55 protein-coding genes and 1 pseudogene (2 of these 56 only partly in view) are annotated in these 56,984 nt (G+C 67.1%); 39 read left to right on the top strand and 17 right to left on the bottom strand.

The window, feature by feature from the left end; genetic code table 11:
* Positions 1-115, top strand: the final stretch of a protein-coding gene (murG, locus tag ACT9TC_RS02715) for an undecaprenyldiphospho-muramoylpentapeptide beta-N-acetylglucosaminyltransferase (protein ID WP_458041915.1). 959 nt of this gene lie to the left of the window's left edge; only the last 115 of its 1,074 coding nucleotides appear in the window; the start codon falls outside the window, past its left edge; the stop codon is at positions 113-115.
* Between the two features lie 245 nt (positions 116-360).
* On the opposite strand, the gene ACT9TC_RS02710 is transcribed toward murG, so the two are convergent.
* Both ACT9TC_RS02710 and ACT9TC_RS02705 read right to left on the bottom strand, forming a co-directional pair.
* Entirely contained in the window at positions 361-1,695 is a 1,335-nt protein-coding gene (locus ACT9TC_RS02710; RefSeq protein ID WP_458041914.1) for a hypothetical protein, read from the bottom strand.
* Positions 1,692-2,069, bottom strand: a complete 378-nt coding sequence (locus ACT9TC_RS02705; protein ID WP_458041913.1) for a PadR family transcriptional regulator — start codon at positions 2,067-2,069, stop codon at positions 1,692-1,694. Before ACT9TC_RS02705 ends, ACT9TC_RS02710 begins: the two co-directional genes overlap by 4 nt.
* A 243-nt stretch (positions 2,070-2,312) precedes the next feature.
* Here ACT9TC_RS02705 and murC point away from each other — a divergent pair, with 243 nt between their 5' ends.
* From murC to ACT9TC_RS02630, 15 genes and pseudogenes are all read left to right on the top strand, one after another.
* Positions 2,313-3,725, top strand: a complete 1,413-nt coding sequence (gene murC, locus ACT9TC_RS02700; protein ID WP_458041912.1) for a UDP-N-acetylmuramate--L-alanine ligase — start codon at positions 2,313-2,315, stop codon at positions 3,723-3,725.
* A 3-nt stretch (positions 3,726-3,728) separates the two neighbouring features.
* On the top strand, positions 3,729-4,775 hold the full coding sequence (locus ACT9TC_RS02695; RefSeq protein WP_458041911.1) for an FtsQ-type POTRA domain-containing protein: 1,047 nt from the start codon (positions 3,729-3,731) through the stop codon (positions 4,773-4,775).
* Between the two features lie 277 nt (positions 4,776-5,052).
* Positions 5,053-6,207 (top strand): cell division protein FtsZ, encoded by a 1,155-nt coding sequence (gene ftsZ / locus ACT9TC_RS02690; protein ID WP_458041910.1) that lies wholly within the window; start codon positions 5,053-5,055, stop codon positions 6,205-6,207.
* 42 nt (positions 6,208-6,249) lie between these two features.
* Positions 6,250-6,960 carry a YggS family pyridoxal phosphate-dependent enzyme gene (locus ACT9TC_RS02685; protein WP_458041909.1) on the top strand — a complete coding sequence of 237 codons (711 nt, stop codon included), beginning with the start codon at positions 6,250-6,252 and terminating at the stop codon, positions 6,958-6,960.
* Positions 6,961-6,993: 33 nt separating this feature from the next.
* Positions 6,994-7,449 carry a cell division protein SepF gene (locus tag ACT9TC_RS02680; protein WP_458041908.1) on the top strand — a complete coding sequence of 152 codons (456 nt, stop codon included), beginning with the start codon at positions 6,994-6,996 and terminating at the stop codon, positions 7,447-7,449.
* Positions 7,450-7,458: 9 nt separating this feature from the next.
* Positions 7,459-7,764, top strand: a complete 306-nt coding sequence (locus ACT9TC_RS02675) for a YggT family protein (protein WP_458041907.1) — start codon at positions 7,459-7,461, stop codon at positions 7,762-7,764.
* 142 nt (positions 7,765-7,906) lie between these two features.
* Complete coding sequence (locus ACT9TC_RS02670; protein ID WP_458041906.1) at positions 7,907-8,506, top strand: DivIVA domain-containing protein; 600 nt, start codon at positions 7,907-7,909, stop codon at positions 8,504-8,506.
* Positions 8,507-8,509: 3 nt separating this feature from the next.
* On the top strand, positions 8,510-9,307 hold the full coding sequence (gene lspA / locus ACT9TC_RS02665) for a signal peptidase II (protein ID WP_458041905.1): 798 nt from the start codon (positions 8,510-8,512) through the stop codon (positions 9,305-9,307).
* 2 nt (positions 9,308-9,309) lie between these two features.
* Complete coding sequence (locus tag ACT9TC_RS02660; protein WP_458041904.1) at positions 9,310-10,230, top strand: RluA family pseudouridine synthase; 921 nt, start codon at positions 9,310-9,312, stop codon at positions 10,228-10,230.
* 46 nt (positions 10,231-10,276) lie between these two features.
* A pseudogene (locus ACT9TC_RS02655) lies at positions 10,277-10,432 on the top strand (GNAT family N-acetyltransferase); the annotation flags it as partial.
* A 219-nt stretch (positions 10,433-10,651) separates the two neighbouring features.
* Positions 10,652-14,122 (top strand): DNA polymerase III subunit alpha, encoded by a 3,471-nt coding sequence (gene dnaE / locus ACT9TC_RS02650; protein WP_458042848.1) that lies wholly within the window; start codon positions 10,652-10,654, stop codon positions 14,120-14,122.
* 61 nt (positions 14,123-14,183) lie between these two features.
* Entirely contained in the window at positions 14,184-15,224 is a 1,041-nt protein-coding gene (locus tag ACT9TC_RS02645) for a hypothetical protein (RefSeq protein WP_458041903.1), read from the top strand.
* A gap of 21 nt (positions 15,225-15,245) precedes the next feature.
* Positions 15,246-16,562, top strand: coding sequence for a histidinol dehydrogenase (hisD, locus tag ACT9TC_RS02640; RefSeq protein ID WP_458041902.1), 1,317 nt, complete (start codon positions 15,246-15,248; stop codon positions 16,560-16,562).
* A gap of 60 nt (positions 16,563-16,622) precedes the next feature.
* Positions 16,623-17,108 (top strand): transcriptional regulator NrdR, encoded by a 486-nt coding sequence (nrdR, locus tag ACT9TC_RS02635; protein ID WP_458041901.1) that lies wholly within the window; start codon positions 16,623-16,625, stop codon positions 17,106-17,108.
* 16 nt (positions 17,109-17,124) lie between these two features.
* Positions 17,125-18,147: a quinone-dependent dihydroorotate dehydrogenase gene (locus tag ACT9TC_RS02630; protein ID WP_458041900.1), complete on the top strand. Its 1,023-nt coding sequence runs from the start codon at positions 17,125-17,127 to the stop codon at positions 18,145-18,147.
* 180 nt (positions 18,148-18,327) lie between these two features.
* Here ACT9TC_RS02630 and ACT9TC_RS02625 read toward each other — a convergent pair whose 3' ends face one another.
* The gene (locus ACT9TC_RS02625; protein WP_458041899.1) at positions 18,328-18,897 is read right to left on the bottom strand and encodes a DUF3043 domain-containing protein; all 570 of its coding nucleotides are present in this window, start codon (positions 18,895-18,897) and stop codon (positions 18,328-18,330) included.
* A gap of 50 nt (positions 18,898-18,947) precedes the next feature.
* On the opposite strand from ACT9TC_RS02625, the gene ACT9TC_RS02620 reads away from it, so the two are divergent.
* From ACT9TC_RS02620 to ACT9TC_RS02595, 6 genes are all read left to right on the top strand, one after another.
* Positions 18,948-20,345 carry a M20/M25/M40 family metallo-hydrolase gene (locus tag ACT9TC_RS02620; RefSeq protein ID WP_458041898.1) on the top strand — a complete coding sequence of 466 codons (1,398 nt, stop codon included), beginning with the start codon at positions 18,948-18,950 and terminating at the stop codon, positions 20,343-20,345.
* Between the two features lie 22 nt (positions 20,346-20,367).
* Complete coding sequence (erpA, locus tag ACT9TC_RS02615) at positions 20,368-20,742, top strand: iron-sulfur cluster insertion protein ErpA (RefSeq protein ID WP_458041897.1); 375 nt, start codon at positions 20,368-20,370, stop codon at positions 20,740-20,742.
* A gap of 107 nt (positions 20,743-20,849) precedes the next feature.
* Positions 20,850-21,755, top strand: a complete 906-nt coding sequence (ctaC, locus tag ACT9TC_RS02610) for an aa3-type cytochrome oxidase subunit II (protein ID WP_458041896.1) — start codon at positions 20,850-20,852, stop codon at positions 21,753-21,755.
* Between the two features lie 5 nt (positions 21,756-21,760).
* On the top strand, positions 21,761-23,518 hold the full coding sequence (gene ctaD, locus ACT9TC_RS02605) for an aa3-type cytochrome oxidase subunit I (RefSeq protein ID WP_458041895.1): 1,758 nt from the start codon (positions 21,761-21,763) through the stop codon (positions 23,516-23,518).
* A 1-nt stretch (position 23,519) separates the two neighbouring features.
* Positions 23,520-23,954: a cytochrome c oxidase subunit 4 gene (locus ACT9TC_RS02600; RefSeq protein ID WP_458041894.1), complete on the top strand. Its 435-nt coding sequence runs from the start codon at positions 23,520-23,522 to the stop codon at positions 23,952-23,954.
* Positions 23,915-24,748, top strand: coding sequence for a PP2C family protein-serine/threonine phosphatase (locus tag ACT9TC_RS02595; protein ID WP_458041893.1), 834 nt, complete (start codon positions 23,915-23,917; stop codon positions 24,746-24,748). The genes ACT9TC_RS02600 and ACT9TC_RS02595 overlap by 40 nt, the downstream gene beginning before the upstream one ends.
* Before the next feature lie 33 nt (positions 24,749-24,781).
* On the opposite strand, the gene ACT9TC_RS02590 is transcribed toward ACT9TC_RS02595, so the two are convergent.
* The 5 genes from ACT9TC_RS02590 to ctaE all read right to left on the bottom strand — a co-directional run bounded on the left by ACT9TC_RS02590 (position 24,782) and on the right by ctaE (position 29,675).
* The gene (locus tag ACT9TC_RS02590) at positions 24,782-25,180 is read right to left on the bottom strand and encodes a rhodanese-like domain-containing protein (RefSeq protein WP_458041892.1); all 399 of its coding nucleotides are present in this window, start codon (positions 25,178-25,180) and stop codon (positions 24,782-24,784) included.
* 162 nt (positions 25,181-25,342) lie between these two features.
* The gene (gene qcrB / locus ACT9TC_RS02585) at positions 25,343-27,136 is read right to left on the bottom strand and encodes a cytochrome bc1 complex cytochrome b subunit (RefSeq protein ID WP_458041891.1); all 1,794 of its coding nucleotides are present in this window, start codon (positions 27,134-27,136) and stop codon (positions 25,343-25,345) included.
* The gene (gene qcrA, locus ACT9TC_RS02580) at positions 27,133-28,188 is read right to left on the bottom strand and encodes a cytochrome bc1 complex Rieske iron-sulfur subunit (RefSeq protein ID WP_458041890.1); all 1,056 of its coding nucleotides are present in this window, start codon (positions 28,186-28,188) and stop codon (positions 27,133-27,135) included. Before qcrA ends, qcrB begins: the two co-directional genes overlap by 4 nt.
* A 39-nt stretch (positions 28,189-28,227) precedes the next feature.
* Positions 28,228-29,025 carry a cytochrome bc1 complex diheme cytochrome c subunit gene (gene qcrC, locus ACT9TC_RS02575; RefSeq protein ID WP_458041889.1) on the bottom strand — a complete coding sequence of 266 codons (798 nt, stop codon included), beginning with the start codon at positions 29,023-29,025 and terminating at the stop codon, positions 28,228-28,230.
* A 17-nt stretch (positions 29,026-29,042) separates the two neighbouring features.
* On the bottom strand, positions 29,043-29,675 hold the full coding sequence (gene ctaE / locus ACT9TC_RS02570; protein ID WP_458041888.1) for an aa3-type cytochrome oxidase subunit III: 633 nt from the start codon (positions 29,673-29,675) through the stop codon (positions 29,043-29,045).
* Positions 29,676-29,818: 143 nt separating this feature from the next.
* On the opposite strand from ctaE, the gene trpD reads away from it, so the two are divergent.
* The 3 genes from trpD to ACT9TC_RS02555 all read left to right on the top strand — a co-directional run bounded on the left by trpD (position 29,819) and on the right by ACT9TC_RS02555 (position 33,272).
* Positions 29,819-30,877 (top strand): anthranilate phosphoribosyltransferase, encoded by a 1,059-nt coding sequence (trpD, locus tag ACT9TC_RS02565; RefSeq protein ID WP_458041887.1) that lies wholly within the window; start codon positions 29,819-29,821, stop codon positions 30,875-30,877.
* A 54-nt stretch (positions 30,878-30,931) separates the two neighbouring features.
* Positions 30,932-31,927 (top strand): PHP domain-containing protein, encoded by a 996-nt coding sequence (locus ACT9TC_RS02560; protein WP_458041886.1) that lies wholly within the window; start codon positions 30,932-30,934, stop codon positions 31,925-31,927.
* Positions 31,928-31,991: 64 nt separating this feature from the next.
* Positions 31,992-33,272, top strand: coding sequence for an MFS transporter (locus ACT9TC_RS02555; protein WP_458041885.1), 1,281 nt, complete (start codon positions 31,992-31,994; stop codon positions 33,270-33,272).
* Here the strand turns inward: ACT9TC_RS02555 and ACT9TC_RS02550 are convergent.
* A complete protein-coding gene (locus tag ACT9TC_RS02550; RefSeq protein WP_458041884.1) occupies positions 33,249-34,202 on the bottom strand; it encodes a 5'-3' exonuclease in 954 nt (317 codons plus the stop codon). The genes ACT9TC_RS02555 and ACT9TC_RS02550 overlap by 24 nt on opposite strands.
* A gap of 74 nt (positions 34,203-34,276) precedes the next feature.
* Between ACT9TC_RS02550 and ACT9TC_RS02545 the strand changes: the two genes are divergently transcribed.
* Positions 34,277-35,413, top strand: coding sequence for a PQQ-dependent sugar dehydrogenase (locus ACT9TC_RS02545; protein WP_458041883.1), 1,137 nt, complete (start codon positions 34,277-34,279; stop codon positions 35,411-35,413).
* Between the two features lie 4 nt (positions 35,414-35,417).
* Here ACT9TC_RS02545 and ACT9TC_RS02540 read toward each other — a convergent pair whose 3' ends face one another.
* The 5 genes from ACT9TC_RS02540 to ACT9TC_RS02520 all read right to left on the bottom strand — a co-directional run bounded on the left by ACT9TC_RS02540 (position 35,418) and on the right by ACT9TC_RS02520 (position 40,408).
* The gene (locus tag ACT9TC_RS02540) at positions 35,418-35,579 is read right to left on the bottom strand and encodes a hypothetical protein (protein WP_458041882.1); all 162 of its coding nucleotides are present in this window, start codon (positions 35,577-35,579) and stop codon (positions 35,418-35,420) included.
* Positions 35,580-35,614: 35 nt separating this feature from the next.
* The gene (locus tag ACT9TC_RS02535) at positions 35,615-35,953 is read right to left on the bottom strand and encodes a DUF2834 domain-containing protein (protein WP_458041881.1); all 339 of its coding nucleotides are present in this window, start codon (positions 35,951-35,953) and stop codon (positions 35,615-35,617) included.
* Between the two features lie 124 nt (positions 35,954-36,077).
* Positions 36,078-36,680: a hypothetical protein gene (locus tag ACT9TC_RS02530; protein WP_458041880.1), complete on the bottom strand. Its 603-nt coding sequence runs from the start codon at positions 36,678-36,680 to the stop codon at positions 36,078-36,080.
* A gap of 12 nt (positions 36,681-36,692) precedes the next feature.
* The gene (locus ACT9TC_RS02525) at positions 36,693-38,759 is read right to left on the bottom strand and encodes a primary-amine oxidase (protein ID WP_458041879.1); all 2,067 of its coding nucleotides are present in this window, start codon (positions 38,757-38,759) and stop codon (positions 36,693-36,695) included.
* A 173-nt stretch (positions 38,760-38,932) separates the two neighbouring features.
* Complete coding sequence (locus ACT9TC_RS02520; protein ID WP_458041878.1) at positions 38,933-40,408, bottom strand: APC family permease; 1,476 nt, start codon at positions 40,406-40,408, stop codon at positions 38,933-38,935.
* 220 nt (positions 40,409-40,628) lie between these two features.
* On the opposite strand from ACT9TC_RS02520, the gene ACT9TC_RS02515 reads away from it, so the two are divergent.
* Entirely contained in the window at positions 40,629-42,122 is a 1,494-nt protein-coding gene (locus ACT9TC_RS02515; RefSeq protein WP_458041877.1) for an APC family permease, read from the top strand.
* A gap of 13 nt (positions 42,123-42,135) precedes the next feature.
* Positions 42,136-42,849 carry a helix-turn-helix domain-containing protein gene (locus tag ACT9TC_RS02510; RefSeq protein ID WP_458041876.1) on the top strand — a complete coding sequence of 238 codons (714 nt, stop codon included), beginning with the start codon at positions 42,136-42,138 and terminating at the stop codon, positions 42,847-42,849.
* Between the two features lie 100 nt (positions 42,850-42,949).
* Here the strand turns inward: ACT9TC_RS02510 and ACT9TC_RS02505 are convergent, their stop codons facing one another.
* Positions 42,950-43,735, bottom strand: coding sequence for an SDR family NAD(P)-dependent oxidoreductase (locus ACT9TC_RS02505; RefSeq protein WP_458041875.1), 786 nt, complete (start codon positions 43,733-43,735; stop codon positions 42,950-42,952).
* A 106-nt stretch (positions 43,736-43,841) separates the two neighbouring features.
* Here ACT9TC_RS02505 and ACT9TC_RS02500 point away from each other — a divergent pair, with 106 nt between their 5' ends.
* Genes ACT9TC_RS02500 through ACT9TC_RS02490 form a run of 3 tightly spaced genes read left to right on the top strand, consistent with a single transcriptional unit; the run spans position 43,842 to position 46,375 of the window.
* Complete coding sequence (locus ACT9TC_RS02500) at positions 43,842-44,339, top strand: DUF427 domain-containing protein (RefSeq protein WP_458041874.1); 498 nt, start codon at positions 43,842-43,844, stop codon at positions 44,337-44,339.
* A gap of 50 nt (positions 44,340-44,389) precedes the next feature.
* Positions 44,390-45,166, top strand: coding sequence for an isocitrate lyase/PEP mutase family protein (locus ACT9TC_RS02495; protein ID WP_458041873.1), 777 nt, complete (start codon positions 44,390-44,392; stop codon positions 45,164-45,166).
* A 33-nt stretch (positions 45,167-45,199) separates the two neighbouring features.
* Positions 45,200-46,375, top strand: coding sequence for an NAD(P)-binding domain-containing protein (locus tag ACT9TC_RS02490; protein ID WP_458041872.1), 1,176 nt, complete (start codon positions 45,200-45,202; stop codon positions 46,373-46,375).
* Here ACT9TC_RS02490 and ACT9TC_RS02485 read toward each other — a convergent pair.
* On the bottom strand, positions 46,361-47,401 hold the full coding sequence (locus ACT9TC_RS02485; RefSeq protein ID WP_458041871.1) for an FUSC family protein: 1,041 nt from the start codon (positions 47,399-47,401) through the stop codon (positions 46,361-46,363). The two genes, ACT9TC_RS02490 and ACT9TC_RS02485, sit on opposite strands and share 15 nt — an antisense overlap.
* Positions 47,402-47,483: 82 nt before the next feature.
* Here ACT9TC_RS02485 and ACT9TC_RS02480 point away from each other — a divergent pair, with 82 nt between their 5' ends.
* From ACT9TC_RS02480 to rpsA, 5 genes are all read left to right on the top strand, one after another.
* On the top strand, positions 47,484-48,125 hold the full coding sequence (locus ACT9TC_RS02480) for an SDR family oxidoreductase (RefSeq protein WP_458041870.1): 642 nt from the start codon (positions 47,484-47,486) through the stop codon (positions 48,123-48,125).
* A 58-nt stretch (positions 48,126-48,183) separates the two neighbouring features.
* A complete protein-coding gene (locus tag ACT9TC_RS02475) occupies positions 48,184-48,567 on the top strand; it encodes a TraR/DksA family transcriptional regulator (protein WP_458041869.1) in 384 nt (127 codons plus the stop codon).
* A gap of 110 nt (positions 48,568-48,677) precedes the next feature.
* Positions 48,678-49,658: a hypothetical protein gene (locus ACT9TC_RS02470; protein ID WP_458041868.1), complete on the top strand. Its 981-nt coding sequence runs from the start codon at positions 48,678-48,680 to the stop codon at positions 49,656-49,658.
* 76 nt (positions 49,659-49,734) lie between these two features.
* Positions 49,735-50,409, top strand: coding sequence for a GAP family protein (locus tag ACT9TC_RS02465; RefSeq protein WP_458041867.1), 675 nt, complete (start codon positions 49,735-49,737; stop codon positions 50,407-50,409).
* A 187-nt stretch (positions 50,410-50,596) separates the two neighbouring features.
* On the top strand, positions 50,597-52,045 hold the full coding sequence (rpsA, locus tag ACT9TC_RS02460) for a 30S ribosomal protein S1 (protein WP_458041866.1): 1,449 nt from the start codon (positions 50,597-50,599) through the stop codon (positions 52,043-52,045).
* Positions 52,046-52,161: 116 nt separating this feature from the next.
* Here the strand turns inward: rpsA and ACT9TC_RS02455 are convergent, their stop codons facing one another.
* On the bottom strand, positions 52,162-52,881 hold the full coding sequence (locus tag ACT9TC_RS02455; protein ID WP_458041865.1) for an SDR family oxidoreductase: 720 nt from the start codon (positions 52,879-52,881) through the stop codon (positions 52,162-52,164).
* Between the two features lie 62 nt (positions 52,882-52,943).
* On the opposite strand from ACT9TC_RS02455, the gene ACT9TC_RS02450 reads away from it, so the two are divergent.
* The 3 genes in view from ACT9TC_RS02450 to ACT9TC_RS02440 are tightly spaced (at most 52 nt apart) and all read left to right on the top strand, a layout consistent with a single transcriptional unit that may run on beyond the window.
* On the top strand, positions 52,944-54,578 hold the full coding sequence (locus tag ACT9TC_RS02450; RefSeq protein WP_458041864.1) for an MFS transporter: 1,635 nt from the start codon (positions 52,944-52,946) through the stop codon (positions 54,576-54,578).
* A gap of 52 nt (positions 54,579-54,630) precedes the next feature.
* Complete coding sequence (locus ACT9TC_RS02445) at positions 54,631-56,271, top strand: sensor histidine kinase (protein ID WP_458041863.1); 1,641 nt, start codon at positions 54,631-54,633, stop codon at positions 56,269-56,271.
* Positions 56,271-56,984, top strand: the 5' portion of a protein-coding gene (locus tag ACT9TC_RS02440; protein ID WP_458041862.1) for a hypothetical protein. Its footprint extends 453 nt past the window's final position; 714 of the gene's 1,167 nt are visible here — the first part of the coding sequence; its start codon is at positions 56,271-56,273; the stop codon falls past the right edge of the window. The genes ACT9TC_RS02445 and ACT9TC_RS02440 overlap by 1 nt, the downstream gene beginning before the upstream one ends.

The raw sequence follows: 56,984 nt of genomic DNA, 5'->3' as shown, positions 1-56,984 counted from the left end.
CCTTCTGGCCGACCCGGTCCGACTCGACGCGATGCGCGTGGCCGCGGCATCCGTCGGCTCGCGTCGAGGCACGGAAGACCTGATCGCGATGATCGACGAGGCCCTCGCTCGCTGAGTTCGCTTCGCGGGCTCGAGCTGTCACAGAACGCTCGATCTGCCGCGATGTATAGAGCATTTCGTGACAGCTCGACGGGGTCGCGGCGGTGGATGCGGCCACCGCAGGGGGCGGTGTGCTCGGCGATGGCTCGGCCGAGGCTTGCCCCCGGCGCGCCATCGAACGGTCGCGACTCGCCGTTCGCGCGCGGCGGGAACGGCGAGTCGCGACCGTTCGTGTTGTGGTCGAGCAGGCCGCAGCGCTGGCTACGCAGCTGCTGCGCGGGACGGCCAGGCGCGTCGGGTGCGGGCGTGGCTCAGGCGCCGCGCCTCCCCGATCGCCAGCACGAGTGCCGCGAGCGGAAGGGCGAACGCGAGCATGTGGATGGATACGCCGAGAACGAGCACGGATGCACCGCACAGGGCCGCGATCGTTGTCTGAACGACCCGAGGGGCCCAATGGCCTACCGCGAGGATCCAGGCGACGGCGCCGCCGAGGGGGAGAGCGGCGATCATGAGGGCCCACACGATCCGGTTGCCATCGCCGCCGCCGATGAGGTTTTCGGTCGCGGCGATCAACAGCGCGATGGCGATGAGCGACGGTGGGCCCCATGCGTTGATCGCGCGATGAGTCTGGGTTCGCATCAACCCGATTGCCGCGCAGTAGGGGAGCACAGACGCGAAGCCGGCGACGATTCCGGCCCGCATTGCCTCGGTCGAATCCAGGGCTCCGTCGGTCCAGCCGCTCCCGGTTAACGCGAAGATGATGGCGGCCATGCCCGCAACAGTCGATACCGCGGCACAGACGAGAACGCTCATGCGAGCTGGTCGGGGGGTTCTTGCCACGGGGGTGTGCGGGGGCAAAGCGGCTGCGGTGGTCGGCTTCGGCCGCGTCAGCAGAATCACGGAGCCGAGCGTTGCGAGCGCGAGGAACGCCCCGACTGTGGGGTTCATCAGCGTGAATGCCAGGAAGGGATACGCGACAATGGTGCACCCGGCGCCGCCCAGGCGGGCCCACATTGTGGGCATCTTCAGGGTTCGGAGCACGCCGCCCGCAGCTACGGCCCCCCAGGCGGCGGCGGCAAGCCACGCGGCCGTGACCAACCACAGGAATACCTGAGCGAATCCGCTGCGGGTGGTTCCCGCGTCGGCCTCGTCGAAGCCGACGTACCACGACAGTGCGGCCAGAGTCGAGAAGGCGGCAGCGGGTAGCGCGAGTACGAAAGCGGCCAGCGCCTCGGGCGCGGAGAGGATCCCGCGAGTTCGGAGCGTGGCAGCGATGGCAACCAGCATGAACAGGGGAGCCACCCCGAAGCCGGGTATCAACCCGATCGGACCCGCGCCCATGAACAAGAGCGGTATGCCCGCGAGGCCGAACGACACGGCGAGGGATGCCGCGATGATCGCCGTGCGTCGATCCAGCCGCGCGCCGAGTCCCTGGACGATCGCGCTACGCCGCAGCGACGCATCCGGGATCCGCTGCCCGCGCGCCTCAGCGTCGTCGAGCATCGTGCACAGCACCACCTCCTCGTTGCGTTCCCGCCAGATGCGCGGGTACCAGCGCAGGAGAGCCCGGAATGCGCGCTCGTCCGGTGCTGTCATGCGAACGTCGCCATGCTGACGGCGGGTGCGGGTGCCGGCGTGTGTGCCGGCACGGGGCGGTAGATCGCGAGCGCCCGCCGTGCCGCGGACGCCCGCCGCTCGAGGTCGGCGAGTTCCATCTCGAGTCGCGCCCTGCCGGTGTCGGTGAGCGCGTAGTAGCGCCGGGCGCGTCCGTCCACGATCTCTTCGCCGTCTTCGCGCACGAGGCCACGGGCCTGCAGGCGCTCGGTCGTCGCGTACAGGGTGGTCGTCTTGAGCGATCCGGGATCGCCGGATGCCTCGTCCACCTCACGCAGGATCGCGTAGCCGTGGCGGCGGCCACTGGCGAGGCTCGCCAGGATCCAGAAGGCGGTCGTGCCCAACGATTCGCTCATGCGACGAGCATATGCCCATGTCGGGACTATGTCTAGTCGTTCACCCGCCTCTCCACCCCGAGCGATGGATCGATCCTGTGCCACGAACGGACGCGACACGCCGTTCGCGCGCGCACGAGACGGCGTGTCGCGTCCGCTCGGCGCGCTCGGGATCGCTGCAGGGGCCACTCGTGGCGGGACGGCCGAGTGCCCGGGCGCGCCGGGAGCCGACCTCGCAGAAGGCCGACCTAGACTTATCGGGCCATGATTCGACCCGACCTCAGCCTGCCGATTCCCGAGAACATCGGCGCCGCGCACTTCATCGGCATCGGTGGATCCGGGATGTCGGGGCTCGCGCGAATGTTCCTGGCCCGCGGCATCCGGGTCTCGGGTTCCGACCGAGCCGACAGCGATGCGCTGCGTCAACTCGCACTGCTCGGGGCGCGGGTGCATGTCGGGCACGATGCCGCCAATCTCGGCGACGCGGACACCGTCATTCACACCGGCGCGATCTGGCCCGAGAATCCCGAGTACGTCCTGGCCAAGGAGCGGGGGATGCCGGTCATCCACCGTTCGCAGGCGTTGCACTGGCTCATCGGCGGTCGTCGTCTTGTCTCGGTTGCCGGTGCGCACGGCAAGACGACCTCGACGGGCATGATCATCACCGCCCTGCACCAACTCGGCGCTGACCCGAGCTTCGTCAACGGCGGAGTGATCGCGCAGCTCGGCGCCTCGAGCGGTACGGGCGTCGACGAACTGTTCGTTGTCGAGGCCGACGAGTCCGACGGCACGTTCCTGCTGTACGACACGTCGATCGCGCTCATCACGAATGTCGACCCCGATCATCTCGACCACTACGGCACGAACGACGCGTTCGACGATGCCTTCGTGCGCTTCGCCGACCGGGCTCGCGAGAGTGTCGTCATCTCGGCCGACGACCCCGGGGCGCTCCGGGTGAGCGCGCGCCTCACACATCCGAACGTCATCACCTTCGGGGAATCGGATGGCGTGGATGTGCGTGTCACGGACATCACCACAGACGGCCCGGTGTCCTTCGCCCTGACATACCGCGGCACGACGGAGCGGGCCCGACTCGAGATCCCCGGCGCGCACAACGCGATCAATGCCGCGGGCGTGGTCTCCGTGCTGCTCTCACTGGGGTACGAACTCGAGCCCTCCCTGCGCGCGGTCGAGGGGTTCGCGGGCACGATCCGCCGCTTCGAACTGCACGGCGTGAACCGCGGGGTCAGCGTCTTCGACGACTACGCGCACCACCCCACCGAAGTTGCGGCGGCCCTCGCGGCGGCGCGCACCGTCATCGGCGACGGACGCATCATCGCGGTCCACCAGCCCCACACGTACTCCCGCACGCAGCAGATGTACCGCGAATTCGCCGAGGTGCTCGAGGAGTACGCCGACCACACGGTCGTGCTCGACGTCTACGGTGCCCGCGAGGATCCGATCCCCGGCGTCACCGGCGCCCTCGTCCGCGACGCCTTCGCTGACCCCGATCACGTCGCGTACGTCGCGGACTGGCAAGAGGCGGCCGACTACACGGCGACGGTGGCGCGCGACGGTGACTACGTCATCACCCTCGGCTGCGGCAACGTTTACCTCATCATTCCGCAGGTGCTCGAAGCACTTTCGCACACGGCGCCGGCCGGCGTCACGGACTGACGGATGCGTCGGCCCCCGCCGCTTCCCGCGCCCGAGAGATCCGGTGCCGCCGCGAAGCGCACATCGCGTTCGTGGGATGACTCGCGTTCGTTGGATGACTCGCGTTCGTTGGATGACGAGGCGACCGTCCCTCGTAGCGGCGAGAGCCCGGACGAAGACGCATCCGTTTCGCCCGCTGCGTCCGAGTCGCAACCTTCGGAGAAAGCCGGGGTAGCGACCGCCGGAACGGAGACAGATGAGGCGGCGCCTCCGGAACGCGTCGCCGACCAGACGGACGCGGATGCCGCCCCCCGTCGCACGGGAATCCGTGACGTCTGGCGTGCCGCTCGCGCGCGCCGCCGCGCGTTGCGCCGCGAAGTCCGCCGCTTCACCGTCCGGAGCCGGCGTCGTCGGCTCGTATGGCTCGTGAGTAGCGCTGCCGTGCTGCTGCTGATCGTCGGCAGCGTCGGCGCGGCCTACAGTCCGCTCTTCGCGGTTGAGCGGATCGAGGTCGTCGGCACGACGTCGCTGCCCGCTGCAACGGTCCAAGACGCCCTGGCGGGCCAGATCGGGACGCCCCTGCCGCTCGTGGATGGCAGCGCCGTGAAGGCCGCGCTCGTCGCCTTTCCCCTCGTCGAGTCGTACACGCTCGAGGCTCGCCCGCCGCACGACCTGGTGGTGCGGATCGTCGAACGCACGCCCATCGGCGTCATCCAGACGGACGCCGGATGGACGCTCGTCGATGCTGCTGGTGTGGCTCTCGAGACCAGTCCGAACCCGCCGGAAGGCCGTCCCATTCTCGAAATCGCCGGCGGCACGACATCCGGGGCGTTCGAGTCGGCGGGTCTGGTTATGCGGGCCCTCCCGGAGACGATCGCGACCCAGGTGACGCGCATCGCGGCGACCACGCGGGACGACGTGACCCTCACGCTGGCGAGCGGCACCCAGGTCGTCTGGGGTGCTGTTGAGGAGACGGCGCTCAAGGCCGTCAATCTCGACCGGGCGATGACCGCCCGCCCCGGCATGTCCGTGTACGACGTTTCATCGCCCGCATCCGTCGTCGTCCGCTGACGACCCCCGCCCGTGCCACGCCCACCCCGCCCGGACCCGCTCACCTGGCAGTAGATGGGAAAGCGGACGCCCCAGAGCCTCATCTACTGCCAGGCGAGCGGCCCGTGGACGGCTCTCGCCGGGGATTTGACGTGCGTGTAGACGACACGCCGCGCGCCTGCGGGCGCCGGCGAACGCCCGGCCTACCGTGTGAACAGAGGAAATGCATACCGGGCATTTCTTTACAGTTCTACTTGAGGTTGAAGGTTTCACCCAGGTTCGCGACACGGAGGCCGGCATGAGCCAGAACCAGAACTACCTCGCCGTTATCAAGGTCGTCGGCGTCGGCGGCGGCGGCGTCAACGCCGTCAACCGCATGATCGAGCTCGGGCTGCGCGGTGTGGAGTTCATTGCGATCAATACCGACGCGCAGGCGCTCCTCATGAGCGACGCCGATGTGAAGCTCGACGTCGGTCGCGAGATCACCCGCGGCCTCGGCGCCGGCGCCGACCCCGAGGTGGGTCGCCGCGCGGCAGAGGACCACGCCGAAGAGATCGAAGAAGCCCTGCGGGGTGCCGACATGGTGTTCGTCACAGCGGGCGAGGGTGGTGGCACCGGCACCGGTGGCGCGCCCGTCGTGGCCAAGATCGCGAAGTCGATCGGCGCGCTCACGATCGGTGTCGTCACGAAGCCGTTCTCGTTTGAGGGACGCCGTCGTCAGACGCAGGCCGACACCGGTGTCGCGCGCTTGAAGGAAGAGGTCGACACCCTCATCGTGGTGCCGAACGACCGCTTGCTCGAGATCAGCGATCGCGGAATCTCGATGATCGAGGCATTCGCGACGGCCGACCAGGTGCTGCTCGCCGGTGTTCAGGGCATCACCGACCTCATTACGACCCCCGGCCTCATCAACCTCGACTTCGCCGACGTCAAGTCGGTCATGCAGGGTGCGGGATCGGCCCTCATGGGTATCGGCTCTGCTCGGGGAGCGGATCGCGCGATCAAGGCCGCCGAGCTCGCGGTCGAGTCGCCGCTACTCGAGGCCTCGATCGAGGGGGCGCACGGTGTGCTGCTCTCGATCCAGGGTGGCTCGAACCTCGGAATCTTCGAGATCAACGATGCCGCGCAGCTCGTCAAAGAGGCAGCGCACCCCGAAGCCAACATCATCTTCGGTACGGTCATCGATGACACGCTCGGCGACGAGGTGCGGGTCACCGTGATCGCGGCCGGCTTCGACGGCGGCGAACCTCTGCAGCGCAGTGAGCCGGTCGTCGCTCAGCGCCAGGCGCCCGCTCTGCCGGTCGCCACGGCCGACGAGGCAGCCGAGGTCAAGCCCCCCGTGCGCGAGTCGGTTTCGGTCGGCTCCGCATCCGGTCCGATCGTCCCCGAGGCCGCGGGTTTCGACTCCGCGTTCGGTGACGACGACCTCGACATCCCCGACTTCCTGAAGTAGCGGTATCCCCGAACGGATGCCGTGGCCCGCGAGAGGTGCCGCATGACCGAAGTGGCTCCTCTCGCGGATCGATTGGCGTTGCTGGATGAGCGCGTCGCAGACGCGGCGCGAGCGGCCGGACGCGACGCGGGCGAGATCACACGCATCGTCGTGACGAAGTTTCACCCGGCACAGCTCGTGCGCGATCTGTACGCCCTCGGAGTGCGAGACGTCGGTGAGAACCGGCAGCAAGAGATTTCGGAGAAACGCTCCGAGCTCGCTGACCTCGACGATCTGCGTTGGCACTTCGTGGGCCAGATCCAGTCGAACAAAGCGCGTGCCGTGAGGGCCGCCGCATCCGTCGTCCATTCGGTCGATCGAGCCAAGCTCGCCGACGCCCTCGACGGTGCTTCACGCGACGATGCCGCAGAACCCGATGCGATGCCCCTGGATGTGCTCGTGCAGATCAATCTGACAGCCGACACCGGGCGCGGCGGAACGAACGAGTCGGACGTCGTCGCCCTGGCAGAACACGTCGCCAGATGTTCCGGCCTTCGGTTGCGCGGTGTGATGGCCGTTGCGCCCCTCGACGAACCACCCGCGGCCGCCTTCGCGCGCCTCGCCGAGCACGCCGCACGCGTGCGTGCCGTCGTGCCCGACGCATCCTGGATCAGTGCCGGGATGACGGGGGATTTCGAAGAGGCGATCGCCATTGGCGCGACACACCTGCGGATCGGGTCCGCAATCACGGGCAACCGACCCGCCCACGGTTAACCTCGAAACAGACGAGCCAACACGGAGGATGCGATGTCGAACCCGCTCAAGAAGACCATGGTTTATCTCGGTCTTGCCGACGAAGAAGAAATTGTTGACGAGCCCCAGCAGCAGACGCAGCACTCGCGCGTTCACGCCGTGGAACCCAAGGGAACCGTCACGCCCCTCCGTCCGCGTGCCGTTCACCAGCCCGCAGCGGGTGGACTGACCGAGATCCTCACGGTGCACCCCAAGCAGTACCGCGACGCACAGGTCATCGCCGAGAACTTCCGCGAGGGCATCCCCGTGATCATCAACCTGTCGCAGATGAGCGACGCGGATGCTCGTCGCCTGATCGACTTCGCCAGCGGACTGTCGCTGGGGCTCTACGGACGCATCGAGCGGGTCACGAGCAAGGTCTTCCTGCTCTCTCCCGAGCACGTCGAGGTTTCGGGCGACGGCGGCATCCCGCACGCCGACCCGGACGCCGCGCCCTTCTCCGCGTCGTAGTCTGTATACGTGGAACTGCTGAGGCTCATCGCGTCGATCCTCAACGGTCTGATCCTGCTGTACGTCTTCGTGCTGCTGGGACGACTCGTTCTCGAGTACATCCCGGTGTTCAATCGCGAATGGCGTCCTCGCGGCGCGGGCCTCGTCTTCGCTGAAATCGTCTACACCGTCACGGATCCTCCGATCCGGCTGTTCCGTCGATTCATCCCCCCGCTCCGCATCGGACCGATTGCGATCGATCTCGCTTTCGCGCTCACGATCTTCCTGTGTTTCATGCTTCTGAACGTCACGCGATCCATCGCCGGCGGGGCATAAACCTGCGCTCTGGGGTGGGCTGACGGTGCCGTGACGCACTCGGCTCGCTCTCGCGGCACCCAGGCGCCTCAGCTATGCTGATGGCTTCGCGCCCCAGCGCAGCCACGCCGTGACCAGCAGAGACGAACAGGACGGATCCCCCATGGCTCTGACCCCCGATGACGTTGTAACCAAGCAGTTTCAGCACGTCCGGTTCAAAGAGGGTTTCGACCCCGAAGAGGTCGATGACTTCCTCGACGAGATCGTCGTCGAGTGGCGCAAGACGATCGCCGAGAACGAAGAGCTGAAGGCCAAGCTCGAGGCCTACGAGGCCGGCGAGAAGCCCGCCGCAGCAGCACCCGCTGCGGAGCCGGCTCCCGAGGTGGAGGCTCCCGCCGCCGCCCCGAAGCCCGCTCCCGCGAGCGAGGACGCCGGCGCAAGCACCAGCGCGGGGATTATCGAACTCGCGCAGCGTCTGCACGACGAGCACGTTGCCGAGGGTGTCGCCCAGCGCGACAAGCTCGTCTCAGAGGCCGAGGCCACCGCGTCGCGCATCGTTGCCGAGGCCGAGGCGAAGCAGCGCGAAGAGGCCGCCCGCCTCGAGAAGGAGCGCACGGTACTCGAGGGTCGCATCACGGAGCTCCGCCAGTTCGAGCGTGACTACCGCGCCCAGCTGCGCAGCTACATCGAGGGTCAGCTGCGTGACCTCGAGACGTCCGGTTCGACGTCGGGCTCGACGCCCGTGTCGGCCATCGGTCTCTAGACCTTGACCGAACCGAGTCCCGCACCCGAGCTTTCCGCGGGGCCGCGCAAGCCTCTCAACCGACCGGCGGCCATCGCCATCATCGCGACTCTCGCGGTGGTGGCCCTGGCCGCCGATCAGTTGAGCAAGTTCTTCGCATTGCAGAACCTGACGCCGGGCGATCCGGTGCAGATTCTGGGTGAGTTCCTCGTCTTCGTGTTGGTGTTCAACCCGGGCGCAGCGTTCTCTCTGGGTGAGAGCGTCACGTGGGTCTTCACGATCGCGTTGGCCGCGGTCGCGGTCGCGATCGTGTGGTTGATGTTCACGCGGGTACGCTCCCGGCTGTGGGCCGTGGCGCTGGGGCTGCTGCTCGGTGGCGTTCTCGGCAACCTCACCGATCGCTTACTGCGAGACCCGGGATTCCCGGTCGGACATGTCGTCGACTTCATCTCCACGCCCTGGATGATGCCCGCGATCTACAACGTGGCCGACATCTTCATCGTGTGCGACATGATCGGGATCGCCCTGCTCGTTCTGCTCGGACTGCACATGGACGGCACCCGCGAGCGTCGGGAAGATAAGGCGGATGCGTCGACGGTCGCTGCTTCCGAGGCATCCGACTCTGTCTCGTCCGACACTGTCCCGTCCGAGCCCGTCCCGTCCGAGCCCGTCCCGTCCGACTCCGTCCCGTCCGAGCACGGTCCCGTTTCGATCGTGGGAGTGGGCGTGGATCGCGATTCCCTCTTCCCTGTGGCTGACCCGGATGTCGGAGCCCCGCGCCGCGCAAAGGAGCCCGGCGACGACGACCCGACGAGGGCCTAGCCGTGCCGGCGCGGAGTCTTCCCGTGCCCGACGGTCTGCAGGGGGCCCGGGTCGACGCGGCCCTGGCCAAGATGCTCGGTTTCTCTCGTGCCTTCGCGGCGGAAGTGGCCGAGTCGGGTGGTGTCAACGTCGATGGGCGCGTTGTCGGAAAGTCGGATCGGTTGTCCGGCGGAGCTTGGCTCGAGGTCGTTTGGGAAGAGCGCGCGGAGCCTCGTGTGGTTCCGATGGCTGTGCCCGACTTCGGCATCGTCTACGACGACGATGACATCGTCGTGATCGACAAGCCCGCGGGAGTAGCGGCTCATCCGAGTGTCGGGTGGGAGGGCCCCACGGTTCTCGGCGCGTTGGCCGCAAGCGGGTACACGATTGCGACCACGGGCGCTGCCGAACGTCAGGGAATCGTGCATCGGCTGGATGTCGGCACGAGTGGGCTCATGGTCGTCGCCAAATCCGAGGCGGCCTACACCGCGCTGAAGCGCGCTTTCAAGGAGCGCGAGGTCGAGAAGATATACCACGCCGTCGTGCAGGGGCATCCGGATCCCTTGTCCGGCACGATCGACGCGCCGATAGGTCGACATGCCACGCACTCGTGGAAATTCGCCGTCACGCAGGACGGCAAGGACTCTGTCACGCACTACGAGACTCTCGAGGCATTCCGCGGTGCGTCGCTGCTCGAGATCCACCTCGAGACCGGGCGCACGCACCAGATTCGCGTGCACATGGCCGCGCAGAGGCACCCGTGCGTCGGCGATCCGCTCTACGGCGCGGATCCCACGATGTCGGCTCGCCTGGGGCTCACCCGCCAGTGGTTGCACGCTCGGCAGTTGTCGTTCCACCATCCCGCGACCGGCGAATGGGTCACCTTCGCCTCGGATTATCCGGCCGACCTCGCTCACGCGCTCGAGGTGCTGCAAGCCGGATGATCCTCGGGTCCTCCCGAATGTCGCCGGCCCGGGGCAGAATGCGCTGATGGCAATCGACGTGCGGCCCGCGACGGTATTCGATGATGTGCAGACCATGGTGGGGCACAAACGCCCCGACGCGAACCTCTGCTGGTGTCTGAGCTCCCGCATCCCGTCGAAAGAGAACCTCGCACTTCGCGGCACGGCGCGGGGCGAGCGAGTCGTACGTGGGCACGCGGGCGCTGTTCGAACGCGCAGGATTTTCCAAAGTATCCGACACCGGCTCCGTCGTGAACGGGTTTCCGTGCCTGCTGGTGCGTCTCGATCTGGCGTAGCCGGGTCGGGTTCAACGCGACCCGCCGACGATGTCGGAAGCGCCCCTTAGTGTGGACGAGTGGCAGCCGACTCCTTCGTTCACCTTCATGTGCACAGCGAATATTCGATGCTCGACGGGGCCGCTCGAATCGGGCCGATGGTCCAAGAGGCCGTCGCGCAGGGCATGCCGGCCATCGCCGTCACCGACCATGGCAACACCTTCGCGGCGTTCGAGTTCTACAAAGCGGCGAAAGACGCCGGCATCAAGCCGATCATCGGCATCGAGGCCTACGTCACCCCCGGCACGCACCGCAGCGACAAGGCACGAGTGCGCTGGGGCGGACCAGACCAGGCCGGCGATGATGTCTCGGGATCGGGCGCATACACGCACATGACCCTGCTCTCGCAGAGCACCGAGGGCATGCACAACCTCTTCCGCCTCAGTTCCAAAGCGAGCATGGAGGGGTACTACTTCAAGCCGCGCATGGACCGCGAACTTCTGCAGACTTACAGCAAGGGACTCATCGCCACGACGGGCTGCCCGTCCGGGGAAGTGCAGACGCGACTCCGGCTCGGGCAGTACGACGCCGCAAGAGCCGCAGCCGCGGAGTTCCAGGACATCTTCGGCAAGGAGAACTACTTCACCGAGATCATGGATCACGGCCTCTCGATCGAGCGGCGCGTGATGGGCGATCTCATCAAGATCTCGAAAGAGCTCGACATCCCGCTTGTCGGCACGAACGACCTGCACTACACGCATCAACACGATGCGACGAGCCACGCAGCACTCCTGTGCGTCCAGTCCGGTTCGACGCTCGACGACCCCAAGCGCTTCAAATTCGACGGCGACGGCTACTACGTCAAGTCGGCGGCCGAGATGCGCCAGATCTTCCGTGATCACCCGGAGGCGTGCGACAACACCCTGCTGATCGCCGAGCGCTGCGAGGTCGAGTTCAACACTTCGGCCAACTACATGCCGCGCTTCCCAGTGCCCCCTGGTGAGAGCGAAGACTCCTGGTTCGTCAAGGAGGTTGAGAAGGGCCTCGAACACCGATATCCCGCGGGCATCCCGACCGAGGTGCGCGCACAGGCAGAGTACGAGACCCAGGTCATCTTGCAGATGGGCTTCCCGGGCTACTTCCTCGTCGTCGCCGACTTCATCAACTGGGCGAAAGAGAACGGCATTCGAGTCGGCCCCGGGCGTGGTTCCGGTGCCGGTTCCATGGCCGCCTATGCCATGAAGATCACCGACCTGGATCCGCTCCGGCACGGGCTGATCTTCGAGCGCTTCCTCAACCCCGACCGCGTCTCGATGCCCGACTTCGACGTCGACTTCGATGACCGTCGCCGCGGCGAGGTCATTCAGTACGTGACCGAGAAGTACGGCGACGAACGCGTCGCGCAGATCGTCACGTACGGCACGATCAAGGCCAAGCAGGCGCTCAAAGATGCCGGGCGGGTGCTCGGATTCCCGTTCAGCATGGGCGAGAAGCTCACGAAGGCGATGCCGCCACCCGTCATGGGTAAGGACATGCCCCTGGAGGGCATGTTCGACAAGAACCATCCCCGTTTCAAAGAGGCATCAGAGTTCCGCGTCCTCATCGAGACCGATCCCGAGGCCAAGACGGTGTTCGACACGGCCGTGGGACTCGAGAACCTCAAACGCCAGTGGGGCGTGCACGCAGCCGGCGTGATCATGTCCTCCGAACCGCTGATCGACATCATCCCGATCATGAAGCGCGAGCAGGACGGCCAGATCGTCACGCAGTTCGATTACCCGTCGTGCGAGGCGCTCGGCCTGATCAAGATGGACTTCCTCGGTCTTCGCAACCTCACGATCATCGACGACGCGCTCGATAACATCGTCGTCAACCGGGGAGAGAAGGTCGTGCTCGAAGACCTCGAACTCGACGACGGGGCCGCGTACGAACTCCTCACGCGGGGCGACACCCTCGGTGTGTTCCAGCTCGACGGCGGGCCGATGCGCAGCCTTCTCCGGCTGCTCAAGCCCGACAACTTCGAAGACATCTCGGCCGTCATCGCGCTCTATCGACCCGGCCCGATGGGTGCCAACTCCCACACGAACTACGCACTGCGCAAGAACGGCCTGCAAGAGATCACGCCGATCCACCCCGAACTCGAAGAGGCGCTGGCCGAGATCCTCAGCACGAGTTACGGGCTGATCATCTATCAAGAGCAGGTCATGGCGATCGCGCAGAAGGTCGCGGGGTTCAGCCTCGGACAGGCCGACATCCTGCGTCGCGCGATGGGCAAGAAGAAGAAGTCCGAGCTCGACAAGCAGTACGAGGGCTTCCAAGCGGGCATGCACGCAAACGGCTATTCGGATGCTGCGGTCAAGACTCTGTGGGACATTCTGCTGCCGTTCTCGGACTACGCCTTCAACAAGGCTCACTCCGCCGCGTACGGCATGGTCTCGTACTGGACGGCCTACCTGAAGGCGCACTATCCGGCCGAGTACATGGCGGCGTTGCTGACGAGCGTCGGTGACTCGAAGGACAAGCTCGCGATCTATCTCAACGAGTGTCGGCGAATGGGAATGAAGGTGCTGCCGCCCGACGTGGGGGAGTCGATCAAGTACTTCGCGGCCGTGGGCGATGACATCCGCTTCGGGCTCGGTGCCATCCGCAACGTCGGCTCGAACGTCGTCGAGGGCATCGTCGCATCGCGCGCCGATGACAGCTTCGTGAGCTTCCACGACTTCCTCACCAAGGTTCCGGCGCATGTCGCGAACAAACGCACGGTCGAGTCGCTGATCAAGGCGGGCGCGTTCGACTCGCTGGGATCGACGCGTCGCGCGCTCATGGATATTCACGAGAGCGCGGCCGAAGCAGCGGTCGAAACCAAGCGCAAGGCTGCCACGGGGGCGATCGGGTTCGACTTCGACAGCCTGTACGACGAAACCGAAGACATCATGCCGGCGAAGGTTCCCGAGCGCCCCGAGTGGACGAAGAAGGACAAGTTGGCCTTCGAGCGCGAGATGCTCGGCCTGTACGTTTCGGATCACCCTTTGGCGGGTCTCGAGATGCCGCTGGCCAAGCACGCGTCGATGTCGATCAACGATCTGCTCACGTCCGAAGAGTTGAGCGACGGTGAGCAGGTGACCGTCGCGGGGCTGCTGACGAGCGTCCAGCACCGCGTCGCGAAATCGAGCGGAAACCCGTACGGCATGGTCACCGTCGAGGACTTCAACGGCGAGGTGAACGTCATGTTCATGGGCAAGACGTACACCGAATACCAGCCGCTACTGCAGGCCGACGCCATCCTCGTGGTGCGCGGTCGTGTGTCCCGCCGCGATGACGGACTCAACCTGCACGCCGTCTCGGCGATGGTTCCCGATCTGGGTGCCGTGGATGCCGGGGGAGCGCTCGAACTAATCCTTGCCGAGCACCGCGCAACCCACTCGGTCATCACCGATCTGGCTGTCGTGCTCGATCGGCACCGCGGCGAGACCGAGGTGCGGATGAAGCTCACCAAGGGTGACGTGGCGAAGGTTTTCGAGGTGCCGCATCCCGTCAAGGTGACCGCGGATCTGTACGGAGAACTGAAGTCTTTGCTCGGACCCGGATGCCTGGGCTGAGCGGATGTCCGCGAGGTAAGGTAGCCGGGGCGCCGACGGCGTCGTGCGAAAGGGGATGGTTATGACCGACGAGAACCGGACAGACGACGAGAGGGATCTCGCGGCTTCGCTGGTCTCCGCTCCGGAGCCCGACGCGACCGAGACCGATGGCGAGGAGTTCGACTCGGCAACCGAGAGCGAGCCGGAAGAGGCGCCCCAATATGGCGTCGGCCCCTTCACGATCCGCGAGGTCGCGATCGTCGGGCTGTGGGCCGTGGCCTTCATCATCTCGTTCTTCTCTGTCCTCCAGCTCCCCTTCCGCTCCGTCTGGATGAGTGGCATCGATTGGGTGCTCACGATCGGCGTACCGACGGTCGCAGTATTCCTGATCGTCCTGCGCCGCTTCTCGCCCGACGGGATTCGCCGTGTGGGCTCGCTCGGCGTCGATCAGTTCGCATCCGTTGCTTTCTCGGTTTCGAGCGTCATCTGGCTCTCGTACATCTGGAACACCATCGCCGCGGTCGTCGACGACCGCGCCTGGTACACGACGTGGGTCGTGTGGGTGGAGCTGATCGTCTTCCTGGCCCTGGTTCTGCTCTCCGTCTTCGCTCCGTTCATCGCGCCGTTCGACGAGGATTTCCGCGGTCGACCCGCAGCGCCCGCGCATCGCAATGCACGAGCAGTCCGGGCCGTCGTGGCTCGCCCCCGGCCCGAACCGGCACCGGAGTCCTTCGCTCCCGTTTCCGGTGATGGAGCCGCGCAGGCTACGGGCGGCTACCCGATCGGCTCGTATGCGCTGGACGACGCCGAGCCGTCCACGGGCGACACGGGCGTCGTCGACACGGGTGGGTGGAGCCCTACCCCGGCGTACGCGCGCGGAGCGACGGAAACCGGCGCGCAGCCGGTGACGGATGCGGCGCCCGCGGCGGCTTCGCGCCCCTTCTGGGCGTTGTCACCGGTCGAACGCGATGTAGTCGACGAGCGTACCGGCGCTCCGGTGTTCCGCATCGGGCCGACGGCGTGGGCGCTTGTGATCGCGGATCGCGGGTCGAGCTTCGTCGTGCAGCATGAGGACGGTCGTGTGGGCGTGCTCTACGACGTCTCGGGAGTCACCCGGGGCTGATCCGCCGGGTAGCCTGGGAGGATGCGCACGATCGACCTCCGCGGCACTGCCGCGCGCGATGCCGCGGCACTCGTTCCGCGCGCGACCGAAGCTCGCGACAACGCCCTGCGAGTCGCCGGCGAACTCGTCGCCGACGTCCGCGACCGCGGCGAAGCCGCCCTGCGCGAGCAGGCCGAGAAGTTCGATGGTGTCACCGGACACACCCTCCGCGTTCTGCGCGCCGACATCGACGCCGCGGTCGAAGGGCTCGATGCCGATGTCCGAGACGCGCTCGAACGCGCCATCGCGAACGTCCGGCGTGCGTCGGCCGCGCAGGTTCCGCCGCCGGTTGTCACCGAGCTCGCGCCGGGCGCGCGCGTCACGCAGCGCTGGCAGCCGGTCCGCCGGGTCGGTGTCTACGTTCCCGGCGGCAAGGCGGTCTATCCGTCGAGCGTCGTCATGAACGTCGTGCCCGCACAGGTCGCCGGAGTCAGCGCCGTGGCGCTCGCTTCGCCCGCTCAACGCAGTGACGGCAAGGTGCACCCGACCATCCTCGCCGCGGCGGGTCTGCTCGGCGTAGACGAGGTCTATGCGATCGGTGGCGCGGGGGCGATCGCTGCGCTCGCGTACGGCGTCGCCGACATCGCTCTCGACCCTGTCGACGTCGTCACGGGTCCCGGTAACAACTACGTCGCCGCGGCGAAGCGTCACGTCGCGGGCGTCGTCGGGACCGACTCCGAGGCGGGTGCGACCGAGATTCTCGTGATCGCCGACGATTCAGCCGACGCAGTACTGGTGGCGGCAGATCTGGTCAGTCAGGCCGAGCACGACGAGCAGGCTGGAGCCGTCCTCGTGACGGATTCGGCCGACCTGGCCGAGGCTGTCCGCTCGGCGGTTCAGGATGTCACCTCGCGCACCCGGCACGCGGAGCGCGTGCGTACGGCACTCGCGGGTACACAATCCGCGATCGTGCTGGTGGACGATCTGGCCGCGGCGGTGGCGTTCAGTAACGCGTATGCCCCCGAGCACCTCGAGGTCCAGACCCGCGACCCCGAGGGGCTGTTGCCCGACTTGACCAATGCCGGTGCGATCTTCCTCGGAGCGAACTCGCCCGTGAGTCTCGGGGACTATCTCGCGGGGAGCAACCACGTTCTGCCCACCGGCGGCCAGGCGCGTTATGCGGCCGGGCTCGGCGCGCAGACGTTCTTGCGTGCGCAGCAGATCATCGCGTACGACCGGGATGCTCTTGCCGGCGTTGCCGACGCGATCGTCGCGCTGGCCGACGCCGAGGCACTGCCCGCGCACGGCGAGGCCGTGACCGCACGGTTCGCGCCGGGCTCCGAAGCATCCGCGATCTGACTGCGCTATTCAACGACTCCGCCACCCACCGACGCTGCCATCTAGCGAGGACCACGAGATATGCACTGCCCCTTCTGTCGGCATCCCGACTCGCGCGTGATCGATTCGCGCACGAGCGATGACGGGCTCTCGATTCGTCGCCGCAGGCAATGCCCCGAATGCGGTGGTCGTTTCTCGACGATCGAGACCGCGAGCCTCAACGTCATCAAGCGGTCCGGGGTCATCGAGCCTTTCAGCCGCGAGAAGGTCATGTCGGGTGTGCGCAAGGCGTGTCAGGGCCGTCCCGTGACCGAGGCAGATCTCGCCATGCTCGCGCAGAAGGTCGAAGAGGCAGTTCGGCAGACGGGCGCATCCCAGGTCGACACGAACGAGATCGGACTGGCCATCCTCGGTCCGCTTCGAGCCCTTGACATGGTCGCTTATCTACGATTCGCCAGCGTCTATCAGGCTTTCGAATCCCTCGACGATTTCGAGACGGCGATCGGCGACCTGCGCGCGGATCGCGTCGCGGCCCCCGGATTCGACGGCGACGTGCCCCGTGCGTGAATCGGAACGGGGTGGGATGTATCGCGTCCTTTTCTCCGTCGTGCTCTCGCGCTTTGACCCCGAGACGGCGCATCACCTGGGGATGCGGGTCGTCCGTGCCGCAGGCGTGCGCCCGTTCTCGACCCTGGTCCGCCGAGTCACTCACCCCGCGCCTTCGCTGCGGACGCGAGCCCTGGGCATCGACTTTCCCTCGCCCTTCGGAGTCGCCGCTGGGTTCGACAAGGACGCGGTCGGCGTTCTCGGGCTCGGTGCTCTCGGCTTCGGGCATGTCGAGGTCGGCACGCTGACCGCCATCCCGCAGGACGGAAACCCCCGTCCGCGTCTTTTCCGACTCATCCCGGATCGCGCCGTCATCAACCGCATGGGTTTCAACAACGGGGGAGCGGATGCGGCTGCCGCTCGCATCGCGAAGCTCCGTCGGCGCCGTGACCGGCCGGTGATCGGCATCAACATCGGCAAGAGTCGCGTGGTCGATGTCGCGGACGCGACGGCCGACTACGTCCGCAGCGCGACACTCCTGGCGCCCCTTGCGGACTATCTGGCCGTGAACGTCTCGTCCCCGAATACGCCGGGCTTGCGCGCCCTGCAGGCCGTGGAAACGCTCGCGCCGTTGCTGCGCGCGGTCAAGGATGCCGCGGGCCAGACACCGCTGCTCGTGAAGATCGCCCCGGACCTCGAGGACGACGAAGTGCGCGAGATCGCTCTTCTCGCGGTCGAGCTCGGGCTCGACGGGCTCATCGCCACCAACACGACGCTCTCGCGTGCGGGCCTCCGGACCGCCCCCACGGTCGTCGCGGCCGCAGGCGCAGGCGGGCTCTCAGGCGCTCCATTGCGTGAGCGCTCGCTCGAAGTGCTTCGCGTCGTTCGGGCATCCGTTCCCGCGGAGTTCTGTGTGATCTCCGTCGGCGGCGTCGAGAGTGGCGCGGATGTGCGTGAGCGCTTGGCTGCGGGTGCCACCCTCGTGCAGGGGTATACCGCGTTCCTCTACCGCGGCCCGTTCTGGGCCCGACAGATCAACCGCACGCTCGCCCGCGTCTGAGTCAGTCGCGTCTGCCCTTGGGCGTCGCGACGCGTTCGTAATTCAGGAGATCTGCGCGAGGTACGCTCGCGGTTCCCCGATATTCCGGGTGTCACCCTGCGACGGGTCGCCCGCGGGACTGAATTGTGAACGCGAGCGCGGGTGCAACGAAGCGAGTCGCGACCGGGTCGACAGAGTCGATCAGGCGATGGGCTTGCCCCCGCGGCGCACCTGCGGCTTCGGCAAGCGCAGGAAGCGCATCTGCATGGAGCGCATGGCCGCGTACCAGGCCGTACCGCGCTCGAGCTTGTCGGCACCGAACTTGGCGCGGATGGCTCGCTTGGCGCGCCACCCCGTCAAAACCATGTCGAGGATGACGAGCAGGATGAAGCCCCACAATGCGATGAACGCGTAGTACTGGATGTAGGTGTTCTGAATGAAGGTCAGCAAGATCACGACGATCATGGCCGGCATCACGAACTCGGCGAGGTGCCAGCCCCCGTCGACATAGTCGCGCAGGAATTTGCGCTGCGGTCCCTTGTCGCGGGCGGGGAGGTAGCGCTCGTCGCCCTTGGCCATGCCGGCACGAGCTTGGTCCCGCTTGGCAGCGAGCTCGGCGCGGGCACGCTGCTTGGCCTCTTTCGTATCCGCCACGAGGGGGCGTCGACGCACGGCCTCACGCTCGGCGCGCGTCGGGGTAGCGCGCCCTTTTCCGGCACCGACCGCGGCGGAATCCTCGTCGCTCGGCACGGGGGCGGGGGAGTTGGCCACGATGTTTCCTCGCAGGTCGGGGTGAAGTACTCACCCATAAGATTACCCGCATGCACGCATCGGAAGTCCCCCCGTCCCCACTCCGTACCGCTGTCGAGGATGGAATCGCTCCGGCTCTGGCCGACCTCGGTGCCCTCGTCCGTATCCCGGGCATCGCCTGGCCGGCATTCGATCAGACCCAGCTGGAGCGGAGTGCGGATGAGGTTGCGCGCCTTGCCGGGGATACGGGGGTGTTCGACGACGTGCGGATCCTCCGTGCCGAGATCCCCGGAACGGGGGAGGTGGGTCAGCCCGCCGTTCTGGCCACGCGGGCAGCACGCGGGGACGCCCCGACGGTGCTCCTCTACGCTCACCACGACGTGCAGCCACCGGGCGATGACGCGCTCTGGGATTCTCCGCCGTTCGAACCGACCGTTCGCGACGGACGCCTGTACGGCCGCGGCGCGGCCGATGACAAGGCCGGCATCATGGCGCACATTGCGGCGCTCCGGGCGCTGCGGGCCAGCACGGAGGGTGAGCTCGAACTCGGCGTCGTCCTGTTCGTGGAGGGTGAGGAGGAATACGGTTCCCGCTCCTTCGCCCAGTTCCTCGCCGACAATCGCGACGCACTCCGCGCTGACGTGATCGTGGTCGCCGATTCGGGTAACTGGGATTCGGACACACCGGCACTGACCGTGTCGCTGCGCGGAAACGCGCGGTTCACGATGCGCGTCCGAACCCTCGACCACGCTTCGCATTCCGGAATGTTCGGGGGTGCAGTGCCTGACGCGATGCTCGCCACGATCAAGCTGTTGTCGACGTTGTGGGACGCCGATGGCACGGTCGCGGTCGAGGGTGTGTCGGCGCGTGAGGCGCAGACACCCGACTACTCCGAGAACACCCTGCGCGAGGAGGCCGGTCTTCTCCCGGGTGTCTCGCCGGCCGGCGCCGGAGACATCCTGTCGCGCATCTGGAATCGCCCCGCGGTCACGGTCATCGGCACGGACTTCACGAGTGTCGAGGCCGCCTCGAACACGCTGACTCCCGAGGTCTCGGTCGTGATCAGTGCCCGCGTCGCACCGGGCCAGAAAGCCGCCGACGCGTACGCCGCTCTCGAATCGCACCTGCGCGCGAACGCGCCGTTCGGCGCCGAGCTGAGCTTCTCCGACGTCGATCTGGGGGACGGTTTTCTCGTCGACACGTCGGGGTGGGCCGTCGCGGCGGTGCGGGATGCCTTCGCCGAGGGATACGGCGTCGATCCCGTCGACATCGGTGTGGGCGGCAGCATCCCCTTCATCTCGGATCTAGTGCGCGAATTCCCCGAGGCGCAGATTCTCGTCACCGGTGTCGAGGACCCGCATTCGCGGGCGCACAGCCCGAACGAATCCCTACACCTGGAGACGTTCCGCCACGCGATCGTGAGCGAGGCGTTGCTGTTGCGCGCCCTCGACGACCGAGGTCGCGGGTAGACTCGCAACAGGAGGACTGACAATGACAGACACCACGATCGTTCCCACCGCAACGACCACCGAGACCCGCCCGCACGGCGTCAACCTCACCGAGGCCGCGGCCTTGAAGGTCAAGAGCCTGCTCGAGCAGGAAGGCCGCGATGACCTGCGTCTTCGCGTCGCTGTTCAGCCCGGGGGATGCTCCGGACTCATCTACCAGCTCTACTTCGACGAGCGCTATCTCGACGGCGACGAGACCGTCGACTTCGATGGCGTCGAGGTCATCGTCGACAACATGAGCATTCCGTATCTCGACGGCGCAGCCATCGATTTCAAAGACACGATCTCGGAGCAGGGCTTCACGATCGACAACCCCAACGCCGCGGGCAGTTGCGCCTGCGGCGACAGCTTCCACTAGCCTCACGAGCGCATCACAATCGGTGCGCGCGCTGGGTGAGTGTCCTGAATCGCATGTGAGGTTGCCCTAGACTTGGGCACGTCACACCCGCGTCCGAAAGGTGAATCGTGCGCCTCAAACGCCGCCTCCGCTGGGCCGCTATCCCGGTCGGGATCACGGCAGCATTCCTCCTTGCAGGATGCACGACCACCGAGCTCAACGGGTATCTCCCGGGCTTCACCGACGATGGTGTGCAGGCGACGAACCGCACCGAGATGGTGTCGGGGCTCTGGGTCAACTCCTGGATCGTTCTACTCGTCGTTGGTGTGATCACCTGGGGCCTGACACTCTTCGCGATGGTCGCGTACCGGCGCCGCAAGGGCCAGACCGGCCTTCCGGTGCAGCTTCGGTACAACATGCCGATCGAGATCTTCTACACGCTCGTTCCGTTCGTCCTCGTCCTGGGCTTCTTCGCCTTCACGGCAAGAGACCAAACGATCCTCGAAACGCAATACGACGACCCGGATGTCTCGATCGTCGCGATCGGCAAGCAGTGGGCGTGGGACTTCCAGTACAACGGCGATGACGAGGACAGTTCCGACGCCGTCTGGACAATGGGGGTGCAGACTCAGCCCGCGGCGAACGGTGACGTCGACCGGGACTCCCTGCCGACGCTCGTTCTGCCGGTCAATAAGACGGTCAAGATCGAACTTCGTTCGCGCGATGTCATCCACTCTTTCTGGGTCATCGACTTCTTGTACAAGAAGGACATGATCCCCGGCCGTGAGAACGAATGGTCCTTCGTCCCCACCCGTGAGGGTACGTTCGCCGGAAAGTGCGCCGAACTGTGCGGCGAGTACCACTCCGCAATGCTTTTCAACGTCGAGGTCGTGAGCGAGGACGAGTACGAGGACTACCTCGACACGCTTCGTGCCGCAGGACAGACCGGCGACATCACGCAATACGACCGCAACAGCAATCTGCCCGGCACGGGTGGAAATACAGCCGACGTCGTCGGCACCGAGGAAGGCTGACCGCCGTGGCCACGACTCTCCCCCTCCAGGAATCCGGGCGAACGACAACGCTCCCGCCGCGCCAGGCGGCTCTGCTCAGCACGTCTCGGGTGGAGCAGAAAGGCAACATCGTCGTCAAGTGGATTACATCCACCGACCACAAGACCATCGGGTACATGTACCTGATCGCCTCGTTCATCTTCTTCCTCCTCGGCGGAGTGATGGCGCTGATCATCCGTGCCGAGCTCTTCGCGCCGGGTATGCAGGTCATCCCGACGAAGGAGCAATACAACCAGCTGTTCACGATGCACGGCACGATCATGTTGCTGATGTTCGCGACGCCGCTGTTCGCCGGATTTGCAAACGTGATCATGCCGCTGCAGATCGGCGCGCCCGACGTCGCATTCCCGCGCCTCAACGCCTTCGCGTTCTGGCTCTTCCTCTTCGGCTCGACCATCGCGGTGTCGGGCTTCCTCACCCCCCAGGGTGCCGCATCATTCGGATGGTTCGCCTATCAACCACTCGCGAGTGCGACGTTCTCGCCAGGCGTCGGGGGCAATCTCTGGATGCTCGGGCTGGGCATGAGCGGCTTCGGCACCATTCTCGGCGCGGTCAACTTCATCACGACGATCATCACGATGCGTGCCCCGGGTATGACGATGTGGCGCATGCCGATCTTCACCTGGAACACCCTCGTCACGAGCCTCCTCGTCCTGATGGCGTTCCCGGTTCTCGCTGCCGCGATCCTCGCCGCCGGCGCCGACCGCGTGCTCGGGGCCCACATCTTCGACCCGGAGAACGGCGGCGCGCTGCTCTGGCAGCACCTGTTCTGGTTCTTCGGCCACCCCGAGGTGTACATCATCGCGCTGCCGTTCTTCGGCATCGTGTCCGAGATCTTCCCCGTCTTCTCGCGCAAGCCGATCTTCGGATACAAGACGCTCGTCTACGCGACGATCGCGATCGCTGCACTTTCTGTGGCTGTGTGGGCGCACCACATGTACGTCACCGGCTCCGTGCTGTTGCCGTTCTTCGCTTTGATGACGATGCTGATCGCCGTGCCAACGGGTGTGAAGATCTTCAACTGGATCGGCACCATGTGGCGAGGATCGGTGACGTTCGAGACGCCCATGGTGTTCGCGCTCGGCTTCTTGATCACGTTCGTCTTCGGCGGCCTGACCGGCGTCATCCTGGCATCGCCCCCCCTCGACTTTGCGCTGTCCGACTCCTACTTCGTGGTCGCGCACTTCCACTACGTGGTGTTCGGTACGGTGGTGTTCGCGATGTTCGCCGGCTTCTACTTCTGGTGGCCGAAATTCACCGGGCGGATGCTTAATGAGCGTCTCGGGTACGTGCACTTCTGGTTGCTGTTCATCGGCTTCCACATGACCTTCCTCATCCAGCATTGGCTCGGCGTGGATGGTATGCCGCGTCGCTATGCGGACTACGCCCAGGAGGATGGCTGGACCTGGCAGAACCAGGTTTCGACGGTTGGCGCCATGATCTTGGCAGTTTCCATGCTGCCGTTCCTGCTGAACGTGTGGATCACCGCACGCAAGGCTCCGAAGGTCACCGTCAACGACCCGTGGGGATACGGCGCATCGCTCGAGTGGGCGACGTCGTGCCCGCCGCCGCGCCACAACTTCACCTCGATTCCGCGCATCCGCAGCGAGCGCCCAGCGTTCGACCTGAACCACCCCGAGGCCGGTATTCCCGTCGGCGTGGGGCCGGCAAAGGACGCGCCCGCCGCGCCTACTGTGGATCTGGCCGATGGAGAGGTGAAGTAACGTGCGGTCGAATGTCGTACTCTGGTGGCTGCTCGCTGGCTTCTTCCTGCTGATCGGGGTCGTCTACATCGGCTGGAACATCCTCGCTCATCCGCAGCTGAGCTGGTACAACGCGATCGAGTGGGTCGGAGGGGTAGCTCTTGTTTTCAGCGCCCTGATGGCGGCCCTCATCGCCTGGTATCTGCAGCGCGTCCACAAGTCGCAGGGCGGCGAACTACCCGAAGACATCCTGACCTCGGATGTCGACGACGGAGACCCCGAGCTCGGTGAGTTCAGCCCCTGGTCGTGGTGGCCGATCGTGCTCGCGTTCTCCGCGGGCGTCGCGATCATCGGCTTGGCCGTCGGCTCGTGGCTGGTTCCCATCGGATTCGCCATCTTCCTGGTTGCGATCGTTGGATGGGTCTACGAGTATTACCGGGGCTACTTCGCCCATTGATGACGCTCTCATTGAGCGCGGCCGTTCTCTCTGACATCGGACCTCATCGGTCGGGTAATGAGGACGCCGCGTTCGTGGCGCCTTTCGCAGCCGCGGTTGCCGACGGCGTCGGTGGGGGCCCCGCGGGCGACATTGCTGCGGCAGTCCTCATCCATCAGGTCGCGTCGTCGTCTCGAGCCGTCGAGTCGGAGGCCCGTGCGCGCAGCCTATTGGGCCGCTCAAACGGGGACCTCCGTGCTCGCGGGCGGGCAGAGCCATCCGTCGCAGGCATGGCAACGACATTCACGGGTCTGTTCCTCTCCGGCACCGAACTCTTCCTTGCCCATGTGGGAGACTCCCGCGGATACCTCCTGCGTGACGGAAATCTGTCACGTCAGACTCGGGACGATTCGTGGGTCCAGCACCTCGTCGATACTGGCGCCATCTCGGCTCGGGATGCTCTCAGTCACCCGCGGCGGAATGTCGTGACGGCTTCTTTCCACGGTGACCCGCGCGACGGTGAGGCACTCACGGTGAGTCACCTCAGCCCGCGCGGAGGGGACCGTTGGTTGTTGTGTAGCGACGGCATCTCGGACTATCTCCCCGAAGAGCTGCTCAGAGACACGCTGAGCGAGTTTGCGGACCCCGAGGACACGGTGGACGCTCTCGTGACCTGGGCGCTGCAAGCGGGTACCCATGACAATGCGACGGCTGTCGTCTGTGACATCGTGCCCGGGCGGGCCCCCGCGGATGTGGGTCCGCGGTTCGCCGGCGCGGCTGCCGACCGCCTCGCGGAGATTTCTGCGATCGCCTGAGCGTTCTTCTTCCCTGCTCGAGGTTCAGGTGCGCTACACGACCATGGTGAGCGCGTCGAACGTTCGGGCGAGCGGACCCTCATCGTCTTCCGTCGGCTGCCCTTCGCGTACCCAGTACTCGTAACCGCCGATCATCTCGCGAACGGAATACCCCAGACTCGCGAAGGCGAGGGCGCCTTTGCTGCCCGCGTTGCACCCGGGACTCCAGCAGTAGACCACAACGGGAACGGCCGGATCGAACTCGGCAATGCGGTCGGGGATGTCCCGATACGGCACGTGCACGGCTCCGACGATCCTGCCTTGCGCCCAGGCCTCGTCCCCGCGGACGTCGACGAGCACGAGATCCTCGCCGGCGCGTTGGGCGGCGTACACATCAGAAGGATCTGTCTCGTGAGCAAGACGAGCGGAGAAGTAGGTGATCGCGTCGGTCATGTGTAAGACCGTACGGCTCACACAGCAGCGCAGTGAGATGCACAACTGCCAACTGGCGTTGGAAGACCGCCGAGCCGTCTCGAGGGCCTACCGAGAAAAACGAACGCCCCGGGATACCCGCGAAGGGCGGTGCCCGGGGCATCCGTGATCCGGACTCTCGTCCTACTTCTTCTTGCCGTCGTCCTCGGGCTCATCGGGTACCACGATCGTCGTCGGGCGAACCGCGGTCTCCGGGACGTCGCCGGTGGTGTCGGCGTGCAGGGGAGCCTCGGGGTGTCCGGCGCGTTTGTGGGCACCCTGGATCTCCGCCATCTCTTCGTCCTCGATGTGACCGAGCGCGTGGTTCTGGTGAGCAACGGCGGCATCGATCTCGGACTGCGTGAGGGGAGCGAAGCGGTCTTCGAAGAACCAACGCGAGATCGCGGAACGCACGTTCTGGTGCCAGGGAATCTGCCCGTGAGCGTTCGGGCGCACGACGAGCGGTTCGAACGTTTCGTACGAGGTGAGCTTCCATCGCTCGTACTCATCCACGGGCTGGTGCACCTCGATGAACTCGCCACCCGGCAACCGCACGATGCGACCCGACTCGTACCCGTGCAGGGCGATCTCGCGGTCCTTGCGCTGAAGAGCGATACAGATGCGCTTCGTGACGAAGTAGGCGATGATCGGGCCGATGATCAGCAGAGCCTGAAGGGTGCGGATGACGCCTTCCATCGATACCCAGAAGTGGGTCGCGATGATGTCGGAGGATGCAGCCGCCCACAGGACCGCGTAGAACGTCACCCCGGCCGCACCGATCGCCGTGCGCGTAGCCGCGTTGCGGGGGCGCTGGGCGATGTGGTGCTCGCGCTTGTCGCCCGTGACCCATGCCTCGATGAAGGGGTAGATGAGGACGAGGACGATGAACAGTCCGATGATCGTCAGCGGAAGGATGATGTTCCACGACCAGGTGTGACCCAGGAACACCGACTCGAGGTGCGGCGGGACGAGACGCAGCGCGCCGTCTGCGAAGCCGATGTACCAGTCGGGCTGGGTACCGGCAGAAACAGGGGACGGGTCATACGGACCGTAGTTCCAGATCGGGTTGATCTGCACGAACGAAGCGATCAGGACGATCACACCGAATGTGATGAAGAAGAACCCGCCCATCTTGGACATGTAAACCGGGACCATCGGGTAGCCGACGACGTTCTCGTTGGTGCGTCCGGGGCCGGCGAACTGCGTGTGCTTGTTGATGATCATCAAGAGCAGGTGGACGGCGATCAAGGCCACCACCAGCGCCGGAAGAATAAGGATGTGCAGCACGTACAGCCGTCCGACGATCGCCACTCCGGGGAACTCGCCGCCGAAGAGCAGGAACGACGTCCACGTTCCGATCAGGGGGATGCCCTTGATCATGCCGTCGATGATGCGCAGACCGTTGCCCGAGAGTAGGTCGTCCGGGAGGGAGTATCCCGTGAACCCCTCGGCCATCGCCAGGATGAAGAGGATGAACCCGACGACCCAGTTCAGCTCGCGCGGCTTGCGGAAAGCGCCCGTGAAGAACACGCGGAGCATGTGTACGCCGATACCGGCCACGAAGACAAGGGCTGCCCAGTGGTGGATCTGGCGCACGAGCAGACCGCCGCGCAGGTCGAACGAGATGCGGAGCGTCGACTCCATGGCCGCCGACATCGGGATGCCACGCATCGGCGCCCACGCGCCGCCGTAGTACGTCTCGACCATCGAGGCCTGGAAGAAGAACGTCAGGAACGTGCCCGAGAGGAGCACGACGACGAAGCTCCACAGCGCGATCTCACCGAGCATGAACGACCAGTGGTCGGGGAAGATCTTGCGACCGAGTTCCTTGACCAGTCCCGACGCGCTCGTGCGCTCGTCGATGTAGTTGGCCGCTCCGCCGACGAAACGTCCCCCGAGGGGGGCCTTCTTTTCCTCAGTTGCGGTTGAGGTACTCAAGGGCGCTCCCAGAAGCTCGGGCCGACGGGTTCATGGAAGTCGCTCTGTGCGATGAGGTAACCCTCATCGTCCACGGCGATCGGCAACTGCGGCAGGGGACGGGCGGCCGGGCCGAAGATGACCGCGGCGCCATTGGCAACATCGAACTGCGACTGGTGGCAGGGGCAGAGCAGGTGATGAGTGCGCTGCTCGTAGAGAGCGACGGGGCATCCGACGTGCGTGCAGACCTTCGAATACGCGACGATGCCGTCGTACGACCACGACGCGCGCTCGGCGGTCTCGGTGAGATCACCGGGTTCCATGCGCATGAGAAGCACGATCGCCTTGGCCTTCTCTTCGAGGTATCCCTCGTCGTGACCGATCTCGGCGAGGGGCTCGGGGATCACATGGAAAGCGGAGCCGAGCGTCACTTCGGACGCCTTGATGGGAACGCCGGAGGGGTCGCGGGCAAGACGCGTGCCCGGCTCCCACATCGTGTGACTGAGGAGCTCGACGGGGTTCTCGCCCTCGGGTGCCAATCCACGGAAGAGGACGATGCCCGGTGCGACCGAGGCGATCAGGGCTCCGAAGAGGGAGTTGCGGATCATCGTGCGGCGCCCGAATCCGGACTCCTCGTTCGCGACCGTCAGCGCCTGAACGGCCGCCTCGCGCGTCGATTCCTTGCCACGCGTGAGGTGGCGCGCCTCGATGTGCTCCTTGTCGGACATGACGGCTTTGGACCAGTGGATGGCTCCGATGCCGATGGCCAGCAGCGCGAGCGCGATGCCGATGCCGATGAAGAGATTGTTGTTGCGGATCGCGACAATGGTGCCGTCCTCGATGGGGAAAAGCATGTAGGCAGCAACGGCCCAGATGCTGCCCGCGATCGACAAATAGAATAGAGAATAGACCGTACGAACGGCTTGGCGCATCTTGGCGGGATCCTGGTCCGTCACACGCGCGCGATGCGGCGGGAGGCCCGGGTTGCGTACGGGATCGCTCACGGCGACCGCGAGCCCCGACGGAGGTCGGGGCCCCCGATCGTGCTCCGCTGCCTCGATCTCGTTTGCCATGCTGCTCCTCGTGCTAAAAATTCTCAGTGCGTGCGCGGGTCAGTTGGACTTCGCGGTGATCCAGACGGTCAGCGCGACAAGTCCGCCGATTCCGAAGATCCAGATGAACAGGCCCTCGGAAACGGGGCCCAGCGAGCCGAGTGTGAGTCCGCCGGCACCCGCGTTGTCTTCCATATACAGAAGCGCGGAGATGATGTCGCGCTTGTCGTCGGGCGAGAGGTTCATGTCGTTGAACACCGGCATGTTCTGTGGGCCCGTGACCATCGCCGCGTAGATGTGGCGCGGGTCGACGCCATCCAGCGAGGGCGCGTACTTGCCCTCGGTCAGGGCGCCACCGGCGGCGGCGACGTTGTGGCACATGGCGCAGTTGACGCGAAAAAGTTCGGCGCCGTTTGCGACATCACCTTTGCCGTCCAGGACACGACCGGTTGCGATCTCGGGTCCGGGGGCAACTGACTGGACGTACGCGGACAACGCGGCGATCTGGTCTTCGGTGAACTGAACCGGCTTCGGCGGGGCCTGGGGGCCCTGCATCTGCAGCGGCATGCGACCGGTGGCGACCTGGAAATCGACCGCCATAGCGCCGACTCCGTACAGGCTGGGCCCGGCTTTCGTGCCCTGCAGGGCAAGTCCGTGGCAGGTGGCACAGTTGGCCTGGAAGAGCTTCTTGCCGTCTTCGACAGTGAGCGTCTGTGCGGCGGCCGTGTCGGTCGTCGAGGCCATGGCGGCGGATGCACCGGCGTACAGTCCGCCTGTCAGAACGAGACCGAGTCCGATCAGGCCGGCAGCGGCCAGCGGGCTGCGTCGACCGGAACGACGCTTCTTCTCACGAGGCATTCGGGGGTGGCTCCGCTCTATTTCAGGAAGTAGATCACGAGGAACAGGGCGACCCACACGACGTCGACGAAGTGCCAGTAGTACGACACGACGATTGCGCTCGTGGCCTCTTTGTGCCCGAAGTTCTTGACGGCGTATGCGCGGCCGATCACGAGAAGGAAGGCGACGAGCCCGCCCGTCACGTGCAGGGCGTGGAAGCCGGTGGTGAGGTAGAAAGCCGACGCGTAGGAGTTCGCCTGGATCGGCATTCCCTCGGCGATGAGCTGCGCGTATTCCCAGACCTGGCCTGACACGAAGATGGCACCGAGGGCGAAGGTGAGGAAGAACCACTCGACCATGCCCCAGCGCTGCCAGAATGTGTTCTTCTTCACCGTGTACGGCTGATTGCGTTCAGCGGCGAACACGCCCATCTGGCACGTCACGGAGGACAGCACGAGGATGATCGTGTTGCCGAGTGCGAACGGCACGTTCAGCAGCGAGGACTCTTCGGCCCAGAGCTCGGGAGAGGTGTTCCGAAGGGTGAAGTAGATCGCGAAGAGCCCGGCGAAGAACATGACCTCGCTACCGAGCCACACGATCGTGCCAACGGCGACAGGATCCGGACGTTTGATCGTCCTCACTGCCGGGGCATATGTCGCAGAGGTGGTCACAGGTCCATTATGTCCGATCGTGAGGGCGAAGGATCGCACGTGCACCCTTTCGATACCCCGGGTTGAGACTTAGGATCTCCTAAGAAAGTGTGCGGCGCCGGCTGTGTGAACGGCCACCGCGGCCGATCGTTAGGATCGCAGTCATGACGGATGCGACGACCTGGCCGGACCTGATCTCAGCGCTCCTGGCGGGCCGTGACCTCAGCGTCTCGGAGGCCACCTGGGCCATGGGGCGGGTGATGGCAGGCGAAGCGAGCCCCTCCCAGCTCGCGGGTTTTCTCGTGGCCCTCCGCGCAAAGGGCGAGACCGTCGATGAGGTCGTCGGATTCCGCGACGCGATTCTCGACGCGGCCACGCCTCTCGAGATCGACTCGGACGCCCTCGACATCGTGGGTACGGGTGGAGATCGTTTCGGAACCGTTAACGTTTCGACGATGGCATCGATCGTGGCTGCCGCATCCGGAGTCCCTGTCATCAAGCACGGTAACCGCGCCGCAAGCTCTTCGTCCGGTTCGTCGGATGTGCTCGGGGCACTGGGCGTGTCGCTGACCCTTGCGCCCGAGGCGGTCGTGGAGACGTTGCGACGGGCCGGAATCACCTTCGTGTTCGCCTCCGCCTTCCACCCCGGTTTTCGGCACGCGGGCCCGACACGAGCCGAACTGGGCGTGCCGACCGTGTTCAACATCCTGGGGCCGCTCTGCAACCCGGCACGGGCCGAGGCGAACGCCGTCGGCGTCGCGCAGTCGGATCGGGTGCCGCTCATCACGGGTGTGTTTCAGACCCGCGGGGCGACCGCTCTCGTCTTCCGGGGCGATGACGGGCTCGATGAACTCACCACGACGGGCCACAGCCGGATCTGGGAGGTCAGTCGCGGAGACATCCACGAGCATGACCTCGACCCGCGCGACCTCGGCATTCCGCGTGCGGTGATCGCGGACCTGAAGGGCGGCAATCCTGCGCAGAACGCGGAGGTCGTTCACCGCGTCCTCGCGGGCGAGAAGGGTCCTATTCGCGACATCGTCCTCCTCAATGCCGCCGCCGGACTGGTGTCGTACCGGCTGTCTCACGACGCGGGTCAGGTTCAGCGCCCGATCGTCGAGAGGCTCGCCGAGGAGCGGGAACTCGCGGCCGCCGCGATCGACTCGGGTGCGGCCCGGGATCTGCTGGCGCGCTGGGGCGAGGTCTCGCGCGAGCTCAGCTGAGGTCTGCGGATGCGTCGAATGCGATGCGTTGGAGGCTCGGCGTAGGGTGATCGCGTGGATCCCGTAGCCGCCCTCAACGAGATCGCGACGCTGCTGGAGCGGGAGCGCGCGTCGCGATACCGCTCCACAGCTTTTCGTTCGGCCGCGGATGCCGCGGCCGAGCTTTCGGAAGAGATCCTGCGGGATCCGACCGGACTACGGCGGGTCAAGGGCATCGGTGATTCGTCTCTCGCCGTGATCAGTCAGGCGATCGCAGGCCAGGTCCCGGACTATCTTGTCGAGTTGCGTTCCCGCTACGAGGTCCCGGCCGTGGGGGAGTTGCGTGCCGCGCTGAAGGGCGATCTGCATGCGCATAGCGACTGGTCGGACGGCCTGGCCTCGATCGACCTGATGGTGCGGGCGGCGCGTGACCTCGGGCACGAGTACCTCGCGCTGACCGATCACTCACCGCGACTGCGTGTGGCGAACGGCCTCTCGTCCGAGCGGCTGCGCGAGCAGCTGGGCGTGGTCGCGGGGATGTCGGGGGAGGGCTTCACGCTCTTGTCGGGTATCGAAGTCGACATCCTGGATGATGGCGCGCTCGACCAGGAGCCCGCACTGCTCGACGAATTAGACATCGTGGTGGCCTCGGCTCATTCGAAGCTGCGGATGGAGTCGTCGGCGATGACCCGACGGCTGGTGGCCGCGGCATCCGATCCTCGCGTCGACGTGCTCGGCCACGTGACCGGGCGGCTCGTCGAGGGCGCACGCGGAACCCGACCGCCCTCGACATTCGATGCCCGGGCGGTGTTCGAGGCGTGCGCCGAGAGCGATGTTGCCGTCGAGATCAACTCCCGTCCGGAACGGCAGGACCCGCCGGACGAACTGTTGGCACTTGCGGTGGAGATCGGGTGCCTGTTCTCGATCGATTCGGATGCCCATGCCCCCGGCCAATTGTCGCTGCTCGACTACGGTGCCGCCCGCGCCGAGACCGCGGGGGTTCCCGCCGAGCGCATCGTCACGACGTGGCCCCTCGAGCGCCTGCGCGCGTGGACGGGACGGGCACGTTAGAGCTCACGCCGCGCTGCCTAGACTGAGCTGGTGACAGGTCCGATTCGATGACAGGTCCGATTCGATGACAGGTCCCGCCGCATCCTCCGCTCGGCGCGCTTTTCCGTGGCTTGTCGTCGTCGGTATCCTCGTCGCCGCGCTGAGCCTGCGGGGCCCGATCATCGCCCCGACACCCGTGCTGCGCGACATCCAAGATGACCTCGGGATCGGCGCCGCGAGCGCGGGGCTGCTCACGACGGTGCCCGTCCTGATGTTCGCCCTGCTGACGCCGGTCGCCGCGCTCGTCATCCGGCGGGCGGGCGCGGAACTCGCCCTCATGCTGACTCTTGTCGGAGTGGCGGTGGGCACTGTCGTGCGGGCGATCCCGGGCTTCGGATGGATGCTCGCCGGGTCTCTCGTCATCGGCGCCGCGATCACCGTTGGCAACATCGTCGTCCCGGTCATCATTCGTCGCGATGTGCCGCCCACACAGGTGAGCGCGGTCACGGCTGCGTATGTCGCGATGTTGAACGCCGGATCGCTCCTGACCGCTCTGGCGACGGCGCCGCTCGCGGGCGTGCTCGGCTGGCCGCTGGCCCTGCTCGCCTGGGTTGTGGTGACTGTCAGCGGCATCCTGCTCTGGGCCGTGCACCTGCGGCGGGCTCGCGGCGCGGACGCGGGCTATTCGGGAGAAGTCGCCACCACGGTCGCTGCGAACCGTACCGACGGGCGCTCTTCCGACATCGAGACGTTGACGGGACCGCTTCCCGTGCCCGGAGGACGACGGAGCGGCATCCTCCGGCGTCCCATCGTGTGGCTCCTGGCATTTACGTTCGCCTGCCAGGCAGCCATCTACTACGGCCTGACGACGTGGCTACCCACGATCCTGGGTGACGAGCTCGGTGTGGATCGGACGACGGCGGGCACCCTGGCATCCGTATTCCAGGGTGTGGCGATCGCGGGCGCGTTCGTCGTCCCTCTGCTGTCGCGTCGCTTCGCGCCGATCGTTCCCGCGCTCGTGATCTGCGCCTGCTGGCTGGCATTGACCGTCGGGATGCTGGTCGCGCCCGCGCAGTTCATCCTGTGGGCGTCCTTCGGCGCGATTGCGCACGCCGGCGGCTTCGTCGTGATCTTTTCCACACTGGTCGCGGTTGCGCGTTCGGATGCCGAGGCGGCCGGGATGTCCGCGTTCGTTCAGGGCGCGGGGTACACCGTCGCGGCGGTTGCGGCGCCGGTTCTGGGTGCCCTGCACGAGGTGAACGAGGGATGGACGGGCGCGCTCGTGCTTCTTCTCGTGCTGTCGATCGCGTACGGGGTTTTGATGCTCGCCGCGATGTCGCGGTTACCGAGCGGTCGCGCTTCCTGAATTGGTGATCGCCGCGAGGGCACGGTCCATTGCGGTTCCCCATGCCCAGTCCGCGGCGAGCGCGAGCGCCTCGGCGCGCCGGCCCTCGGACGGGGGAGTGAGTTCGCCGCCTGATTCGGGCAGGTCGTCGTTCAGATCGAGGCCCCGAACCACCCCGACGACCTTCGGGGCCACGGCCAGATAGGGAAGCGCTGCGAGGAGCTTGGCCCGGACACCGGCCGCCATTCCCTCACCCGCTTCCGCGGCGGCGAGGATCCCCGCGAGGTCGCCGTGCGCTGCGATCAGCGTCGCGGCTGTCTTCTCGCCGACGCCCGGCACGCCCGGCAACCCGTCCGACGCATCGCCCTTCAGGACGGCGAAATCGGCGTATTGCTCCGGCAGAACCCCGTATTTCTGCACAACGACGGCGTCCGTCACGACCTCGAGGTTGCTCATGCCGCGAGCGGTATAGATCACCCGCACGTCGGACGCATCGTCGACGAGCTGGAGGAGATCGCGGTCACCGGTCACGATGTCCACGGGAAGGGATGCCTGGGTGGCAAGCGAGCCGATGATGTCGTCGGCTTCGTGGTCGGCGCGGCCGACGATGGGGATGCCGAGGACTCCGAGCGCGCGGCGGATGAGGGGTATCTGCGCCTCGAGCGGGTCGGGAACCTCTTCGACATCGGCCCCGCCCGGCACGATCTCGACGACGCGATGCGCCTTGTAGCTCGGGATCAGATCGACTCGCCATTGCGGACGCCAGTCATCGTCCCAGCACGCGATCAGGTGCGTTGGCCGGTATGTCGTGACGAGCTTGCCGATCATGTCGAGCAGCCCGCGGACGGCGTTCACGGGGGTGCCGTCGGGGGCCTTTACCGTGTCGGGCACCCCGTAGAAGGCCCGGAAGTACAGCGAGGCGGTGTCGAGCAACATCAGGCGTTGGGTCACGCCATCAGTCTGGCAGTCGGGCCGCGCGGGCGTACTCCCGGGTTAGCGTGGGGGGAGAGCATTCGGAGGTGCCGATGCGCGCGAACACGATCACGAACGCACGACCGATGCGTCATCGGACGATCGCTGCTGTTGTCATCACCATCAGCACGTTCGGGCTTGCCGGATGTGTTGCTGAGCCGGTCACGCCCTCGACCCCGTCGGTCGCGGCCGCACCGGGTGCTACCGCATCCGAGTCGGCGGGCCCGCGGGATGTCGTCACCGGGCTCGCGGCCCCGTGGTCGGTAGCGCGCATCGGCGACTCGGCGCTCGTGTCGGAGCGGGATTCGGCTCGGGTTCTCGAGTTCACTCCCGGCGGAGACATCCGGGAAGTCGGCGTGATAGACGACGTCGTGACGGGAGGTGAGGGCGGCCTCTTGGGTCTTGCCATTGCTCCGGATGAGGGCGCCCTGTACGCCTACTCGACGGCCGAGGCCGGGAACCGCGTTCAACGGTTCGCGCTGGAGGGGCAGCCCGGTGCACTCAGCCTGGGCACACCAGAGGTCGTCATCGACGGGCTGCCGAAGGCCGGGGTCCACAACGGTGGCCGCATCGCGTTCGGACCGGACGGCGCCCTGTACGTCACCACCGGGGATGCGGGCGTGCCCGGATCGGCCCAAGACCCGGACAGCCTCGCGGGCAAGATCCTGCGACTCGACCCAGACGGGGGAGTTCCCGCCGACAATCCCTTCGCCGGGTCGCCGGTCTACAGCCTCGGTCACCGCAACGTTCAGGGACTGGGGTGGGCCGCCGACGGCCGGATGTTCGCGAGCGAGTTCGGGCAGGACACCGTCGATGAGCTGAACCTGATCGAGCCTGGGGCGAACTACGGATGGCCGGACGTCGAGGGAGCTGGCGGCGCGGATCGGGGCTTCGTGGATCCGGTTCAGGAGTGGCCGACGGATGCGGCGAGCCCGAGCGGACTCGCGGTGATCGACGACACCATCTACATCGCGAACCTGCGCGGCCGTTCGCTGCGGGTGGTACCGCTCGCCGACCTGAGCGCGTCGACCGTGCATCTCGCGGGGACCTACGGGCGTCTGCGCTCGGTGCTGCCGGGCCCGAACGACGAAATCTGGATCGTCACGAACAATACGGACGGACGTGGTGATCCGGCGGACGGGGATGACCGAGTCGTGGCCCTCGACCCGATGACCGTGGCGTACTACTAGGGCGTCAGCTGCCGCCGGACATCAGACCGATGATGCCGGAACCGAGCCAGTAGATGCCGACGGCTCCGCCGACCACCCAGAGGATCATCCGGGACGTCGTCGGGGGAGTGCGGGGCTTCTTGCCGGGCATACCGGGCTTGCCGGAGTCGGCGGAGTTGTCGGTCACCAGACGAGCCTAACGATCCGCGTGCAGCGGTCGGGTCAGACCTCGCCTGCCCGGGCGGTCAGGCGCCGCTGCCTCATCGCGAGGAACAACGGAAAGGTGAACGCGAATGCGGTCACCCCCGACAGGACGATGTACAGCCAGGCGCGACGCATCCCGAGCCGGCGCGCTTCGACGATGATGAACACGCATCCCGCGATCGCCGCGATGAGCAGGTCGACCGTGATCGATGAGACCGCCGGTCCGCTCGAGACGAGGTCGCCGATGAAGTCACGAAGCCGGATGATCGCGAGCGCGTTGAAGAACCAGGTGCCGATCAACCCCGCGACGGCGAGCGCGAGGTAGGCGATGGCGAGGGGCGTCCAGTTGCGGGTCATGCGTCGATCATGCGCCACGCGACGGTCTGCGCGGCCGCAATCCGGCCGCCGAACGGACGCGACATGCCGTTCCAGTCGTGTGTGGAACGGCGAGTCGCGACCGTTCGCGGTGGGGTTCCGGGCATCAGGCGAACAGCGCCATCCCCATCGCCGCCGTCGAGGCGCCCATCGCGATGAGCTGGCCACGTTCGAGCGCGGAAACGCGGGCCCCTCCGTCGTGTGGCGCCCGGGCGGCGACCGCAGAGACGAGACCGAAGAGCAGAGCGGATGCCGCGGCCAGCAGTCCGAACGGCGCCCCCGACGCGTGGTGCCCGACCGTGACGGCCGGGGCCGAAGCATCCGGAATCATGGCGAGGACGAGGGTGGCCATCACGACCAGGCCGAGCGTCGCGTGCACGGTCATGACTGCTGAGGGCACCCTCGCGCCTGAAACGGGCACCCTCGTGCCGGAGATGGGCACCCCCGCGGCCGAAACCGGCACTCTCGCGGCTGCTCGGCTACGCGCCGTCCGGCCGCGCAGCGCAGCCAGCGCGATCGCCGCGACGATGAGGACCCCGGCCCAGGCGACCGGTGCCACGACGCCCCACAGCACGACATCGAGCATCGCGACGAGCATGAGGACGGATGCGGCGAGCTCGGGCGTCCGCGCCCGGCGACGGTCGGCGGCGATGCAGCACGCCCCGACCGCCGCCGGCGCGAGCGCACCGAGGTGGAGGATCTCACCCACGACGCGACCTACTCAGTGCGACGCGTGATCGTCGTGCGCGCCGTGGGCGGCCGACTCGTGCGCGTGACCGGCGTCATGGGCCGAGTGGGACTCATGCGCGTGACCCGCATCCATCGAGCAGTGGTCGGTCATCTCCGGGGCCGGGACGTTAAGCACGGGGTTGCGCTCGAAGAAGTTGTACGGCTTGAGCGTGAACTTGGCGTAGTCCATGGGCATCACAGGCCAGTCCTCGTTGCGCGGGAAGTGCGTCAGGCCGAACGTGTGCCAGAGCACGACGTCCTCGCCGACGAGCGGCTCGTCGCCCGCGATGTAGGCCGTGACGCCGTCGCCGCCGGGGTTCTGGTTGACGAAGTCGCCGGCCGCATAGCGCTCTGCGGGGTCGTACTTCGTCACGAACAGGTTCTTCGTGGCGAACTCGGCACGCCGGGCGATGGAGGATCCGCCATCCGCCATCAGCGTGGGCGTCTCGGTCGGGAACAGCACATACGATGTCGGTTGCCCGAGCTCGGTCGTCTTGTCGGTCGATGCGATCTGCCACACGCGGTTCACGGCGCCGTCGGCGACGCGCCCCGAGACGGACTCCGACGCGATGGGTGTGACTTTCTTGGTGAAGGCGTTGCCAGCCGGGTTGGTCTCGGACACGGGCAGGCGCACGGCGTCGATCTCGTTGACGACGTTCGAGAGCCCGTCGACGGTCATGTCGAGACGTGCCGAGAACAGGTGCTGGTGGTACGGGGCGCCGAGGCCCGGCGCGACCTGAGACGCGTACGGGTAAGCCGAGCCATCCTCGGCATCTCCCGGGAACGACGACGTGAACAGGATGCCGGTGAGCTTGGCCTCGCACTCGATGGTGCCGTCGAGGTAGAGGTACCAGTAGAAGCCGTAGTCGTAGTTGCCGACCGTCGTGAAGAACGAGATCACCAGGCGACGTGACCGACGCACCTCGTGCGACCCGGTGAAGATGTCGGTGTGCTTCCAGAGGGTTCCGAAGTCCTCTTCGTGCATGCAGATGCCGTTATCGATCGTGCGCGGCATGCCGAGCTCGTCGGGCAGGATCGCGTCGAAGTACGTGATTTCGCCAACGCAGTCGCAGCCGAGCGCGAGCGAGTTCGTGTAGCGGCCGAACATGTACTCGCCGGTGTCGAAGTAGTTCTGCCAGAAGCGGTTCGGGCTGGGGTCGGCATACGGTACGAGCATCTCGTTGATAGATCCGCGGTACATGACCGGGCGATCGATACCCTTGTCGGCGAACGACAGCTCGCGCAGGATCAGGCCCTCGCGCATGTCGAAGCCGATCCGCAGCTTCCAGTTGCCCCACGTCACGTGCTCGCCGTCGACCGAGAAGCTCGGCCCCTCGGGCTGCGTGATCACGATCGGCTTCAGACCCTCGAGCGGCGGCCCCTGCAGTTCGGGGTCGTCGAAGTTGCCGTGCGTCTCGGGCACGGCAAGCCCGGGGGTGTCGATGATCTCGATGACGCGGCGGTCGGCGGTGTCGATGTAGGCGGTGAGGCCGTCGACCGGGTGCGCCCAGGGGTGGTCGGACGGGTGGTCCATGCGGAACACGAACGACCGCACAATGCGGCGCCCCTCTTCCGCGGCGTAGCCGTAGTGACCGGCCGAGAGCGGCACGGCGACAACCTGGTCGATGCTCAGTCCACGAGCTGCGAGGGCGGTGAGCCATCCCTCGTCCTCCGCCAGGATGAGTCCCACGTCTTCGAACTCGGCGTCGAGGATCGGCAGCTGTCCCTTCGAGCCGTCGAGGACCGTGCTGGAGAGGGTCTCGCCCGTTGCGATCGACACGATCGAGTCGGTCGATCGCCCCGTCGCCATGTCGAGCAGTTGCACCCGCGCGCGGCGGTCGGGCAGGGGACCATCGCCCGCCTCCCAGCCGAGCACCTCGCCTTTGGTCGGCTCTTCGAGGCCGACATACGCGAAGCGCATGGTGGTCGTGAAATCCGGCCACCCCAGCACGATCGTGCGCACCGCCTCGATTTCGGCAACCGAGAGGGACGACAGTGGGTGGGCGGGGGCGCCGGGCGCGGCGTAGGCGGCGGATGTCTGGATGTCGGTGATGCTCATGCGGTGTGTCTCCTTGGGTGTTGCGGGGTCACTTCGACAGGCTCAGTGACCGGGGATGGGGCTCAGCGACCGGCGATGGGGCTCAGTGACCGGGGATGGGGCTCAGCGACCGGGGTGTCGGGCGGGTCCGACGGCCCATGAGCTTGTCGACGGGACCGACGGACGGCTCGGGATCAGCCGGCGATCGAGTCGGTCAGCTTCGCGTAGGCGGCCGGGCGGCTCTTCTTGATCGACCACGCCTGGACGTACCCGAGCGCCGGGAAGAGCGCGATGAGCGCGAGCAGGAACCAGCTCACGCCGCCGAAAACCGGAGTGCCCTCGCCATCCACGTCGCCGACCATGATCGGGAAATATGCCGCGATGAGGACCGCGGAGGCGATCAGACCGAGCAGCCCGAGGGCGGGGGCGACGATCGTGTTCCACGCACGTCGGTCTTTGCGGGTCTTCACGAAGTAGACGATGACGGCGACCGAGGTGAGAGCCATCAGGATCGAGATCGCGAGGGTCGCGACGCCGGCGAACCACGTGAACACCTGCAGGACCGGGTCGAGGTTCAGCGCCGCGAAGACCGCGATCAGCACGACCGCGGTGACGGTCTGTACGAGCGAGGACACGTGGGGCGAGAGGTGCTTGGCGTGCACCGAGCCGAGGCGATCGGGCAGGACGCCCGCGTTCGCCATGGAGTGCTGGTAGCGCGTGACGACGTTGTGGAAGGACAGGACGCACGCGAACATGGCTGTGATGAGCAGGATGTTCACACCGATCTCGCCCGCGACGCCCAGGTAGCGTGCCATGGTCGTGATGATGAAGGTGCCGGGGTCTTCGGCGACGACGCCGACCACCCCGTCGGGGCCCCAGGCCATGACAAGAGCCCACGACGCGAGTGTGTAGAACAGGCCGATACCGATCACGGCTGCGTAGGTCGCGCGGGGGATCGTCTTGTTCGGGTCGCGCGCCTCGTCGCGGAAGATCGCCGTCGCCTCGAAGCCGATGAACGCCGCAATGGCGAACATGAGCCCGACGCCGGGCGACCCGCTGACGACGTTGGCGGGCTCGAACGGCGCCAAGCTCAGGCCGTCCTCGCCGCCCGCGAACATGACCGCCGCGACCAGGATCAGCACGATGCCCACCTCGGCGACGAGCAGAACACCCAGAACCTTGCTGGAAAGGTCGATGTGGCGGTAGCCGAGGATCCCGACGAGCGCGATGACGCCGAGCGAGAAGAGCCACCACGGCAGCAGCGGCCCACCGAGGGACTGGACGGTGACGGACAGGATGTAGCCGATGTATCCGTAGACCGAGACCTGGATGGTCGTGTACGTCAGCATCGCGATCCATGCGCTCGCCAGACCCGTCGATCGGCCGAGACCGTACCCGACGTAGGTGAAGAAGGCGCCCGGCTTGGGCACGTGGCGGGTCATCGTCGCGAGACCGACGGAGAACAGCACCAGGATGACGGCACTGATCGCGTAGAGGGCCGGGAATCCGACCCCGTTGCCGATCAGAATGCCGAGTGGCGCAGCGCCACCGATGACGGTCAGCGGCGAGGCGGCAGCGACGACCATGAAGACGATGGCGGTCACACCGAGCGAACCCTTCAGGGCGCGCTTGGCGGATGCCTCGACTTCCGGGGACTCGAGTTTGGTCATGAGGTGTCCGATCTGTGGGGGATCTGTCGTGAGGTGCGCGGGTTGATCCGAGCCTGGCGGCGGCCCGTTGCTTGGCCGTCTCGGCCGCGTGAAACCTCGCCGTCGCGGTGTGGGACGCCCGCCCCTGGGCGTCTCATTCGGTGACACACGGTCGAAACACGTGGGACGTGCAGCGGCAACCGGCCGTGCGTACCGTGAGGCCCAGCGGGAAGGAGCTGATGTGACGGCACTCGATCGGGCGATTGCGCGTCCCTCTCCCGTTCGCGATTTCGGTGCGCGTTCGCCTCTTGACGGCCTCGACAGGCGAAGCGTCTCGTTTGCCGATGTGCTGGCGCAGTCGGTTGCCGCCGTTGCACCGTCCGCGGCCGCGACGACGGTGGTGGTGCTGGTCGCGGGGGTGGCCGGCGCCGCCACCGTCCCCGCGATGCTCGCGGCGGGACTTGTCGCCCTGATGGTCGCCTCGACGATCAATCAGTTCACGAAGCGGATGGCCGCGGCCGGATCGCTCTACACCTTCGTCTCGAAGGGACTCGGGTCGGGGGCCGCGCTCGCCGCGGGCGCCGCCATCGTGATCGGCTACGCCTTCATCTCCGTGTTCGCCCTGCTCGGCGGAGCGCACTATCTCACGATGCTGATTCGTGGCCTCTGGCCGGGTTTCGGGGGGATGTGGGATATCGCGGCGGTGCTCGCGGCGGAGGCCGCGGTGCTGGCACTCGTTCTGGTGCGGGGCATCCGGGTCTCGTCGCGGGTCGCCCTCGTCGTCGAGCTCGTGTCGGTCGTCATCATCCTCGTGCTCCTCGTCGTGCTCCTGGTGCAGATCGGGCCCCTGGATGTCTCGGCCCTGCTGCCGACCGAGGGCGTCTCGCTCGCGGGCTTCGCGGCGGGCGCTGTTCTCGCGCTGACGGCCTTCGTCGGATTCGAGAGCGCCGCGACGCTCGGGGTCGAGGCGCGCTCGCCGCTGCGAAACATCCCGCGGGCGATCGTGGCGACGGTGCTGGTGGCGGGTGGGTTGTACCTGCTGGCCGCATACACGCAGGTCGCGGGGTTTCACATCCTCGGCCGGGAGTTGGCGGGCAGCGATTCGCCGGTCAACGCGCTCGCCAGCGCCTACGGGGTCGCGCAGTTGGGGGTGCTCATCGACCTCGGCATCGCCGCATCCTTCCTCGCGTGCGCGATCGCCTCGACAACCGCGCTCACCCGGGTACTTTTCGCGCTCGGGCGAGACGGAATCGCACCGCCCGCTCTCGGGAGCGTGCACCGGCGGTTTCGCACGCCGATCGGCGCAATCGCCGTCGCCGTGCCGGTCGTCGCGATCGCGCCGATAGCGGCCGTGCTCGTGGGTGTCGGGTTGTGGGATGCGATGGAAACGGTCATCGCCGTCTCGGCAGCGGGCTACATCGGTGCATACGCCCTCGTGTGCGTCGCGGCGCCCGTCTTCTTGCGCAGAATCGGAGAGTTGACCTTCCGGGTCGGCTTGGTCGCTTTCACCTCGGCGCTCGTGCTCGCGGCAGGACTCGTCGCGTACCTGGTCTTCGAGGGCGTACGCGGAAACCCGGGCGCACCGCTGGCACTCGTGGTCGCGGTGGTGGCGGCGCTCGTCGTGGCCTGGCGCAGACGCCGGGGTGAGGCATCCCTCGCCGGAATCGGCGCCTACGACGAACCGGTCGCGTCGGAAGTCCTCGGCGGCGTCGCGCGGAGACCGACGGATGCCTGAGGCGCGGGTTCGTGTGAATGGTCCGGGTGGCGGGGAGCTCTCGGCACGGCAGCCTCGCGCGATCCACAGTGCGCTGACGCTGCTGGAGGCCGTTGCCGAGCTCGGGGCCGGGGCGACGGCCCGCGAGATCTCGGAGGCGCTCGGGCTGCCCAAAGCGACGACCTACCGGCTCGTGAACCTGCTCGTGCAGGACGGCTTCCTCGTCCGCACACCTGACCTGTCGGGCTTCGCGCTCGGCGCCAAGGTCGTGCATCTCGCGTCTGTTGCGGCGCCCGTGCGGCTGCCCTCGGCCGCGCGCGACCTGCTCACCGCGGCGCGCGACCACGTCCGCGGGGGCGTGCACGTCGTGCTGTACCCCGAGGGACGGGTGAGTCTCGTCGACGCCGATCCGGACTTCCCGTTCAGCGATCCGGTGCGCCTGGCGCGCGATCCCGGTCGTTTCGCGCTCGGCCGCCTGTTCTTGGCGGAGGCGGGTTCAGACCCCGACCGCGACCACCCGCCCGGGCTGGATTCTGCGGCAGCCGACATCCGGAGGTTCGGGGTGACGCGGCAGATCGGTGAGCTGGTGCCGGGATTCGGATGCCTCGCTCTGCCCATCCGCGATGCCGGAGGGGCGCTCGCTGGCGCGCTCGGCTTCTCGGGTCCGGCGCATCGGGTGGAGGAGCCCTCCGGGGTCATTCGTCTGCTCGCGCCGACCGCGGAACGCCTCGCGCCGCTCCTGACCTGAGCCGAAGCAGAGCTCGACCGGTCGCGACTCGCCGTTCCATCCGCGGGTGGAACGGCGAGTCGCGTCCGTTCGCGGCTGTCGCGGCGGCGGCTCGTGAGGCTCAGGCGAGCAGGCGACCGCTCGCATCCAGCACCAACCCGCGCGGCAGCACGCCTGCGAGCGCCGCGGCGACGGAGTTCGTGCCGCCCGACACGACGCTCGGCGGGGTACGTCGACGATCCAGGGCCCGCAGGGCGGTCGCGACCACCTGAGCGGGGCTCTGCACGCGGCCCTTCGCCATGTCTTCGGCGTTCGCGATCTCGAAGAACTCGGTTGCCGTGGCGCCCGGGCTCACGGCGAGCACGCGTAGGCCCGAAGCGCGGGTCTCGTAGGCAATGGCCTCGGTGAAGCTCAGGACGAAGGCCTTCGATGCCCCGTACGCCGCCATGTGCGGGGTCGGCTGATACGCGACGACGCTCGAGATATTGACGAGTGCGCCGCGGCCGGACGCGACGAGACTCGGCAGGAAGGCGTGCGTAAGGGCGACGAGCGTCGAGACGTTCAGCTGGATCATCGCGGCGATCCGAGTGGGGTCGGCCTCGATGAAGTCCCCGCGCATGCCGAATCCGGCGTTGTTGATCAGCGAGTCGATGAGGATGCCTCTCTGCGCGAGTTCGTCCCGCAGCTCGGCCGCCGCCTCGTCACGGGCCAGATCCATCGCGATCGGGGTCGCCGTGATGCCGTGCCGCGCGCCGAGCTCGGTCGCGAGCTCGATGAGGCGGTCCTCGCGACGCGCGACGAGTACGAGGTTCGCACCGCGCGCGGCGAGGGAATCGGCGAACGCGGCGCCGATGCCGGAACTCGCTCCCGTGATCAGGGCGGTCGTGGCGGTGAAGTCGATGGGCATGCTCGCCACACTAAGCGCCGTCGGATGTGTGGGGGCCGTGTCCGCGCGGGGAGCGAGACCCTGCGAAGGCCGAGCCGATGCGCGCTGCGCGCATTAGCTTTGAAGGATGCGTCGACCCACGCCCGATCCCGTAGCCCCCGGACAGGAGTCCGTGTGGGACTACCCCCGTCCACCCCGTGTCGAGCGGGTCGACGCACCGGTCACGATCGACCTGGGCGGCACCGGGATCCTCGACACCCGTGATGTCGTCCGCGTGCTCGAGACGAGTCATCCGCCCGTCTACTACGTGCCGATCGCGGACTTCCGGGACGGAGCGCTCGTGCCCGCCTCCGGTTCGTCGTTCTGCGAATGGAAGGGTGCCGCGCGCTACTTCGATGTGGTCACCGGTGGCACCGTCGTCCCGCGCGCCGGGTGGAACTATCCGACCCCCTCGCGCGGGTTCGAGGTGCTCGCGGATCGGGTAGCGGTCTACGCGGGTGAGATGGACGAATGCACCGTCGACGGTGAACGCGTCGTGCCTCAGCCCGGAGGTTTCTACGGCGGTTGGGTGACCTCGGCGATCGTCGGCCCGTTCAAAGGGGTGCCCGGCTCGCACGGCTGGTGAGTCGCGGCCTGCCCGGCCCCGAGGGTACTACTCCGCGTTAGCGTGGAGACATGAGCACCCAGGTAGAGAAGGCCAGCACCCTCGAGCGATTGCACGCCGCCCCCGAGATCCTTCGGGTCGTGAACGTGTGGGATGTCGTCTCGGCGCAGGCCGTCGCCGCGCTTCCCGAGACGAAGGCCCTGGCCACCGCCGGTCACTCGATTGCGGCGACGTTCGGCTATGAAGACGGCGAGAACATCCCGCTCGAGCTGATGCTCGACATGGCCGGCCGCATCGTCGCCGCAACGGACCTGCCCGTCAGCTCCGATCTCGACGCGGGCTACGGCAACGCAGGAGAAACGACGCGCCGCGCGATCGGCGTCGGCGTGGTTGGCGCAAATGTGGAGGATCGGCTTCGCCCGCTCGACGAGTCGGTCGCGAACGTGCGTGCGATCATCGCCGCCGGAGAAGCCGAGGGTGTTCCCTTCGTGCTGAACGCGCGGACGGACGCCTTTGTCCGCGGGGGAGATCGTCCCCGTGAAGCCTCGATCGCCGATGCCGTCGAACGGGGGCGGGCCTACCTGAATGCCGGTGCCAGCCTCGTCTTCGTGCCCGGAATCCTCGACGCCGAGACGACCCGCGAGCTCGTGGCGGGTCTGGGTGTCGGCAAGCTGAGCGTGATCGGACTGCCGGGTTCACTTTCGGCGGCCGAGTACGAGGCGCTCGGTGTGGCGCGGATATCGTACGGTCCGATGACGCAGAGGGTTGCCCTGACCGCGCTGCAGGATGTCGCGATCGACCTCTACGCAGACGGGCTGATCCCGTCGTCGACGCGCGCCCTCAACTGACGCCGGAATAGCGCGCGGCCGGCCGGGGTTTGCATGGGCGTGGGAGCGCTGGCCGTCGACGTCGTGGTGATCGGGGCGGGCCAGGCCGGGTTATCGGCGGCCTACCACCTGCGGCGCCGGGGATTCGTCCCGCTCGACACTTCCGTTTCCGATGCCGCGCCGGATGCCCGCACATTCGTCGTCCTCGACGCGAACGATCGACCGGGCGGTGCATGGCAGCATCGCTGGCAGTCGCTCCGGATGGGTACGGTCAACGGCATCCATGAGCTCCCCGGCTTCCCGGTGCCGCCGGCCGACCCGGCGTCTGCGAGCCGAGACATCCTGCCCGTGTACTTCGCGGAGTACGAGCAGCGCTTCGATCTGCGGGTCCACCGCCCCGAACCCGTTCGCTCCATCGATCGGGAAGACGACGACCCACGAGGCCGCCTGCTCGTCGCGACCGAGAGGGCGGTGTATGCCGCTCGATACGTCATCAATGCGACCGGCACCTGGACCAAGCCGTTCTGGCCGCACTACCCCGGGCAGGAGCGCTTCCGCGGACGCCAACTCCATGTTGCCGACTACGTGTCGGCCGATGAGTTCGCAGGTCACCGGGTCGTCATCGTCGGGGCCGGGGTATCGGCGCTGCAACTGCTCGACGAAATCTCGCGCGTCGCCGACACATTCTGGGTCACGCGGCGCGAGCCGGAGTGGATCGACGAGGACTTCGACATCGCCGCCCGGGTGGCAGCGATCGCGGGCGTCGACGAGCGGGTGCGCCAAGGCCTCGTTCCGGGCAGTGTGATCTCGGTCACCGGCATGCACTGGACACCGTGGGCACGTGCGGCGCAGGCGCGGGGTGTGCTGGTGCGGCATCCGATGTTCTCGTCGATAGAACAGAACGGGGTGCGGATGCCGGATGGTTCGTTCGTCGCTGCAGACGCGATCCTGTGGGCCACCGGCTTCCGCTCGGCGCTGGATCACCTGGCGCCGTTGCGCATTCGCGTGCCCGGCGGCGGCATCCGGGTCGAAGACAGCCGAGCGACCGACGAGCCGCGGCTATTCCTCATCGGATACGGGCCCTCGGCGTCCACGATCGGCGCGAATCGGGCCGGGCGTGTCGCGGTCGCGCAGATCGTCTCCGAGATGAGCTCTGCGCATGATCCGGCGCCGAAACCGACAGCCGAAACGGCGTCATCCGCTACCGCGGGCGCGCTACCCGGTGCGTGAGAGCGTGGCGTGGATCCGCTGCAGATCTTCCAGGAGCGAACCGATCAGGATCCAGTGATCCGGCGACGGTGTGGCGATCACGAGCGGAGCAGTGAGCGCCGGGCCCGTCGTGTCGCCCCTCTCGACCTGCGCCGCGTCGGTCTCGACGCCCCGCAGGTCGAGGCGGACGTCGTGGGCGGCCCGCCGCAACTGGTCGGCGATCGCCCGCACGGTGGGCTCGTCGGGGATCGTCGGGTCGTAGTGATCGTAGAAGGCGCGGGTCATCCCGATGACCTGCGTGACGATGGGTCCGAGGCGATCGAGCACTGAGTTGAGGCTCGCCAGCTCTTCACGGTGACGCCGCGCCCGGGGGTTGAGGGTGAGGGATTCGCGGCCCGCGGCGATCGCGTCTTCGGCCGCGTCGCGCATGGGTCGCATCAGCCGGGCGGTAAGCAGGAGCTCCTCGAGATCCGCTCTGGAGCGCGGATGCTCGAGCGCCGAGGCCAGACGTTCGAGCGATGCGGCCACCTCTTCGCCCAGCGCCTCGACGGCGCGATGGGCGGGGGTAACCGCCACGGGCGGCACCAGGATGACGTTCACGATGATGCCGATCGCGGCACCGATGATCGTCTCGAGCACGCGGTCGACGGCGTATCCCGGAGTCGCGGCGCCCAAAGAGAGTACGAGCAGGGCGCTGATCGCCACCTGATTGGATGTACCCGACGTCGCGCGGGCAAGCCAGGCGACGATCAGCGCGACGACGATCGACACGAGGATGACCCAGGTGTACTCACCGAAGGCGATCCCGAGCGCCGACGCGATGACGACGCCGACGATCACCCCGACGCTGCGCTCGATGGCTTTGCTGAACGACTGGTTGAGGCTCGGCTGAACGACCAGTAGGGCGGCGATCGCGGCGAAGACGGGCGGCGGACCCTGCACGATCGCATCCGCGATCAGCCACGCCGAGACCGTCGCCACGGCGGCCTTGGCGACCTGCAGAACGGGCGCCCGCTGCGGGGCGCGGATGGCGGATGACACGCGCATCCCCCCACGGTATGCCGGTACCGGCCCGGCGTGTCGCGGGCGCGCATAGGCTGGATGGTTCGGAACGATCGAGGAGGCTCGCATGTCACGGATTCTGATCATCGGCGGTCACGGCAAGGTGGCGCGTTTGCTGACGCCGCTCCTGATAGCCCGCGGGGACGAGGTCTCGGCGGTGATCCGCAACGCCGATCACACCGCCGATGTCGAGGCGGATGGCGCGACCGCTGTCGTCGCCGATGTTGCCAGTCTCGACCGCGCGGAACTCGCCGCGCTGTTCGCGGGCCACGACGCCGTCGTGTGGTCGGCGGGCGCTGGTGGGGGATCTCCCGAGCGCACCTACGCGGTCGACCGCGACGCGGCGATCCGCTCGATGGACGCGGCGCAGGACGCCGGCGCGAAGCGCTACGTCATGGTGTCCTACTTCGGTGCCGGGCCCGATCACGGTGTGCCCGCGGACAACTCGTTCTTCGCGTACGCGGAAGCGAAGGCCGCCGCTGACGAACACCTGCAGGCCACGGGGCTGGACTGGACCATCCTCGGCCCGAGCGGCTTGACGCTCGACCCGCCGACGGGACGGATCGATGTCGGCGGCGAGTCGCGCACGGTCGCGCGAGCGGATGTCGCGGCGGTCATCGCCGCTGTCCTCGCGGACCCGTCAACGGTCGGTCGCACGATCGAGTTCAACGCGGGTTCGACCCCGATCTCCGACGCCGTCCGCGCCTGATCCGCCTCAGCGCGAGACACGCGGCCCCCCTCGTCGTTCCCCGACTTATCGTGGAGGGATGACAACGGGGGCCGCGGTTCCGGGATCGGCGGAGGCTGAGCGACCCGACTATGCCGCGTTCATCAGCGACCGGCGTGACGAGATCACCGCGCGGCTGAACCTCGTCGACGCGCAATTGATCGGCATCCGTCGGGCGCGCGAAGAATGGACGGATGACGAGCACGACCCCGAAGGGTCGACCCTGATCACGGAATGGTCGCGCGCCGAGGGGCTGCGCGGTGAGTACCTCGTAGAGCTCGCCGAACTGGAGCACGCGCGCGAACGACTCGACGCGGGAACGTACGGTCGGTGCGAACGCTGCGGCGAGCAGATCGTGGATGGGCGTCTGCGACGAGTGCCGGCGGCAAAGACGTGCGTGCCGTGTCTCGGCGCGTCGCGCTGAGGCTCGCTACACTCGCACCCAAAGCCACCTCGTCGGAGACTTTCGCCGCGGGGCGGAGTCCGGGGCCGCCGAAGGCAGGGACCGCAGTGGGGACTGAGAACAGAGCGCTCGTGGGCGATGCCCTCGAGCTCGTCGTGGCGGGCGTGGGGCCCTACCTCGATCGCATGCTCGCCGATCGTGCGGTAGCGCGGGGCGACGCGGATGCGGAGCCGAACGTCGATCGTGACCTCGTCAGCATGTTGGGCGTGCTCGGGGGAGCCCCGACATTCTCTGGGGACGAAGCAACAGCGAATGCCCTCGCCGGCTATGCGCGTGAGCTGCAATCGGTGTGGGATGCCTGGGCGCGCATCCGTCCGTTCGACGCGGCAGAGACCTATCGTGCCCTCGACACGGCCGCGCGTCTCCTGCAGACCGTGGGGGCCGAGGAGGAAGCATCGATCGCGCGCGAACTCGCCACCGTCCCGCTCGCTCTCTTCGCCGCGCGCGTGCTCGCCGAATACGTCGCGGTCGAGAGTTCATCGGGAGGCGAGTCCGCCGAGTCAGTGGATGACTTCGACGGTGCTGAGAGCGAGTCCGCCGGTCCTGCGGACGAGGACGTGGTCGACACGGCGGATGGAGAAGTCGGCGACGACCTGACTCGCCCGGTTCGACTTCGTGCCGTGAACCACTCGCGGCACGCGGAGCGCGTCGAAGATGCACGTGCCCCCGCTTCCATCCGTGCCCTGCGCGCCGTCGATCCCGCCCTGCCGCTCGTGACCTGGTCCGAGCTGAGCGACACGATCACCGCCCTCCTGGCAACGGGACGCCTCGACCCGCAGGTGCTCGCGGGCTTCACCCGCCGCAGCCTGGACGAACGTGCCCGCGCCGCGGTGGCGGGCGCATCGGGACGCGGCGTGACCATCAGGCCCGAGCATGTCGCCTGGGTCGTGTCGGTGTTACGGACGAGGTGTGCCGGAACGGCCCGCGTCACGAGGGCCGCAGCCACAGCCCTCGTCGCCGAATACATCGCCGAACTGGCGCCCCGCGCGGGTGTCGACCCGAGGCGTGTGCGTCAGGACATGATGGCCTGGGTGGACGTCGAGCGCGCCTGACCTGCCTCTCACCTGGCACACTGACCCGGGGACGTCGTGCAGTGCGTCCGGTCTGACCCGGGAAGGAATGCAAACGGTGGCCGACTGGCTGGTGCTGATCGCGCTCGGGCTGACCGTCGCGTTCACGACGATCCCGATCGTCACGACGATCGTCGTTGTTCTCTCGGCCCGCCAGTCACGTCCCGGATGGCTCCTCACGATCGGTTATGCCGCTGCACTGCTTCTGATCGTGGGCCTGTTCGCGGGGGCGTTGCATGCCGTTCGGCTGCCGAAGTTCGGCGACAAGACGCTGATCGGGTGGATCGAGATCGTCGCCGGTGTGCTCATGGTCGTGCTCGGAGTCATTCAGATCGCGCGGCGTCGTACCGCGCCGAGGTCGTCGAGGCTCGTGAGCGGCGTGCGCAACCTCACACCGACGCTGACGGTGGCCCTCGGGGCGAGCTTCGCGATTCACCCCGAGGCGCTGCTCATCACCGCGACGGCGGCCGCGCGGGTGCGCCACGCCGACCCGCCCTTTTTCGTGCTGATGTTCATGCTGGCGATCTTCGTCGTCGCATCGGTGTCGACGGTGGCAGCGATTACCGTGCTCTTCACGTTCGCACGCGGCGGCGTGCGCGAACGGATGGAGCGGTTCCAGGACTGGATCGAGCGCGACTCCGGGTTCGTCATGTCGATCGTGCTCGTGCTCGTCGGCGTCTTCGTGCTGTTGCTCGGCACCGGCAATCTCGGCTGGTTCGGCATCCGTCTGTAACCGATCCTGGGCATAATGCGGGCGTCGACAGCGTTCTGATACCCTGGGATGTCACTTCTGTGACGATCTCGCCGTGAATGCACGGCAACAAGAAATCCGCTTCGCCCGGCCCCGGGTATTCGTTCGTCCATACGGCGTTCGGACAGGGCCGGAGCCCGACACCAACCCAACAAGGACAACCCACTACATGACTACCGCAACGACCGCCACGGCACCCAAGCAGGTCGCGATCAATGACATCGGATCCGCTGAGGATTTTCTGGCCGCGGTCGAACTGACCCTCAAATTCTTCAACGACGGAGACCTCATCGAAGGCACCGTCGTGAAGATCGACCGCGACGAGGTCCTCCTCGACGTCGGGTACAAGACCGAGGGTGTCATCCCCTCGCGCGAACTTTCCATCAAGCACGACGTCGACCCCAATGAGGTCGTCAAGCTCGGCGACGCTGTCGAGGCTCTTGTTCTCCAGAAGGAGGACAAAGAGGGACGCCTCATCCTGTCCAAGAAGCGCGCTCAGTACGAGCGTGCCTGGGGTGACGTGGAGAAGATCAAGGAGAACGACGGTGTCGTCACCGGTCAGGTGATCGAGGTCGTCAAGGGCGGTCTGATCGTCGACATCGGTCTCCGCGGCTTCCTCCCCGCGTCGCTCATCGACCTGCGTCGCGTCCGCGACCTCACGCCGTTCCTCGGCCAGGAGATCGAAGCGAAGATCCTCGAACTCGACAAGAACCGCAACAACGTCGTCCTGAGCCGCCGTGCGCTGCTCGAGCAGACGCAGTCGGAGTCGCGCTCGAACTTCCTCAACGCCCTGCACAAGGGCCAGGTCCGCAAGGGTGTCGTCTCGTCGATCGTCAACTTCGGTGCGTTCGTCGACCTCGGCGGCGTGGACGGCCTCGTGCACGTCTCCGAACTGTCGTGGAAGCACATCGAGCACGCCAGCGAGGTCGTCGAGGTCGGACAGGAAGTCACCGTCGAGATCCTCGAGGTCGACCTCGACCGCGAGCGCGTCTCGCTCTCGCTCAAGGCGACGCAGGAAGACCCGTGGCAGGTATTCGCCCGTACCCACGCGATCGGACAGGTCGCGCCGGGTAAGGTCACCAAGCTCGTTCCGTTCGGTGCGTTCGTTCGCGTCGCAGACGGCATCGAAGGCCTCGTGCACATCTCGGAGCTGTCGGGCAAGCATGTCGAGCTCGCCGAGCAGGTCGTCTCGGTCGGCGAAGAGGTGTTCGTCAAGGTCATCGACATCGACCTCGAGCGTCGCCGCATCTCGCTGTCGCTCAAGCAGGCGAACGACTCGATCGATCCCTTCGGTACCGAGTTCGACCCGGCCCTCTACGGCATGGTGACCGAGTACGACGAGAACGGCGAGTACAAGTACCCCGAGGGCTTCGACGTCGAGACGCAGGCGTGGAAGGAAGGCTTCGACGCCGAGCGCGAGAAGTGGGAGCAGGAGTACGCCGCTGCCCAGGCTCGCTGGGAGCAGCACAAGACTCTCGTCGCCAAGGCCGCCGAGGCCGAGGCTGCAGCGCCCGAGGCATCCGCTTCGTCGTCGTTCTCGAGTGACTCCGCCGGTGCGGGCACGCTTGCCGACGACGAGTCGCTGGCGGCTCTTCGCGAGAAGCTCGCCGGCCGCTAAGCCGCGATTTCGCAACAACCGACAGGGGTCGGGGCTTTCGGGCCTCGGCCCCTGTGGCGTTGGGCGCCGGACACCGTGGCGTTGACGCTCATCCCTGCGTCCGTTCGGGGGCTTCGTCAGCGGCGCACCTCGACGCGGGGCCGGATCGCGACATCCGTGATCTGCACGTCGGCCGGTGCGTCCACGACGTGACGCACTTCGCGCGCGACGGAGTGCGGCCGGATGTAGACCTCGGGATCGTACGTGCCGCCCGCGTCAGCCACCATGGTGCGCTGCATGGCGGTGTCGGTCGGTCCCGGGGCAACCGTGACGACGCGCACGCGGTGCTGTTCCTCATCCAGGCGAAGTACATCGGCGATCGCGCGGAGGGCGAATTTCGACGCCGTGTAGATGGCGCTGCCGGCCGAGGGGCGTGTGCCCGAGCCCGACCCGATGAAGACGATCGTGCCTTGGGTGCGACGAATGAGTGGCAGCGTCGCGCGGGTGAGCAACGCGGGCGAAATGACGTTGATGCGCAGCTGACGTTCCCAGTCGTCCTCCGTCGCCTGTTCGACAGAGCGGACGTCGGCGATCGCCGCAGCGTGCACGAGCACATCGAGACGCTCCAGCCCGGCCGCCAGCCGCTCGATCGCCGCGGCATCGGTCAGCTCCACAACCTGTGGTTCGGCGCCCGTCTCGGAGGCCAGTCGCGCCAGCGCGTCGGCGTTCCGTCCGATCGCGATCACACGGTGCGTGCGCGCCAGGTCTCGCACGATTGCGCCGCCGATGCCTCCCGGGGCGCCCGTCACGAGCGCGAGAGGACGGGAGTCGGACGCGGCGGCTGATTGTGCACTCATGCAACCTGTATACGCGACCTGTCGGCGCGATGCCGGGAGCGGGCGGGCGATAACGTGATGGCATGACCGATGCCGCACCGTCGTCCGCCCCTGCTCCTCCGGACGCGGACGCCCCTCGTCGCGCGCCTCTGGTGCTCGCGGCGCTGATCCTGGCGGCGCTGGTGTGCAACATCAACCTCGCGGCGGCCAACATCGCACTGCCGGACATCGGCGACGCGTTCGGTGCCGGGCAGACATCCCTGAATCTTGTTGCGCTCGGGTGCTCGCTCGGGCTCGCGATGTCGGTGCTGTATCTGGGTGCGCTGGCCGACCGATACGGCCGCAAGCAGTTGCTGGTGTTGGGACTTTCGCTCACGCTCGTGGCGAGCTTCCTCTCTGCTTTCGCCCCGTCCGTTGAGCTTTTGATCGCCGCCCGGATCTTCACCGGCATCGCCGCGGGGATGGCGTATCCGACGACGCTCTCGCTCATCACGGCGCTCTGGGCAAACGGTCCGAAGCGCACCGGCGCCATCGCGCTCTGGTCGAGTGTCAGCGCGATGGCCACGGTGGTCGGCTCGGTGCTCGCAGGTCTTCTCCTGCAGGTCTTCTGGTGGGGTTCGGCGTTCCTACTCGCCCTGCCCTTCGCGGCCGTGGCGCTCGTGCTCGTCGTCATCCTCGTGCCCGCACACGTGAAGGAATCGAGCGAGCCGGTCGACCACCGTGGGGGAGTGCTCGCCACACTCGCCATCGCCGCGCTCGTGCTCGGCATCAGCATGGTCTTCGCGCCCGGACAGGCGCTCACCGGCGCAGTCCTGCTCGTCGCGGCGCTGGCGCTGTTGGCGTTGTTCGGGTGGCGCCAGGCGGTCACCCGGCATCCGCTCTACGACCTGCGCGTTGCTCGGCGGCGTCTCTTCTGGGTGCCGGCGGCCGCGGGGACGATCGTGTTCGGCTCGCTCATGGGGGCCATGTTCGTCGGCCAGCAGTTTCTGCAGAACATCCTCGGGTACAACACCCTCGCGGCCGGGCTCGCGGTCGTACCTGCCGCCGTCGGGCTGCTGGCGATCGCCCCGATTTCGGCGCGCCTGGTCACCTCGCACGGGTCCCGGGTGACGATGCTGGTCGGGTATGCGCTCGTGTTCGTCGGATTCGTGACCATGCTCTTCTGGCGTGAGCAGACGCCGTACCCGCTGATCGGGTTCGGCTTCCTCGTGATCGGTGCGGGCGCCGCGTTCGCGATGACCCCCGCCTCGCGCGCTCTGACCGAGAGCACACCCGTACGTCGCGTGGGCATGGCCTCTGCGACCTCGGATCTTCAACGTGACCTCGGCGGCTCCATCATGCAGGCCCTGCTCGGCGCGATCCTGGCGAGCGGTTTTGCAGCCGCTTTCGCACGCTCGATCGCCGCGAGTTCCGAGGCGTCGCAGATCAGCGACAGCGTGACGCGGGCGCTTCAGGCATCCTTCGCCTCCGCCCTGCACGTCGCTGATCAGTACCCGCAGTACAAGAACGAGATCCTCGCGGCGGCGAGCCACAGTCTGGTCTCGGGCGCTCTCGCGGCCTACCTCGTGGGCGCTATCGCGATCGCGCTCGGTGCGTGCCTGGTGGCGTTCTTCCTCCCCCCGCACGCCCGGGAGCGCGAGCTGGTCGCGCTCTACGAGATGCAGGATGCTTCGGGCGCGACCGATCCGGCGGATTCCGTTGCCCCGAAGCGGGGGTAGCCGTCTGCGTGGCTTGCACTTCGACGGCCCCCGGGCGCGATAAGTTTCAGTCATGACCTCCGACGCCGCACTCGCGCGTCGATCGCGCATCAACGACAGCGTCCGCGAACGCACGGTGCTGCAGAATCAGGTTCTGCTCGGCAGCATCGTTCTGCTCGGCTCGCTGGTGATCCTCGCCATCCAGCAAGCGCGCGATATCGACGCTTTGGTGCTGGGCATGGGCGTCGTGTTCGCCGCGACGGGCGCCGCTCTCGTCGTTCCCTGGAACCGTTTTCCCCCGGTCGTGAGCGCCGTGATTCCCGCCGCGGACATCGTCGCGATCGCGATCCTGCGCTACGCCTCCCCCGAGTCCGGGCTGGGGCTGCTGTGGGCGTTCCCGGCGATGTGGATCGCCTACATGTACGGGCTGATCGGAACTCTGCTGGCGGTGAGCAGCATCACGGTGCTTTTCTGGGTCCTGATCGCGACCAACCCCGGAAATCAGCTGACCGCGACGACACTGCTGTTGCCGGTTGCTGTGGCCGCCGTCGCAACGATCGCGTACCTGGCCTCGAGGCGTTCCTGGGCGCAGCGCGAGCTGCTCGACAAACAAACACGCAACCTCGAGCGCTCGGTGGAGCGCGCACGGCGCCAGGAAGACATCGTCACGGATGCGCTGGACGCCGTCGACTTCGGTGTGATCCGTATTTCGCCGGACGGTTCGCTCGCCGTCACGAACGAGGCCCACGCTCGTCTTCAGCGTGCGAGGTCCAAGGGTGCCGAGGCGGCCGCTTTCGGAGCGGATGGCGTCACGCGCCTGCTCGCCGACGAGATGCCGCTCGCCCGCGCTCGCGCCGGCGAACTCTTCGAGAACGAGCTGGTCTGGTATGGCGAACCGGGCGACGACAGTCGTCGCGCACTCAGCATGACCGCCCGTCGCATCCAGGACGTCAACGGACAGGACGCCGGCACGATCGTGATCTCTCGCGACGTGACGACGGAAGAGCTCGCCCTGCGCGCGCGAGAGGATCTGGTGGCGTCCGTTTCGCACGAGTTGCGCACGCCGTTGACGTCGATCATCGGATATCTGGACTTGGCGCTGGACGAAGAGTCCCTCGCTCCCACGGCACGACGCAGCCTCGAGGTCGCCGAGCGCAACGCCACGCGCCTGCTCGAACTGGTCTCCGACATCCTCACCGTCTCCGCGGCTTCGCGACAGGGCGTCGACTTGACCGTCACGCCCCAGATGTCTGATCTGGCGGAGGTGGTGATGGCATCGATCGAGGCCGTCATCCCTCCGGCGGGGGAGCGTCGCATCACGATCGATGCCTCCGGCGTCGAACCGGCGATGGCGTATGCCGACCCGCACCGCATCCGACAGGTGATGGACAATCTGCTCTCGAACGCCGTGAAGTACAACGACGACGGCGGCCACATCGAGGTGGGACTCACGTCGGACGGCCTGCACGCCTGGATCATCGTCCGCGACGACGGCCCGGGTATCAGCGAACAGGAGCTGCCGCGACTGTTCGAGCGCTTCTTCCGAGCGGATGCCGTCCGCAAGACGACGACGCACGGGAGTGGGCTCGGGCTCGCGATTACGCGCGACATCGTGCGCGCCTCCGGCGGCGAAATCACCGTTCAGACACGAGCCGGCGAGGGAGCGACGTTCATCGTTCGACTGCCCGCCACCGATCCGCGGGGAGAAGCCTGATGGTCTTCGACATGTTCTCGATCTCGATCTGCACCGCGGTCGTCGTGATCGTCGCGGGCGTCCAGTTCGTCCTCGACACCGTTCTGCGACGCGACACGGGCGCGGGGCGGATCTGGTCGCTCGCGTTCATCGCGGCAATCCTGACGACCCTCTCCTATCTGGCCTGGGCCGCCTCGGGTGAAGCAGGTGTCGTGATCGCTATCGGTAACGCCTCCTTCGTGGTAGGCACTGGCTCTCTCTGGGTGGGGTCGCGCAGCTATAACGGTCGCTCCGTGACCATTTCCGCCTGGATCGTCGCGGGCTTCGCCGTCGCGGCTCTCATCGCGGCGCTCTTCGCCGGACCGGACGGCGGCGACTGGGCGGGGGCGCTCGTGATGTTCATCGCTCTCGCCGTCCTGGCGGGGCTGGGCGCGGTCGAATCGCGCCGTGCGGTGATGGGGCGGAGCGCTTCCACGGTCGCGCTGACGCTCGTCCTCGGGGTGCAGAGCGTGTACTACGTCGCGCGCTCCATCGTCTTCGCCATGCTGGGCCCGACGGATGAATTCTTCCTGACCTGGTTCGGATCGATCACGACCTCGTTCCTCACCATCATCCTCACGATGGTGGCGGTCGTGTCGATGTCGGTGCTCCGGTCCGGACAGACGCGTCTGCGCGGGCGCGGGGACAGCACGACCCTCCTCCTCGATTCGGATGGTCTGTACGACGACGAGTCA

This window comes from Microbacterium sp. HM-570 (assembly GCF_054165885.1).
The sequence above is the reverse complement of the archived record's forward strand: the minus strand, read 5'-3'. Positions and strand labels throughout refer to the sequence as shown.

Bases quoted from the DNA above. Each gene is read 5' to 3' on its own strand.
- ACT9TC_RS02485 (WP_458041871.1), bottom strand. From the start codon at position 47,401: ATGCGCGTGTCATCCGCCATCCGCGCCCCGCAGCGGGCGCCCGTTCTG.
- rpsA (WP_458041866.1), top strand. From the start codon at position 50,597: ATGACTACCGCAACGACCGCCACGGCACCCAAGCAGGTCGCGATCAAT.
- qcrC (WP_458041889.1), bottom strand. From the start codon at position 29,025: ATGCCTCGTGAGAAGAAGCGTCGTTCCGGTCGACGCAGCCCGCTGGCC.
- ACT9TC_RS02475 (WP_458041869.1), top strand. From the start codon at position 48,184: ATGACAACGGGGGCCGCGGTTCCGGGATCGGCGGAGGCTGAGCGACCC.
- murC (WP_458041912.1), top strand. From the start codon at position 2,313: ATGATTCGACCCGACCTCAGCCTGCCGATTCCCGAGAACATCGGCGCC.
- ACT9TC_RS02490 (WP_458041872.1), top strand. From the start codon at position 45,200: ATGGGCGTGGGAGCGCTGGCCGTCGACGTCGTGGTGATCGGGGCGGGC.
- hisD (WP_458041902.1), top strand. From the start codon at position 15,246: ATGCGCACGATCGACCTCCGCGGCACTGCCGCGCGCGATGCCGCGGCA.
- ACT9TC_RS02705 (WP_458041913.1), bottom strand. From the start codon at position 2,069: ATGAGCGAATCGTTGGGCACGACCGCCTTCTGGATCCTGGCGAGCCTC.
- ACT9TC_RS02670 (WP_458041906.1), top strand. From the start codon at position 7,907: ATGGCTCTGACCCCCGATGACGTTGTAACCAAGCAGTTTCAGCACGTC.
- ACT9TC_RS02680 (WP_458041908.1), top strand. From the start codon at position 6,994: ATGTCGAACCCGCTCAAGAAGACCATGGTTTATCTCGGTCTTGCCGAC.
- dnaE (WP_458042848.1), top strand. From the start codon at position 10,652: ATGCTCGACGGGGCCGCTCGAATCGGGCCGATGGTCCAAGAGGCCGTC.
- ACT9TC_RS02645 (WP_458041903.1), top strand. From the start codon at position 14,184: ATGACCGACGAGAACCGGACAGACGACGAGAGGGATCTCGCGGCTTCG.
- ACT9TC_RS02630 (WP_458041900.1), top strand. From the start codon at position 17,125: ATGTATCGCGTCCTTTTCTCCGTCGTGCTCTCGCGCTTTGACCCCGAG.
- ACT9TC_RS02445 (WP_458041863.1), top strand. From the start codon at position 54,631: ATGACCTCCGACGCCGCACTCGCGCGTCGATCGCGCATCAACGACAGC.
- ACT9TC_RS02555 (WP_458041885.1), top strand. From the start codon at position 31,992: ATGACAGGTCCCGCCGCATCCTCCGCTCGGCGCGCTTTTCCGTGGCTT.
- ftsZ (WP_458041910.1), top strand. From the start codon at position 5,053: ATGAGCCAGAACCAGAACTACCTCGCCGTTATCAAGGTCGTCGGCGTC.
- erpA (WP_458041897.1), top strand. From the start codon at position 20,368: ATGACAGACACCACGATCGTTCCCACCGCAACGACCACCGAGACCCGC.
- ACT9TC_RS02535 (WP_458041881.1), bottom strand. From the start codon at position 35,953: ATGACCCGCAACTGGACGCCCCTCGCCATCGCCTACCTCGCGCTCGCC.
- ACT9TC_RS02695 (WP_458041911.1), top strand. From the start codon at position 3,729: ATGCGTCGGCCCCCGCCGCTTCCCGCGCCCGAGAGATCCGGTGCCGCC.
- ACT9TC_RS02450 (WP_458041864.1), top strand. From the start codon at position 52,944: ATGACCGATGCCGCACCGTCGTCCGCCCCTGCTCCTCCGGACGCGGAC.
- ACT9TC_RS02500 (WP_458041874.1), top strand. From the start codon at position 43,842: ATGCGTCGACCCACGCCCGATCCCGTAGCCCCCGGACAGGAGTCCGTG.
- qcrA (WP_458041890.1), bottom strand. From the start codon at position 28,188: ATGGCAAACGAGATCGAGGCAGCGGAGCACGATCGGGGGCCCCGACCT.
- ACT9TC_RS02685 (WP_458041909.1), top strand. From the start codon at position 6,250: ATGACCGAAGTGGCTCCTCTCGCGGATCGATTGGCGTTGCTGGATGAG.
- ACT9TC_RS02710 (WP_458041914.1), bottom strand. From the start codon at position 1,695: ATGACAGCACCGGACGAGCGCGCATTCCGGGCTCTCCTGCGCTGGTAC.
- ACT9TC_RS02545 (WP_458041883.1), top strand. From the start codon at position 34,277: ATGCGCGCGAACACGATCACGAACGCACGACCGATGCGTCATCGGACG.
- nrdR (WP_458041901.1), top strand. From the start codon at position 16,623: ATGCACTGCCCCTTCTGTCGGCATCCCGACTCGCGCGTGATCGATTCG.
- trpD (WP_458041887.1), top strand. From the start codon at position 29,819: ATGACGGATGCGACGACCTGGCCGGACCTGATCTCAGCGCTCCTGGCG.
- ACT9TC_RS02525 (WP_458041879.1), bottom strand. From the start codon at position 38,759: ATGAGCATCACCGACATCCAGACATCCGCCGCCTACGCCGCGCCCGGC.
- ACT9TC_RS02505 (WP_458041875.1), bottom strand. From the start codon at position 43,735: ATGCCCATCGACTTCACCGCCACGACCGCCCTGATCACGGGAGCGAGT.
- ACT9TC_RS02455 (WP_458041865.1), bottom strand. From the start codon at position 52,881: ATGAGTGCACAATCAGCCGCCGCGTCCGACTCCCGTCCTCTCGCGCTC.
- ACT9TC_RS02480 (WP_458041870.1), top strand. From the start codon at position 47,484: ATGTCACGGATTCTGATCATCGGCGGTCACGGCAAGGTGGCGCGTTTG.
- ACT9TC_RS02590 (WP_458041892.1), bottom strand. From the start codon at position 25,180: ATGACCGACGCGATCACCTACTTCTCCGCTCGTCTTGCTCACGAGACA.
- ACT9TC_RS02520 (WP_458041878.1), bottom strand. From the start codon at position 40,408: ATGACCAAACTCGAGTCCCCGGAAGTCGAGGCATCCGCCAAGCGCGCC.
- ACT9TC_RS02595 (WP_458041893.1), top strand. From the start codon at position 23,915: ATGGGTCTACGAGTATTACCGGGGCTACTTCGCCCATTGATGACGCTC.
- ACT9TC_RS02495 (WP_458041873.1), top strand. From the start codon at position 44,390: ATGAGCACCCAGGTAGAGAAGGCCAGCACCCTCGAGCGATTGCACGCC.
- ACT9TC_RS02620 (WP_458041898.1), top strand. From the start codon at position 18,948: ATGCACGCATCGGAAGTCCCCCCGTCCCCACTCCGTACCGCTGTCGAG.